The 57,671-nt window shown below is 71.0% G+C and carries 40 protein-coding genes and 5 pseudogenes; 23 read left to right on the top strand and 22 right to left on the bottom strand.

Annotated elements, in window-relative coordinates; translation table 11 throughout:
* Positions 1-245: 245 nt before the first annotated feature.
* Positions 246-1,256, bottom strand: a complete 1,011-nt coding sequence (locus tag ACFYO2_RS32285) for an LLM class flavin-dependent oxidoreductase (protein WP_388356044.1) — start codon at positions 1,254-1,256, stop codon at positions 246-248.
* Between the two features lie 184 nt (positions 1,257-1,440).
* Here ACFYO2_RS32285 and ACFYO2_RS32290 point away from each other — a divergent pair, with 184 nt between their 5' ends.
* The gene (locus ACFYO2_RS32290) at positions 1,441-2,172 is read left to right on the top strand and encodes a DNA polymerase beta superfamily protein (protein ID WP_388356337.1); all 732 of its coding nucleotides are present in this window, start codon (positions 1,441-1,443) and stop codon (positions 2,170-2,172) included.
* On the opposite strand, the pseudogene ACFYO2_RS32295 reads toward ACFYO2_RS32290, so the two are convergent.
* The 4 genes and pseudogenes from ACFYO2_RS32295 to ACFYO2_RS32310 form a co-directional block, all read right to left on the bottom strand.
* Positions 2,115-2,581 (bottom strand): annotated as a pseudogene (locus ACFYO2_RS32295) (GTP-binding protein); the annotation flags it as partial. The gene ACFYO2_RS32290 and the pseudogene ACFYO2_RS32295 sit on opposite strands and share 58 nt — an antisense overlap.
* The gene (rpmF, locus tag ACFYO2_RS32300) at positions 2,571-2,741 is read right to left on the bottom strand and encodes a 50S ribosomal protein L32 (protein WP_095750490.1); all 171 of its coding nucleotides are present in this window, start codon (positions 2,739-2,741) and stop codon (positions 2,571-2,573) included. The gene rpmF and the pseudogene ACFYO2_RS32295, both read right to left, overlap by 11 nt.
* An 89-nt stretch (positions 2,742-2,830) precedes the next feature.
* Complete coding sequence (locus tag ACFYO2_RS32305) at positions 2,831-3,241, bottom strand: (2Fe-2S) ferredoxin domain-containing protein (RefSeq protein WP_388356046.1); 411 nt, start codon at positions 3,239-3,241, stop codon at positions 2,831-2,833.
* A gap of 55 nt (positions 3,242-3,296) precedes the next feature.
* On the bottom strand, positions 3,297-4,502 hold the full coding sequence (locus ACFYO2_RS32310; protein WP_388356048.1) for a right-handed parallel beta-helix repeat-containing protein: 1,206 nt from the start codon (positions 4,500-4,502) through the stop codon (positions 3,297-3,299).
* A 97-nt stretch (positions 4,503-4,599) separates the two neighbouring features.
* On the opposite strand from ACFYO2_RS32310, the gene ACFYO2_RS32315 reads away from it, so the two are divergent.
* Positions 4,600-5,115 carry a hypothetical protein gene (locus ACFYO2_RS32315; RefSeq protein ID WP_388356050.1) on the top strand — a complete coding sequence of 172 codons (516 nt, stop codon included), beginning with the start codon at positions 4,600-4,602 and terminating at the stop codon, positions 5,113-5,115.
* Positions 5,116-5,162: 47 nt separating this feature from the next.
* On the opposite strand, the gene ACFYO2_RS32320 is transcribed toward ACFYO2_RS32315, so the two are convergent.
* From ACFYO2_RS32320 to egtA, 5 genes are all read right to left on the bottom strand, one after another.
* Positions 5,163-5,378: a dodecin gene (locus ACFYO2_RS32320; RefSeq protein WP_388356052.1), complete on the bottom strand. Its 216-nt coding sequence runs from the start codon at positions 5,376-5,378 to the stop codon at positions 5,163-5,165.
* Between the two features lie 129 nt (positions 5,379-5,507).
* The gene (egtD, locus tag ACFYO2_RS32325; RefSeq protein ID WP_388356054.1) at positions 5,508-6,470 is read right to left on the bottom strand and encodes an L-histidine N(alpha)-methyltransferase; all 963 of its coding nucleotides are present in this window, start codon (positions 6,468-6,470) and stop codon (positions 5,508-5,510) included.
* Positions 6,467-7,258 carry an ergothioneine biosynthesis protein EgtC gene (gene egtC, locus ACFYO2_RS32330; protein WP_388356056.1) on the bottom strand — a complete coding sequence of 264 codons (792 nt, stop codon included), beginning with the start codon at positions 7,256-7,258 and terminating at the stop codon, positions 6,467-6,469. Before egtC ends, egtD begins: the two co-directional genes overlap by 4 nt.
* The gene (gene egtB / locus ACFYO2_RS32335) at positions 7,258-8,604 is read right to left on the bottom strand and encodes an ergothioneine biosynthesis protein EgtB (protein WP_388356058.1); all 1,347 of its coding nucleotides are present in this window, start codon (positions 8,602-8,604) and stop codon (positions 7,258-7,260) included. Before egtB ends, egtC begins: the two co-directional genes overlap by 1 nt.
* Complete coding sequence (gene egtA, locus ACFYO2_RS32340; RefSeq protein WP_388356060.1) at positions 8,601-10,007, bottom strand: ergothioneine biosynthesis glutamate--cysteine ligase EgtA; 1,407 nt, start codon at positions 10,005-10,007, stop codon at positions 8,601-8,603. Before egtA ends, egtB begins: the two co-directional genes overlap by 4 nt.
* A 301-nt stretch (positions 10,008-10,308) precedes the next feature.
* Here egtA and ACFYO2_RS32345 point away from each other — a divergent pair.
* A pseudogene (locus ACFYO2_RS32345) lies at positions 10,309-11,131 on the top strand (TIGR02452 family protein).
* A 181-nt stretch (positions 11,132-11,312) separates the two neighbouring features.
* On the opposite strand, the gene ACFYO2_RS32350 reads toward ACFYO2_RS32345, so the two are convergent.
* The 4 genes from ACFYO2_RS32350 to ACFYO2_RS32365 form a co-directional block, all read right to left on the bottom strand.
* The gene (locus ACFYO2_RS32350) at positions 11,313-11,759 is read right to left on the bottom strand and encodes a type II toxin-antitoxin system PemK/MazF family toxin (protein WP_388356062.1); all 447 of its coding nucleotides are present in this window, start codon (positions 11,757-11,759) and stop codon (positions 11,313-11,315) included.
* A gap of 45 nt (positions 11,760-11,804) precedes the next feature.
* Entirely contained in the window at positions 11,805-13,292 is a 1,488-nt protein-coding gene (locus ACFYO2_RS32355; protein WP_388356064.1) for a flotillin family protein, read from the bottom strand.
* 134 nt (positions 13,293-13,426) lie between these two features.
* Entirely contained in the window at positions 13,427-13,645 is a 219-nt protein-coding gene (locus ACFYO2_RS32360; protein ID WP_388356066.1) for a hypothetical protein, read from the bottom strand.
* 61 nt (positions 13,646-13,706) lie between these two features.
* The gene (locus ACFYO2_RS32365; protein WP_388356068.1) at positions 13,707-15,131 is read right to left on the bottom strand and encodes an amidase; all 1,425 of its coding nucleotides are present in this window, start codon (positions 15,129-15,131) and stop codon (positions 13,707-13,709) included.
* A 269-nt stretch (positions 15,132-15,400) separates the two neighbouring features.
* Between ACFYO2_RS32365 and ACFYO2_RS32370 the strand changes: the two genes are divergently transcribed.
* Positions 15,401-16,789 carry a glycoside hydrolase family 43 protein gene (locus tag ACFYO2_RS32370; RefSeq protein WP_388356069.1) on the top strand — a complete coding sequence of 463 codons (1,389 nt, stop codon included), beginning with the start codon at positions 15,401-15,403 and terminating at the stop codon, positions 16,787-16,789.
* Positions 16,790-17,390: 601 nt separating this feature from the next.
* Here the strand turns inward: ACFYO2_RS32370 and ACFYO2_RS32375 are convergent.
* Positions 17,391-18,206, bottom strand: a complete 816-nt coding sequence (locus ACFYO2_RS32375) for a DUF2182 domain-containing protein (protein WP_388356071.1) — start codon at positions 18,204-18,206, stop codon at positions 17,391-17,393.
* Between the two features lie 446 nt (positions 18,207-18,652).
* Between ACFYO2_RS32375 and ACFYO2_RS32380 the strand changes: the two genes are divergently transcribed.
* The gene (locus tag ACFYO2_RS32380) at positions 18,653-19,306 is read left to right on the top strand and encodes a DUF1326 domain-containing protein (protein ID WP_388356073.1); all 654 of its coding nucleotides are present in this window, start codon (positions 18,653-18,655) and stop codon (positions 19,304-19,306) included.
* Between the two features lie 272 nt (positions 19,307-19,578).
* On the opposite strand, the gene ACFYO2_RS32385 is transcribed toward ACFYO2_RS32380, so the two are convergent.
* Positions 19,579-20,313 carry a DUF899 domain-containing protein gene (locus ACFYO2_RS32385; protein WP_388356074.1) on the bottom strand — a complete coding sequence of 245 codons (735 nt, stop codon included), beginning with the start codon at positions 20,311-20,313 and terminating at the stop codon, positions 19,579-19,581.
* A 279-nt stretch (positions 20,314-20,592) separates the two neighbouring features.
* Between ACFYO2_RS32385 and ACFYO2_RS32390 the strand changes: the two genes are divergently transcribed.
* Entirely contained in the window at positions 20,593-21,198 is a 606-nt protein-coding gene (locus tag ACFYO2_RS32390) for a dihydrofolate reductase family protein (protein WP_388356076.1), read from the top strand.
* A 102-nt stretch (positions 21,199-21,300) separates the two neighbouring features.
* Here the strand turns inward: ACFYO2_RS32390 and ACFYO2_RS32395 are convergent.
* A pseudogene (locus ACFYO2_RS32395) lies at positions 21,301-21,468 on the bottom strand (AhpC/TSA family protein); the annotation flags it as partial.
* On the opposite strand from ACFYO2_RS32395, the gene ACFYO2_RS32400 reads away from it, so the two are divergent.
* Positions 21,428-21,823: a TetR family transcriptional regulator C-terminal domain-containing protein gene (locus ACFYO2_RS32400; protein WP_388356077.1), complete on the top strand. Its 396-nt coding sequence runs from the start codon at positions 21,428-21,430 to the stop codon at positions 21,821-21,823. The pseudogene ACFYO2_RS32395 and the gene ACFYO2_RS32400 sit on opposite strands and share 41 nt — an antisense overlap.
* Positions 21,824-21,836: 13 nt before the next feature.
* Here ACFYO2_RS32400 and ACFYO2_RS32405 read toward each other — a convergent pair whose 3' ends face one another.
* Both ACFYO2_RS32405 and ACFYO2_RS32410 read right to left on the bottom strand, forming a co-directional pair.
* On the bottom strand, positions 21,837-22,967 hold the full coding sequence (locus tag ACFYO2_RS32405) for a sulfite oxidase (protein WP_388356078.1): 1,131 nt from the start codon (positions 22,965-22,967) through the stop codon (positions 21,837-21,839).
* 359 nt (positions 22,968-23,326) lie between these two features.
* Entirely contained in the window at positions 23,327-24,280 is a 954-nt protein-coding gene (locus ACFYO2_RS32410) for a methionyl-tRNA formyltransferase (protein ID WP_388356080.1), read from the bottom strand.
* Between the two features lie 251 nt (positions 24,281-24,531).
* Here ACFYO2_RS32410 and ACFYO2_RS32415 point away from each other — a divergent pair, with 251 nt between their 5' ends.
* The 10 genes from ACFYO2_RS32415 (at position 24,532) to ACFYO2_RS32460 (ending at position 48,276) form a co-directional block, all read left to right on the top strand.
* Complete coding sequence (locus ACFYO2_RS32415; protein ID WP_388356082.1) at positions 24,532-25,890, top strand: lysine N(6)-hydroxylase/L-ornithine N(5)-oxygenase family protein; 1,359 nt, start codon at positions 24,532-24,534, stop codon at positions 25,888-25,890.
* 197 nt (positions 25,891-26,087) lie between these two features.
* Positions 26,088-27,146, top strand: a complete 1,059-nt coding sequence (locus tag ACFYO2_RS32420) for a FecCD family ABC transporter permease (protein WP_388356084.1) — start codon at positions 26,088-26,090, stop codon at positions 27,144-27,146.
* 107 nt (positions 27,147-27,253) lie between these two features.
* Complete coding sequence (locus ACFYO2_RS32425; RefSeq protein WP_388356340.1) at positions 27,254-28,288, top strand: FecCD family ABC transporter permease; 1,035 nt, start codon at positions 27,254-27,256, stop codon at positions 28,286-28,288.
* Positions 28,289-28,326: 38 nt separating this feature from the next.
* A complete protein-coding gene (locus ACFYO2_RS32430; RefSeq protein ID WP_388356086.1) occupies positions 28,327-29,187 on the top strand; it encodes an ABC transporter ATP-binding protein in 861 nt (286 codons plus the stop codon).
* Between the two features lie 91 nt (positions 29,188-29,278).
* The gene (locus ACFYO2_RS32435; RefSeq protein ID WP_388356088.1) at positions 29,279-30,334 is read left to right on the top strand and encodes an iron-siderophore ABC transporter substrate-binding protein; all 1,056 of its coding nucleotides are present in this window, start codon (positions 29,279-29,281) and stop codon (positions 30,332-30,334) included.
* 2 nt (positions 30,335-30,336) lie between these two features.
* Positions 30,337-32,127: an ABC transporter ATP-binding protein gene (locus tag ACFYO2_RS32440; protein WP_388356090.1), complete on the top strand. Its 1,791-nt coding sequence runs from the start codon at positions 30,337-30,339 to the stop codon at positions 32,125-32,127.
* A 128-nt stretch (positions 32,128-32,255) separates the two neighbouring features.
* Positions 32,256-43,319 carry an amino acid adenylation domain-containing protein gene (locus ACFYO2_RS32445; protein ID WP_388356092.1) on the top strand — a complete coding sequence of 3,688 codons (11,064 nt, stop codon included), beginning with the start codon at positions 32,256-32,258 and terminating at the stop codon, positions 43,317-43,319.
* Positions 43,306-45,009 carry an ABC transporter ATP-binding protein gene (locus tag ACFYO2_RS32450; RefSeq protein WP_388356094.1) on the top strand — a complete coding sequence of 568 codons (1,704 nt, stop codon included), beginning with the start codon at positions 43,306-43,308 and terminating at the stop codon, positions 45,007-45,009. Before ACFYO2_RS32445 ends, ACFYO2_RS32450 begins: the two co-directional genes overlap by 14 nt.
* 359 nt (positions 45,010-45,368) lie before the next feature.
* Entirely contained in the window at positions 45,369-46,235 is an 867-nt protein-coding gene (locus tag ACFYO2_RS32455) for an MHYT domain-containing protein (protein ID WP_388356096.1), read from the top strand.
* A gap of 49 nt (positions 46,236-46,284) precedes the next feature.
* Complete coding sequence (locus ACFYO2_RS32460; RefSeq protein ID WP_388356097.1) at positions 46,285-48,276, top strand: nitrate- and nitrite sensing domain-containing protein; 1,992 nt, start codon at positions 46,285-46,287, stop codon at positions 48,274-48,276.
* A gap of 111 nt (positions 48,277-48,387) precedes the next feature.
* Here ACFYO2_RS32460 and ACFYO2_RS32465 read toward each other — a convergent pair whose 3' ends face one another.
* On the bottom strand, positions 48,388-49,518 hold the full coding sequence (locus tag ACFYO2_RS32465; RefSeq protein WP_388356099.1) for an alpha/beta hydrolase-fold protein: 1,131 nt from the start codon (positions 49,516-49,518) through the stop codon (positions 48,388-48,390).
* 88 nt (positions 49,519-49,606) lie between these two features.
* Here ACFYO2_RS32465 and ACFYO2_RS32470 point away from each other — a divergent pair, with 88 nt between their 5' ends.
* The 3 genes and pseudogenes from ACFYO2_RS32470 to ACFYO2_RS32480 all read left to right on the top strand — a co-directional run bounded on the left by ACFYO2_RS32470 (position 49,607) and on the right by ACFYO2_RS32480 (position 51,289).
* On the top strand, positions 49,607-49,819 hold the full coding sequence (locus ACFYO2_RS32470; RefSeq protein WP_388356101.1) for an MbtH family protein: 213 nt from the start codon (positions 49,607-49,609) through the stop codon (positions 49,817-49,819).
* A gap of 6 nt (positions 49,820-49,825) precedes the next feature.
* A pseudogene (locus ACFYO2_RS32475) lies at positions 49,826-51,047 on the top strand (amidohydrolase).
* Positions 51,044-51,289, top strand: a complete 246-nt coding sequence (locus ACFYO2_RS32480; RefSeq protein WP_388356103.1) for a hypothetical protein — start codon at positions 51,044-51,046, stop codon at positions 51,287-51,289. The pseudogene ACFYO2_RS32475 and the gene ACFYO2_RS32480 overlap by 4 nt, the downstream one beginning before the upstream one ends.
* Positions 51,290-51,356: 67 nt before the next feature.
* Here the strand turns inward: ACFYO2_RS32480 and ACFYO2_RS32485 are convergent, their stop codons facing one another.
* Positions 51,357-51,755 (bottom strand): DUF302 domain-containing protein, encoded by a 399-nt coding sequence (locus ACFYO2_RS32485; RefSeq protein WP_388356105.1) that lies wholly within the window; start codon positions 51,753-51,755, stop codon positions 51,357-51,359.
* Between the two features lie 88 nt (positions 51,756-51,843).
* Between ACFYO2_RS32485 and ACFYO2_RS32490 the strand changes: the two genes are divergently transcribed.
* Positions 51,844-54,009 carry an MMPL family transporter gene (locus tag ACFYO2_RS32490; protein WP_388356107.1) on the top strand — a complete coding sequence of 722 codons (2,166 nt, stop codon included), beginning with the start codon at positions 51,844-51,846 and terminating at the stop codon, positions 54,007-54,009.
* 136 nt (positions 54,010-54,145) lie between these two features.
* Here the strand turns inward: ACFYO2_RS32490 and ACFYO2_RS32495 are convergent, their stop codons facing one another.
* Positions 54,146-54,433, bottom strand: a complete 288-nt coding sequence (locus ACFYO2_RS32495) for a metal-sensitive transcriptional regulator (protein ID WP_388356109.1) — start codon at positions 54,431-54,433, stop codon at positions 54,146-54,148.
* Positions 54,434-54,862: 429 nt separating this feature from the next.
* On the opposite strand from ACFYO2_RS32495, the pseudogene ACFYO2_RS32500 reads away from it, so the two are divergent.
* A pseudogene (locus tag ACFYO2_RS32500) lies at positions 54,863-55,015 on the top strand (glycosyltransferase); the annotation flags it as partial.
* Positions 55,016-55,202: 187 nt separating this feature from the next.
* Entirely contained in the window at positions 55,203-57,350 is a 2,148-nt protein-coding gene (gene helR, locus ACFYO2_RS32505; protein WP_388356111.1) for an RNA polymerase recycling motor ATPase HelR, read from the top strand.
* The last annotated feature ends 321 nt before the right edge of the window (positions 57,351-57,671 follow it).

Raw genomic sequence — 57,671 nt, forward strand, 5'->3', positions numbered from 1 at the left:
GCCCGCACCACACCTCGCAAGCCCGAAAGCCGACCATCACACGATCGAGCTAAATCACCCTCATACGCGTTCCACATCGAGCAGTTGTCAACCCCGGCCCCGCCAGGCACCCCCGGCATTCAACAAGCCCACATCATGTCTCTCTTCACGGGTCACGCGCCGGACAGTCGGCGTCGGCACAACAGGAGCGGCGGCACCGCTCGCCGCCCCCGGCCCCGCCGAGCCAGGTTGCGGCCGCCGGGCCGCTACGCGGTCGAGGCGCCGGTGGTGATCCGGGCCAGCCGTCGGTAGGAGTCCAGCAGGGCCTCGCGGTCGTACGTGCTGGTCGTGACCAGGACCTCCTGGGCTCCCGTCTCCTTCAGCACGGTCTCCAGCTCGTGCGCGACCTGCTCCTCGGTGCCGGCGAGCTGCCCGGCGAGCCCGGACTCGTAGAAGCCGCGCTCCTTGCCGCTCAGCGTCAGCGCCTCCACACGATCGGCGGGCGGCAGGGGCGGGAAGGTGCCGTGCGTGCGGGAGTACGCCATGGACCAGGCCTCGGGGATCAGCAGCCGCCGGGCCTCCTCGGGCGTGGCGGCCACCGCGATCGTGCCCGAGATGACGACGTACGGCTCCCGCGCCCAGGGCGAAGGGCGGAAATGCGCGCGGTAGTGGTCGATACCGCGTTGCATCTTGTCGCGGTTGCGCAGGTCGCCGATGACCATCGGCAGGCCCGCGCGGGCGGCGATCGTCGCACCCTCGCCCATGGCCAGCACGAACGGCGGCACGGTCAGGCCCTCCGCGGGCCGCGCGTGCACACCCGTCGGGGAGGTGCCCCGGAACCAGCCGAGCAGTTCCGCCAGCTGTGCCGCGAAGTCGTCGGCGACGTCCTTGTCGCGACCGAGCGCCTTGCGGACCCCGTCGGTGAAGCCCACGGAACGGCCGAGCCCCATGTCGATCCGACCCGGGAAGAGGGACTCCAGCACCCCGAACTGCTCGGCGACGACCAGGGGTTGATGGTTGGGCAGCATCACGCCGCCGGTGCCGACCCGGATCGTCCGCGTCGCGGCGGCCACGGCGGCGGCCAGCACGGTCGGCGCCGAACCGGCGACCCCGGGCACGCCGTGGTGCTCCGACACCCAGAACCGGTGAAAGCCGAGGCCCTCCAGTTCACGCGCCAGCCGCACGGTGTCGCGCAGCGCCTCGGCGTCCGTGCGGCCCTCCCGGGTCCGGGAGCGGTCGAGCACGGAGAAGCGGGTGGCGGCGATCAGGGAACTCACACGTGGTTCAACGCCTGGCGGGCGGTGACATTCCCGCGGTCGGTGGCCGTGCCGTCGGTGTCCCTCGGCGGCCGTTCGGCTAGCGGAAAACCGGATGACCGCTGCACCGCAGGTCACCACAATGGAGCACGTCTCCGCGGCGGCCGCACGTCCGCACAGCCACGCACCCGAAAGGCGGCCGACCGTGACCGTCCCGAACATCCTGCTGTCCGGCATCGTCGGTTCCACCGCGTACGGACTCGCCCACGCCGGCTCCGACATCGACCGTCTCGGCCTCTTCGCCGCGCCCACCGCCGCGCTGCACGGCCTGCGTGGTCCGAAGGAGTCCCACGTCACCACGGCACCGGACCGCACCCTGCACGAGGCCGCCAAGTGGTGCCGGCTCGCCCTCGGCGGCAATCCGACCGCCATGGAGCTGGTGTGGCTCCCGGACGAGCTGTACGAGGTCCGCACACCGCTCGGCGAGGAACTGATCGGCATCCGCACGTCGTTCCTGAGCGCGGGGCGCGTCCGGGACGCCTATCTCGGCTACGCCACCCAGCAGTTCCGGCGACTGGAGAGCCGCGGCGACGGCTCGTTCTCCGCGGACACCCGAAAGCGCACCGCGAAGCACGCCCGGCACCTGAAGCGGCTGTGCCACCAGGGCCTGGCGCTGTACACCACCGGCCGACTGGAGATCCGCGTCGAGGATCCCGAGGAGTACCGCGCCTTCGGCGAGCGCGTCGCCGCCGACCCCTCGGCCGCGCTGCCCCTGCTCAGGCACTACGAGGACGCCTTCGACGAGACGCCCACCGTGCTGCCCGAGCAGCCCGACGAGGCGGCCGTCGAGGCGTGGCTGCACCGGGTCCGTGGCGCCTTCTACACCGCGGAGACCTCCGCCTCGTGCTCGTGCGCGCAGGCCTCGTCGATCCCGTAGGTGTCCCAGGGAACGGGTCGGTCGGCGGGGCGGGTTCGGCCGGGCGCAGGAGACAGCCGGTGAGGGCGGCCCGAAGTCCGTCGGCGTTCAAGTGGGTGCCGATGAAGACCAGTTCCTGCGCATACGGGGCTTGGTGATCCCGGGCGGCGGACGGCTCGAACCGTGCCACCGACCCGTCCTGCGACCACAGGCCCGTTACGCGCGGGCGGCCGGACAGGGTGAAGAACCGTTCCTGAAGACTGAGCAGGGGTGAGCCCGCGAGCACCCCGCGCTCGGCGAGTTCGTCGCCGTTGGCCAGCTCCGGGAGGAAGCCCGCCGCGTCCACGACCGTGACCATCGTGTCCAGGCGGGCGACCTCACCGAGGGTGGCCCCGTCGTCGCGGGCGAAGGCGAAGGTCTCAGCCCTCGGGGCGCAGCAGCCCGCGCTCGTACGCCTTGACCAGGTTCTGCGGTACGAGGTGACGCACGCCGTCGATGGTGACGGGCACCAGCGTCGGCGTGGCGGCCTTCCACTGTGCGCGGCGGTGGCGGGTGTTGCTGCGGGACATCTTCCGCTTGGGTACGGCCATGACGGTCCTCCTCGGTGGGGTGAGCACCGAGGACGCTACATGAAAATGGATCCCATTAACAATGTCCGTTGCTCTTACCGCCGTGCCGCTCAGCGGCGGGACCGCACGCGCGCGTCCCGCGGCGGCCGGATGAACTGCATCTCCAGCGTGAGCGGCGGCTCGGCGACACCGGGGCCGCCGGCGGCCGCCCACCGCACGACCTCCTCGGTGCTGTCGTCGTCCGTCACGAAGCCGATCCAGGCGGCCCGCCCTCCGGCGCGGCGTCCGGCGGCCGAGGGGCGGACCACGATGACGTTGGCCTGGTCGCAGGGGCCCAGACAGTCGGTCGTCCGCACCTGGAACCCGTGCTCGGCCGCGCCGGCGCGCAGCAGCTCCAGCTGCCACGCCGGGTCGGTGCCGGGCTGCTTGCGGGCGTTGCCGCAGCAGCAGCCCCGGCAGACGACGAGGGTGCAGGAACCGGATCCGGAGCCGGTCAGGCGCGTGCGGGGCGTCGAAGGCATGGGACAAGCATGCGGCCTCCCCCGATCACCCACCGCCGCCGGGGTGCCCTTGGCGTCAGAACCGCGCCCCGATACTCGCCCCGTTCCGAGGGACGAGGAACGACGGCGCCGACGGCAGGGAACCGTCCGCCGCCCGCGCGCCCGTGAGGGGAGCCGGGTCCGTGCTCAGGACCGAGGCGGCGTCCCACGTGCCGCCCAGGTTCCAGGAGTTGCCGCTGGAGACGGTCGCCGACCCGAGCGCTACGGCACGGGCGTCGGCCACGGACAGGTTGGCGGTGAGCACGGCCTTGCCGCCCGAGACGTCGACGTCGAAGCCCGTACCCGCGTTGCCGTAAGTGGAGTTGCGGGTAAGGGCGAGGGCGCCGGCGTTGCTGTTGTCCGTGATGCCGTGCGCCGCGTTCTTGAACGCCACGCTGTTGCGGAGGGTGTGGGCCACCGCCGGGGCCGGGCTGCCGCCGCCGAGCTTGAAGCCGTTGCCGTCGCCCGCGAAGTCGGGGAAGTTCCAGCGGTTGAAGCCGTTGCCGTACGCGACGGTGTTCTCGACCACGACCGGCGAGGTGAACTTCCAGTTGTCGAAGCCGTCGTCGACGTTGTTCCACAGGCGGGCGCCCCGCACCACGTTGCCCGTGCCACTGCCCTCCTTGATGGCGAGCCCGTCCGCGCTCTCGCCGTTCTTGCGCGGGTCGCGGTTGGCGTAACTGTCCAGGTTCAGGATCTGGTTGTTGGCGGAGGCGCCCTGCAGCTGGAAGCCGGACTCGTAGTTGTCGTGGGTCTTCAGCCGCGAGAACACGTTGCCGTTGCAGCCGTCGCAGTACACCCCGTACGGCCCGTTCACGATCTCCAGGTCCCAGATCCGCCAGTACGACGCCTCCTGGTGGATCGCCCCGCGATCGGCGCGCGCGATGCTGCCGCCGACGGGGGTGTGGCTCGCGGGCAGCTGCTCGCCGTCGATGACGACCCGCTCGCCCTGGTAGGCGCCGAGGGTGATGGGCAGGGACGCGGTGCCCGAGGTGGTGATGGTGATGTTGTCGGTGAGGGCGTACGTGCCGCCGCGCACGGCGATGGTGTCACCGGGCTTGGCCAGGTCGACGGCCCGCTGGATCGTGCGCAGGGGCTGGGCGAGGGTGCCCGGCGCGGAGTCGCTGCCGCCCGTGGCCACGATCAGCGTCGCCGCGGCGGCGGACGCCTCGCCCACCGGCCCTAATCCCGTCAGCAGCGCCGCGCTCACCAGTGCCGCTGTCCAGACAGACGTGTTGCGCATGGGGTCTCCCGCCTTTGCCGTGCATGCCATGTCGCACAGCAGTGGCCGCCCGGGGCGGGAAGGTTGCCGGGGTGCGGGCTCCGTCTAGGGTGGCGGTGTGACCGACAGCAGCAAGCGCCCGCTCGCCGTGTTCGACCTGGACAACACCCTCGCCGACACGGCCCACCGGCAGCGGTTCCTGGAGAGCAAGCCCCGCGACTGGGACGGCTTCTTCGCCGCCGCGCCGCAGGATCCGCCGATCGCCGAGGGCATCGCGCTGGTCCTTCAGAGCGCGCGGGAGTGCGAGGTCGTCTATCTCACCGGACGGCCCGAGCGCTGCCGGCGCGACACGCTCGACTGGCTCGCCGCGCAGGGGCTGCCCGAGGGGCGCGTCTACATGCGGCGCGACGCCGGGCGGGAGGGCGGGGGAAGAGGTGACCGCAGGCCCGCCCGGCGCACCAAGCTGGAGATCCTTGGCCGGCTCGCCCGCACCCGCGAGATCCGGGTGCTGGTGGACGACGACGAGCTGGTGTGCGAGGACGCCGAACGGGCGGGATTCCCGGTCGTACGGGCACGCTGGGCGGCCCAGTCGGCGGAGCTCAAGGTGGCGCAGGAGCGGGAGGGACGGACCTGAGGCTCCGACGACGGGACGCCGGAGCCGTCGGGCCGACCGCCCGTCCCCTACTCCGACTCCTCCAGGCGGAAGCCGACCTTCAGGCCCACCTGCCAGTGCGCGACCTGCCCCTCCTCGATCTGGCCCCGCACCTGGGTGACCTCGAACCAGTCGAGGTGGCGGAGGGTCTGCGAGGCACGGGAGATGGCGTTGCGGACGGCCTGGTCGACTCCCTCGGGCGAGGTGCCGACGATCTCAGTCACCCGGTACGTGTGGTTCGACATGCGGACTCCTCTCCGCGGTGACGACGGTGTCACCTGAGTCGGGCGCGCCCGGGCGAGGGCTGCGTCGGGGCGCGTCACTCCACCGTGCCCCAAGCCGTGGCGGAGCGCGAGACGGCCCGTGGCACACCCTCACCGCGCCACGCTGAGCGACAGCGCGAACCGGCCCTCGTCGTCCGTCCACCAGCGGGCCAGGTCAAGATCCGCAGCGGACAGTTCGGCGCGCACGCCCTCCTTGCGGAACTTGGCCGACACCTCGGTGCGCAGTTCCTCGCCCGCCGCGAAGTCGACCGCCAGGTCGAGCGCCGGGATCTTCGCCGTCTGTGCCGTACGCGAGCGCAGCCGCATCTCGATCCACTCGTTCTCGGCGTCCCACAGGGCCACGTGGTCGAAGGCCGCGGGATCGAAGTCGGCGCCCAGCTCACGGTTGACGACGGTCAGGACGTTCTTGTTGAACGCGGCCGTCACCCCGGCCGCGTCGTCGTACGCCCTGACCAGGACCTTCTCGTCCTTGACGAGGTCGGTGCCGAGCAGCAGCGCGTCACCGGGGGAGAGCAGGGCGCGGACCGACGCGAGGAACGCGGCACGCTCGATGGGCAGCAGGTTGCCGATCGTCCCGCCGAGGAACGCCAGCAGCCGCGGGCCGGGCGTGTCCGGCAGGGCCAGCGGTGCGGTGAAGTCGGCGATGAGGGCGTGCACTTGGAGGCCGGAGTGCTCGGCGATGAGCGCGTGCCCGGCCTGGGTGAGCGCGCTCTCGCTGACGTCGACCGGGACGTACGTGCTCAGGTCGTCGAGGGCGTCGATGAGGTGGCGGGTCTTCTCCGAGGAGCCGGAGCCCAGCTCGATCAGGGTGCGAGCGCGCGTCGCCGCCGCGATCTCCCCGGAGCGGGCGAGGAGGATCTCCCGCTCGGCGCGCGTCGGGTAGTACTCGGGCAGTTCGGTGATCTGCTCGAACAGCTCGCTGCCATGGGCGTCGTAGAACCACTTCGGCGGCAGCGTCTTGGGGGCGTGGGTCAGACCCTGGAGGACGTCGGCGCGCAGAGCCGCGTCCGTGGCGTCCTCGGGCAGGGTGCGGGTGACAAGGAACGGACTCACGTGCGGGGCTCCTTCAAAAGTGCGGGGGCCAGGGCGTCGCTCGGTTCCTTGAGCGGGGTGAGCAGCACATCCGTGCGGCTCGCCGCGAGCAGGGTGCGGTCGGGGACCTCCTGCCAGTGCGGGTCGTCGTCGTAGGGCTCGGAGGCCACGACCGTGCGGCGGCCGGGCTCCGAGAGGTACCAGAGGGTGTCGCCCCAGGCCGTCGCCGTGATGCTCTCGCCGTTGGTCAGCAGCAGGTTGAGCCGGGAGCCGGGGGCCGCCGCGGCGACCTCCAGGACGGCTTCGGCGAGCGCCTGGCCCGCCTCGTCGCCCTCGCGCAGCCGGGCCAGGACCAGCGCCCACACGAGCGCCGAGTCGTTGCGCGCCTCCAGCGAGAGCACGTCGGTGGCCGGCAGGCCCGCCACCAGGGGGGCCAGCGAACCCGGCCAGCCCGCGACCGCGCCGTTGTGGCTGAACAGCCAGGGGCCCGCGGCGAACGGCGCCGCCGCGGCCTCCGCGTCCGCGCCCGCCAAGGTCGCGTCCCGTACGGCGGCGAGCACCGCGCCCGAGCGCACGACCCGGGCCAGATCGGCAAGGGACTGGTCGGCCCAGATGGGCCCGGCCCGGCGGTAGCGGGCCGGTACGGGATCCCCGTCGGCGTACCAACCGACCCCGAAACCATCGGCGTTGACTGTTCCGTACCGCTGTCGCCGCGGCGCCCACGACTGTCGGTAGAGGCTGTGCGGCGGCTCGGTCAGGATCCGGCCGAGCGGCTCCGGCGGGCCCAGATACGCCAGGTGACGGCACATCAGACGGCCCCCGAGCGGGCGGTGCGGAACCCGGAGAAGATCTGCCGCCGGATCGGGTAGTCCCAGTTGCGGAACGTGCCACGGCAGGCCACCGCGTCCACGGCGAACGAGCCGCCGCGCAGCACCTTGTGGTCGGGGCCGAAGAAGACCTCCGAGTACTCCTTGTACGGGAACGCCGTAAAGCCCGGGTAGGGCAGGAAGTCGCTCGCCGTCCACTCCCACACGTCACCGATCAACTGCCGTACACCCAGCGGCGATTCACCCTCCGGATAGCTGCCGGCCGGCGCCGGGCGCAGATGCCGCTGGCCCAGGTTGGCGTGTTCGGGCGCCGGGTCGGCGTCGCCCCACGGGTAGCGCATCGAGCGGTCGCCGGCGGGGTCGTACCGCGCGGTCTTCTCCCACTCGGCCTCGGTGGGCAGCCGGCGCCCGGCCCAGCGGGCGTACGCGTCGGCCTCGTACCAGCACACGTGCAGCACCGGCTCCTCGGGCGGGACGACCTCGGTGACGCCGAAGCGGCGCCGCAGCCATTGCCTGCCGTCGCGGTGCCAGAACAGCGGGGCGTGGATGGAGTGCCGGCGGATGTGCGCCCAGCCCTCCGCCGTCCACCAGCGCTCGTCCTCGTAGCCGCCGTCCTCGATGAACGCCTGGTAGGCCCCGTTCGTCACCGGAGTCGTGTCGATGTGGAACGGCGCCACCTCGCGCGGATGCGCCGGGCGTTCGTTGTCCAGCGCCCACGGCTCGGACGACGTGCCCATCATGAACGGGCCGCCGGGGACCAGGACTTCGGCGGGGCCGGAGTACAGCGGTACCGGTTCCGGGTCCGGAGCGGTCAGGGCCTGCGGGCCCGTGCGGAGCTGATGGGTGATCAGCATCGTCTCGTCGTGCTGCTGTTCGTGCTGCGCGATCATCCCGAAGGCGAAGCCCGCCTCCGTCAGCCGCGTCCCGTGGAAGGCGGTGCGCTCCAGCACGTCCATCACTCGGCCGCGCACGTCCGCCGCGTACGAGCGCGCCTCACCGGGCGCCAGCAGGGGCAGGGACGGCCGTTCGGAGCGCGGGTGCTCGAAGGCGTCGTAGATGCTGTCGATCTCGGGCCGTATCGCCTCCTGCCCGGCGACGGTCCGCAGCAGCCACTGCTCCTCCTGGTTGCCGATGTGCGCGAGGTCCCACACCAGCGGCGACATCAGCGGGGAGTGCTGCGCGGTCAGGTCCGGCTCCTCCACGCAGCTGGTCAGCAGCGTCGTGCGGTCCCGGGCGGTGGTCAGTGTGGTCAGCGCCCGGTCGCGGAACGCTTCGACATCGACGGCGTCGTCGACAGCGGGATCGGTGTCGAGGGCGGGGTCGGTCATGTGCGGATGTCCTTCCCGTGGGTGCGACGGTCCGTGCCGCGAGGGCGTTGGTCCGTGTCGCGCAGGCCTTGGTGCGTGCCGCGAGGGTGTCGGTCCGTGTCGCGCAGGCCTCGGTCCGTGCCGCGCAGGCGTTGGTCGTTGTCGTGCAGATGTTCGAGCAGCTCGTCGGCGGGGCAGCGGCCGGGGACGACGTAGCGGTCCCGGTACGCCGCCACCGCCGCCGTGACCTCGGCGGTGGCGCCGAGCCGCGGCAGGGCCTCCAGGGCGACCGCGAAACAGGCGACGGCCGCCTCGTGCAACTCGGGGTCGGTCAGGCCGCGGTGGGCCGCGTCGGTCCACAGCGGATTGTGCGGCGCCGGCAGCGACATGGACCGCTCGGCCAACGGCTTCAGGATCCGGTAGGCGGTCTCGGCGGCCTCCGGGTCGTCGAAGAGCGCCGTCGTCACCGCCAGCGGCACGATCCAGCCGTCGTCGCCGGGCTGGGCGTCGATCATGCGCAGTTCCAGGTGGCCGCGCGGTCTGACCGGCGGGAACAGCGTGCTGATGTGATAGTCGAGATCCTCCCTGGTCGGCGCATCCGGCGCGCCCGACCTGGTCCACTCCCGGAACGTCAGCCCCTCCGGCACCTCCCACGGGCCGCCGTCCCGTCGCACGCACATCACCGGGGCGTCCAGCACATGCCGGGCCCAGGCGGTGCGCGGGTCCACGTCGAGCGGGGGAGCGCCCGCGCGGCCGGCGCCTATCTCCATCCACAGCAGCTGCCGGCTGGAGAGCCAGCCGGTGGGCTCGTGCCCGGCCGCGGGGGAGTTCGCGAACGCGGCCACCAGGACCGCGCCCAGCTGGTGCGCCAGCCACCAGCGCCGCCCGAGACCGAGCGGGCCGGGCTCCTCGTGACCGGCGTCCAGGCACACCTGGACGGAGGCGGAGGTGCACATCATGGCGCGGCCGGCCGGGCCGGTGCGGTCGAGGCAGGCCTCCATGGCGTCGTAGCGCGGTTCGTGCAGGAAACGCCGGGGCGAGTGCCACGGGTCCTGGCCGATGCCGACGAGACCGAGGCTGTGCTCGGCCAGTACCGCGCGGACGGCGGCGAGGTCGGCGGAGACGGTACCGATGCACTCCATCAGGGAGGCGGCGGGCGGTGAGCTCAGTTCCAGCTGGCCGCCGGGCTCTGTGGTGAGCGCCGACCTCAGGGGCACGGTACGCAGTGCCGCGTAGGCCGCTTCGAGTCGTTCGGGTGTTACGGGGAGCTGCCCGGTGCGCAGCTCGTGGACGAGCCATTCCACCTCGACGCCGACGGTGCGGGGTGGACCGGTCTTGAAGCAGATGCCCCGGACCAGGGCCTCCACCTCGGCTTCGGTGACCGCGGTACGGGTTTCCGTACAGTCACTCGGTGTATCGGACATGTCGGGATCCTCCTGAGATTCCACCATGTCGCCGGCCCGATTCGGATGGGGCGGGCCGACGTCACTCGTCCCACCCAAACCCCTCGCGTCCGTTCGCACAAGGGTGCACATCGTCGCAATCGGGGGCCGGAGATCTCCGTTTCCAGGGCGTTCTCGAGGAGTTTTCCGGGCGCGTCCGGGCCCGGAAAACTCCGTTGCACCGCACGACCAGAATCGCTCAGGATGCGTGTATGAGCACGACGGGGGAGCCGGCGGGGGAGATCGCGCGGCGCGCGGTCGTGGCGCGTACGGGGGGCGCGCCATGAGCGCGCGCCTGCGCGCCATCGCGCAGGAGACGGAACGGATCGTGGCGGCGGGGGGCTACCGCGCGCCGGGCGGCCGCGAGGTGTCCGTCGCCGCCGAACTCGAGGCGGCACGGGACAGCACGCGGATGTACGGGCCGGAGCCGGTGCGGGCGCCGGAGCTCTCTTCGGCTGACACGTCGGTCCAGGTCACGGGCGAGAGCAGCCTGGAGGCGGCCCGTCGGCTCGCCGGGCCGGTGGCCGTCCTGAACTTCTCGTCGGCCCGCAATCCCGGCGGCGGCTATCTCAACGGCGCCCAGGCCCAGGAAGAGGCACTGTGCCGGGCCTCCGCGCTGTACACCTGCCTGATCGGGGTCCGGGAGTTCTACGACCATCACCACCCATCGCGACCCGTTCTACACGGACCGTGTGATCCACTCCCCGGCTGTGCCCGTCTTCCGCGACGACCGCGGCCGGCTTCTCGACTCGCCGTACACCGCCGGCTTCCTGACGGCGGCCGCACCCAACGCGGGGGTCGTACTCCGTACGGCACCGGAGCGGGCGGCCGAGCTGCCGCGGGCCCTGGCGGTGCGCGCCGAGCGGGTGCTGGAGGTCGCGGCCGCCCACGGCTACCGGCGGCTGGTCCTCGGTGCGTGGGGCTGCGGGGTGTTCCAGAACGATCCGGCGCAGGTGGCGGGCGCCTTCCGGGCGCTGCTGGGCCCCGGCGGCCGGTTCGCCGGGGCCTTCGAGCAGGTGGTGTTCGCAATCCTGGACCGCACGACGGGGACCGTGGTCCGGCAAGCGTTCGTACGGGCGTTTCCGGAGCGTCAGCTCCAGCCGTAGGGGCCCGCCGGGTCGGGGTCAGCTCCGCCATTGGGGTACGCCCGGTCTGGGCAGCGCCGCCGGACGGTCACGCCAGGCGGGCGTGAGCTCCAGCCGTAGGGGCCCGTCCGGTCGGGATCAGCCCAGCCGTAGCGCTAGGCCCGGCCGGGATCAGCCGCCGTAGCGCTACGCCTGGCCGGGATCAGCTCCAGCCGTAGCGTTCCCCCAACCGGTGCCGGACCAGGTTGAACCGCATCCGGTCCAAGGCGCACGCCTCCCGGCGCATGCCGTCCTCGTGCAGTCGCAGTACGCGGTCAACGTCGACCCACGAATCCCGCCCCGTCCGGTCCCAGGGCCCGCTGCCGATCGGCACCCACTCCCGGTCGCCGTCGTGCCGCTTGCTCGACAACTGGACGGCGAGGAAGGTGCCGCCGGCCTCGCGGGCGACGACGAGGACGGGGCGGTCCTTGCCCCGGCCGTCGTTCTCCTCGAAGGGGACCCAGGTCCAGACGATCTCGCCGGGATCCGGGTCCCCGTCGTGCGCGGGCGAGTACTCCGTGCGTACCCGGCCCACCTCTCGGGGGTCCGCCTGGGTGGTGGCGGACGGGCCGAACCGGCCGGGTACGTTCTCATCGATAGACGCAGTCACGGACGTAACGTTAGAGCCCGCGCCCTGGAGCCGGTTGTCTGACCCCTAGGGGGTGTCCTTCTCCACCGGCACCTTCTGTACCGGCGGCGGGACAGACCCGTTGAGGGACGAAGCCCCGCTCGGTGCCTGCCCGCTCTGGTTCATCGAGGCGAGCACCTGACGGGCCAGGCCGAGGCCCGTGCCGCCCATGGTGAGCGCCTTGGTGAGCATGTCGGCCATGCCGTCGGCGCCGTTGAGGACCACCATGTTGTCGACGCTGCCGAAGGCGGACGCGCCGGCCCTCACGATCTCCGGCCAGTTCTCGGCGAGTTGCTGGGCGACGACGGCTTCCTGGTTCTCGGCGAGGGCGGCGGCGCGGGCCTTGATGGACTCCGCCTCCGCGAGCCCCTTGGCCTTGACCGCCTCGGCCTCCGCGAGACCCCTGGCCTGCGCCGCGGCCGCCTCGGCTTCACCCGTGGCCCGCGTGGCCGCCGCCATGGCGGTGCCGCGGGCTTTGGTCGCCTCGGCCTCCGCGCCCGCGGCCGTCTTGACCCGGGTCGCCTCGGCCGCGGCCGCGAGCTCCGTCTCCTTCGCCTTGGCCTGGGCCGCGGAGATGCGTGCGTCGCGCTCCGCCTCGGCCATCGTCCGCTTCTCGTAGGCCTGCGCGTCCGCCGGCTTGCGAACGTCTGCCTGGAGCTGCTGCTCACGCCGCTGCACCTCCAGCTCGGAGACCCGCGTCTCCTGGACGACGACTTCCTGCCGGGCGGCGGCGTCGGCGAGCGGTCCGGCCTGGCGGGCCTTCGCAGCCGCCTTGTCCCGCTCGGCCTGGTAGCCGGCCTGGAGGATCTCGCTGTCCCGGGTGGCCTCGGCCATCCGCGCGTACGACTGCTGCTCGGCCTCGGTGGCCAGCCGGTTGGCCTCCGCCTGCGCGATCCGCGCGTCCCGCTGGACGGCCGCCGCGTGCGGCATCGCCAGGTTCTGGATGTACCCGGTCGGATCCTCGATCTCGTGGATCTGCAGCGAGTCGACGATCAGCCCGAGCTTCTCCATCTCCGTACCGCAGGCCGCCCGGGTCTGGCCGGTGAGCTTCTCCCGGTCACGGATCATGTCCTCGACCGTCAACCCGCCCACGATGGACCGCAGATGACCGGCGAAGACGTTGTGCACCCGCTCCGACATCAGCTTCTGCTGGTCGAGGAAACGACGGGCCGCGTTCGCGATCGACACGAAGTCGTCGCCCACCTTGAAGATGACCACGCCCCGCACCTTGAGCGGTATGCCTTGGTGGGTCGCGCAGTCCACATGCAGTTCGGTCTCGTTCAGGTCGAGCGACATCTTGCGCACCGCCTGCACACCGGGCATCACGAGCGTGCCCCGCCCGGTGACGATGCGAAAGCCCATACCCTCCTCGAGGCCCTCCGTCCGGTGCTTGGAACCGGAGATGACCAGAGCCTCGTTGGGTTCGGCGACCCGCCACATCATCTTGAACAGACCGATCAGAACGAGAACGGCGACAACGGCCGCCCCCGCAACGACGCCGACAATCATCGGCATACGCCCCCTTTTGATGGTGCCCTTTCGGCACCGAACGAAAGGGAGTCTGCGCCTCACCGACGCCGCGGTACAGACGCATGCGGATCCTTGTCGAAACCTTGATACACAGCGGTCTCACCTGCGAGGGAGCGGGCTCAACTGTCGTATGCCGCCTGGACGTAGACCGTCCTCGGCGGCAGGTACTCCACGACCATCACGACCGTGCCCCGTTCGATGCGGTCCGCACCGGAGGCGGGGTAGGCGAGGAAGTGCTCGGCGCCGCCGCGCACCCGGACGATCACCTCGCCGACCAGTCCGGGCCCGATCGTCCCGGTGACCCGTCCCATGAGCCCGACCATCGACGCGTCGTCCATGGTCACAGGGTACGGGCCGAAGGCCATTACGCGGCCGGGTAATCCGTGACCGCATGCGCCATTACGCGGCTGGGGAGTCCGTCACCGCGTGCTCCGGCGGCCATGCCTCGTGCCAGCGCAGCTCCGCCTCCAACTGCGCGGCCAGGGAGACCAGGAGCGGCTCGCTGTTCGCCGGTCCGAGCAACTGGGCGCCGACCGGCAGACCGCCGCCGACGAAACCGGCGGGGACGTTCACCCCGGGCCAGCCCAGCACGTTCCACGGCCAGGCATACGGGCAGGCGGCGATTATCGCGCGGTCGGTGGCCAGGCCGCCGAGGCCGAGCAGCGCGCCGATGCGCGGCGGGGGAGCGGCCGTGGTCGGCGCGAGGATCACGTCGTACGCCGTGAAGAACGCACCGATACGCCGGTGCAGAACCGCCTCCGCGCGCCGCGCCGCCCGCAGCGGCACCCCGCCGAGCAGCCCGCCCAGCCGGGCGGCGCCGTGGGTGCGGCGGTCGAGCAGGGCGGGGAAGGGGGCCTCGCGGACGCGTTCGGCGATACCGGCCGTGGCGCGGGGCACGAAGGTCAGCCCGATCTGTCCGTACGGCGGATCGGCCTCCTCGACGATGTGCCCCAAGTCGCTCAGCTCCTCGGCGAGTTGGACGACCCGTGCGCGCACCTCCGGCTGGAGCCGCGCGGGGAGCGCGGTGAACGGCGGCTTGAGGGAGAGCGCGATGCGCAGCCGGCCGGGGTCGCGCCTGGTCGCTTCCAAGGCGTCGACGACCGGCGGCTGGTACGGGTCCCGTTCGTGGTTGCCGCTGGCGGCGTCGAGGAGCAGGGCCGCGTCGGCGACCGTGCGGGCCAGTGTGCCGTTGACCGTGATGCCCTGGAAGGACTCGCCGCGCGGCCAGGTGGAGATCCGGCCGCGCTGTGGCTTGATGCCGATCAGGTGGGTCCAGGAGGCCGGGATCCGCACGGAACCGGCGCCGTCCGAGCCGAGCGCGGCCGGCACCAGACCGGCGGCGACGGCGGCGGCCGAACCGCCGGACGAGCCGCCCGGGCTGTGCTCGGTGTTCCACGGATTGCGGGTCGCGCCGAAGGCGGGCCCCTCGGTGAACGGCCACTGCCCGAACTCGCAGGTGTTGGTCTTGCCGATGATCACGGCCCCGGCCGCGCGCAGCCGCCGTATCGCCTCGCCGTCCTCCGTGACCGGCGGAAACTCGCCCCGGCAGCCGAACGCGGTCGGCTCGCCCGCCACGTCCATGTCGTCCTTGACCGCCACCGGCACCCCTAGCAGCGGCCCCCGCACCCCCGCCGCCAGTTCCCGGTCCGCGCGGTCCGCCTCGGCGAGCGCCGCCTCGGTCCGTACGATCCGGAAGGCGTTCAGCGAGGTCTGCGTGGCCTCGATCCGGGCCAGCGCCGCCTCCACGAGCGACCGGGACGTCACCTCTCCGGCGGCGAGCGCACGGGCGGACTCCGCGAGGCCTGGCGAACTGTCGAGGGTCATGCGGTCACCTCCGAGAGGGTGTTGTCTACTGAACGGTAACCTCCGGCGGAGCGGGACGGAACGTCTCTGGCGACGGGGGTGGGTTTCTACGGTCGGCACCGGCACACACCACATGTGTTCCCACAGGACTCACAGGTCTCACGAAGGCGTGCGCGAACCATTGACGCGCCCGAGCCTCAGCCCTACCTTCTGATCGACTTTCCGAACCTGGTTCGGAATATCGAACGCCAGAGCCGCGCCATGTGTTCGTGTCCGAGAGAGAGCCGCCCGTGACCACACGACCCCCCGCGCCGTCGCGCCGCACCTTGCTGCGGGCGATGGCCGTCCTGCCCGCCTCGGCGCTTGTCCTGGGCGAGGCGCCCGGACTGCTCGGCACGGCCTCGGCCGCCGCCCCGCCGAGCGGCTCCGCGACCCGCTACACCATCGTGCCGTTCCTCAACAGCAACGACGGCACCGTGAACGTGTACCAGTCCGACGACGCCACCGACTTCCGGCTGGCCAAGTCGTCTGCCTACACCCCGCCCAGCAACCGCATCCGCGACGCGAGCGTCTTCAAGCACACCGACGGCTACTACTACATCACCTACACCACCCACACCTGGCAGGACCCCAGCACCACGATCGGCTTCGCCCGCAGCTCCGACCGGGTCAACTGGACCTTCCTGTACGACTACACGGTCCCGATCGCCAGCCTGTCCCGGGCATGGGCGCCGGAGTGGTTCGTCGACAGCGACGGCAGCGTGAACGTCATCGTGTCCTGCTCGACGACCAACGACGAGTGGATCTTCACCCCGTATCTGCTGAAGGCCACCAACTCCGCTCTCACGGCGTGGAGTTCACCGGTCGCCCTGTCCGGCATCGGCGCCAACCACATCGACACGTACATCGTGAAGATCGGCTCGACCTACCACGCCTTCACGAAGAACGAGACGGCGAAATACATCGAGTACGCGACGGCCTCCAACCTCACCGGCCCCTACACGATCAGGAGGACCGGCGACTGGGCGGGCTGGGGCAGCTACCGCGAGGGCCCGGCACTGGTGCAGCTCGACAACGGCGGCTGGCGGATCTTCTTCGACGGCTACGGTGACGGCACCTACTACTACAGCGACAGCTACGACACCTTCGCCACCTGGTCCGCCCCGGCCGCGCTGCCCGTCGTCTCGGGTACGGCCCGCCACTTCACGGTCATCAAGGAGACGGTGTCGGGCGGCCCGAGCCTGGCGAAGGGGGTGACACGCTCGTTCCGGTCGGCCAACTTCTCCACCCGCTACTGGCAGTCCCAGTCGTCCCTGCTCAACCTCCCTGTGGTGAGCACCTCCAGCACCACCGCCGAGAAGCAGGCGTCCACCTTCACGGTCGTCGCCGGCCTCGCCGACGCGAACGCCTACTCGTTCCGGGACGCCTCCGGCAACTACCTGCGCCACTGGGACTTCCGCGGCCGCTTCGACGCGAACGACGGAACGTCGACCTTCGCGAAGGACGCCACGTTCATCGCCCGCACCGGCACGGCGAGCGGCTCGCTGCGCCTCGAGTCGTACAACTATCCCGGCTACTACCTGCGCCACTACAACTACCAACTCCGGGTGGACCGGACCGACGGGACGGATCTGTTCCGGCAGGACAGTTCGTTCGTGCCGGTGACCGCCTGGGCCTGAGCTGGGACTTGCTTACCTGGGCAGTTGTGGTGACGGCTGCGGAATACTTCCCTCCAGTTTCCTGGATTTCCCGGGAGTTCCCCGCCAAATGCGCACTGGATGTGCACTGGGTGCGGTGGGGGTGGGCGCGCGGTGACGCGGCCGGGGGAGGGCATCGAAGCCCGTCCGGCCGGTCGACGAGCGCTTGATCCGGATGTGCGGGTGCGGCCCCTGTGCGGTCTGGTCGTCGCAGGGGTCGCGGCCAACGCGTCGTATGCGCATCAGCGTCACTTCGCGGAGCGGACCCGGTGACGGCCGCAGCACGGCCAGGCCGCCGGGTGCGCAGAAAGCGGACGGGCAGGGCCTCGGCGAGCAGCGGGAGGGCGACGTTGAGCCAGGTCGTGTGGTTCCAGGTGATGCCCTTCGGGCTGGTGGCGTCGGCCGGTTGGGGCTCAGCCCCGGGCGGCCGAGGCGGACGCGACGACGCATCCAGCGACGGCCATCGCCGCGAAGAAGATGACCAGAAGGAAGGGGCCGTCCGGGCGCCGTCGTACTTCTGGTGGATATTCAGCTGCCGACAGGCCGCGTGGCCGGCCGAGCGGCCGTATCCGGGCGACCGATCTCACATCCCGTCCATCGACGCACCGGACATCCGCAGACCCGGCAGCAGCCAGTCCTGGAACGGGGCGAGGACGGCCAGCACGAGGAAAGCGATGCCGACGGCCCAGCTGAGCCAGGGGCCACCACGCCACAGTTTCTCCAGGAAGATCACGGCGGCCAGGCCCGCCATCGCGGCCACGTTCATGAAGCCGAGCGGGATCAGGACGATCATCAGGCCCCAGCAGCAGCCGACGCAGTAGAGCCCGTGGTGCGCGCCCACCCGCAGGTCCTTCGCCCACGGCCGGAAGCGTGCGTACCGCAGCAGCTGGAACATCGGGCTGCGGCAGTGACTCAGGCAGACCCGCTTCAGCGGGCCCAACTGCTGCAGTCCCGCGAACAGGAACGCGCCCGCACCGATCCAGCGGCCCGCGTCCGGGTCGCTGTCGACGAGGCGCCCGGTCGCGGCCAGGGCCCCGTACGCGAGCAGCCCGAATCCCGTCCAGGCGAGCAGGTAACCGCCGACGAACTCGGCGGTGCGCAGGGCCCGGACGCGGCCCGCGGTGCTCCGACGGATCGCCTGCACCCAGGTGAGGGCAACGGGTGCCAGCGACGGGAGCATCATCGCCGCCATCATGACCACCCACAGGAGGAGGAAGAGCGGGAGTGCCACGCCCATGGTGGCCGGCTCCATCCCCATGGCGCGGGACTGGGCGACCGTGAGCAGCCAGGCCAGAGCGGCGATCAGCACCAGGAGAACCCAGCCGAGGGCCAGATCACGCCTCGCCAGCAGCACTCCCGGCCGGGTGGGCACCGGCGGGGCGAACCGGAGATGGGGCATGGCACGCCTCCCAAGGTCGCCCACTGCCCGATCAGCGCAGCGGCCCCGCAGCTCCAGGGCCGCGAACGCCGGGAAGTGCGGCGAGTACTGCGAAGACATCTCCAGCAGATCACAGAATCGCAAGGCTCAAAAGCGGAAGGCGGGGAAGCGGCTCCCGGCGGTGACCGGGCCTGCCCCGCGCAGCGGTCGACGGGTTGTCCTCCCAGGAGGCGGTCCGGCTTCGTGGCGGTCACCGTCGCTGGAACTCGGCTCGGTACCTACCTGTGGCTGATCCCCGCTACGGGAGGTGAGCGGTGAGGCGGCCGCCTGCGCAGGACTGGGGGTCATCGTCGGGTAGGCGCATGCTGGAGATGAGGCCGCTGCGCCGGCGTTGCCGGCGGGCGCTGTGCGGGACAGCTTTGCCGCTCCCAGGACTTCGTGGGAACGGGGATGAGGAGGTCAGAGAGATGACCGAAGCAACCACCAGCCCGGCCTGGCACCTGATCGGCGACTGGTTCGACACCTGTAATTGCGCCATACCCTGCCCCTGCACGTTCGCCCAACCCCCGACCGAGGGCGACTGCGACGGGGTCCTGGTCTGGCACATCCGCGAGGGACAGTACGGGGACATACGGCTCGACGGGCTGAACTTCCTGATGCTCGGGTCTTTCACCGGCAACATCTGGGCGGGCGAGGCCACGGACTCGTATGCCGCTTTCTTCGTCGACGAGCGCGCCGACGACCAGCAGCGCGCCGCGCTCGGCACGATCTTCAGCGGTGAGGCGGGGGGCTGGCCGAAGGAGTTCGGCGAGCTGGCCCCCTTCGAGGTGCGCGGCATGGAAGTCGCCCCCGTCATCGTGGAGATCGACGAGGACCTGGGGGCATGGAGTGTCGAGGTTCCCGGCCGGGTCACTGCCCGCGCCGAGGCCCTGGCTGGTCCCACCACGCCCGCCGGCGGGCGGGTGCAGGTCCACAACGCGGGCGGTGCCGAGGTCGGCCCGGGCCAGATCGCCACGTGGGGCCGCGCCACGACGGACCAGGTCGACGCTTTCGGCTTCAGCTGGGACCTGAGAGGCAAGTCCAGCAAGCATTTCCCGTTCGACTGGAGCGGCCCCGACTGATCGAGCGAAAGGTCGGCACGCCTGGCAGGGCAAGGGTGCTGCGCTGTCGCCGCCCGCCGGGTCGAGCCGCACGGCTGCGGTTGAGCTGTGACCGCAACCGCTGCCGGCACCCAACAAATCGCCACGCGCCTGCCCCGATGCGGGCGCCAAGGCCGCAAATGGCACGGGGACCCGGAACGAAGCCGGAGAGCGGTCACCGAACCGGTCATGATGCGGGTATACGTCCACCGCTTATGTGCTCTACCGACGGGCGTGATCGACCCTTGCGCCAGTCAGGTCTTGCCGTACTCGTCGTGGCGGCGCAGCCAGTGAGTCTCCTCGCCCTCCTCGTGGCGGCCCATCGGCGTCCGGTCGAGGAGGCCGTAGTAGGCCATGGCAGGCTCAAGGCCGCGCGCGGAGGTGATGTACGTCCGGTAGACGGTGCCGTCCGAGAACGCGTAGGCGCTCAGGCCGGGCCCCTCGGTGACATAGCCGGCCACGTCCGTGCCGGTCGCCTCCGCCATCTGGCTCACGGTCGGCGGGATCTCGCCCTCGAGGAACGGCCTCAGCTCCTCCTCTGTATGCAGGAAGCCGAGGTCGCGGTGGAAGTCGCTGCCGACGGTGGAAACCCAGTCGAGGCTCCAGCCCATCCGCTCCCGGTAGGCGAGGAGTTTGTCGAGCGGGGCACGCGAGGAGCAGATCAGCGTCACGTCGCGGGCCTTGAGGTGGATCACGTTGGGATCGAGGGTGTCCGCGATCGAGGAGCAGACCGGGCATCCGGCCTCGTACGGCGGACCGAACATGAAGTGGTAAATGAGCAGCTGCGAGCGCCCGTCGAAGAGATCTGCGAGCGACTTGTTCCCGTCCTCGGTCTGGAAGCCGTAGTCCTTCTCGACCGGCACCCAGGGAAGCTCCCGCCGCTTCCGCGTGAGCTCGTCGCCGCGCCGGGTGAGTTCCTTCTCCTCTGCGAGCAGCTCCTGGCGGGCTGCGTCGAATTCTTCCTGTGTGCCGATCCTGTGCTCGGGCATTGCCTTCTCCCTCCTGTACGGGAGCAGACCACCGGCGCTTTCGGTCGCGCAGCGGCTGCCGGCAGTGCCTGCACCGACATACCCGTCCGGCCTCATGTTCACCGTACGCGCGCGGCAGCGGGCCTTCGAGCCGGGCTGAAGTTTCCTACTGGAGTACGGCGCGCTCGGCAACGGCCTAGGTGTGCTGACCGGACAGGTTGGGGACGCGGCCGGCCGGGGTGTGGCGCCGATGAGTTTCCGGCGGTTGGGCGGTCTACCCGTCGACGAAGGGAGCGCACCATGCGCAAGATCATCGTTTGCACGTTCCTGACCCTGGACGGCGTCATGCAGGCGCCGGGCGGTCCGGACGAGGACGCTGAGAGCGGCTTCGAGCACGGCGGCTGGCAGAAGCCGGTGGCCGACGACGAGGTCGGCACGGCCATCGCCGGTTGGTACGAGCACGCCGACGCGATGCTGCTCGGCCGCAAGACGTACGAGATCTTCGCGTCGTACTGGCCGACCGCCGATCCCGACAACCCGTTCACCGATCGGATGAACAGCATGCACAAGTACGTGGCGTCTCGGACCCTGACGTCCGTCGAGTGGCAGAACTCCACGCTGCTGGAGGGCGACATCGTCGATGCCGTACGCAAGCTGAAGGCGTCCGACGGCGGCAACATCAACGTCGTCGGCAGCGGCGACCTCGCCCAGACCCTCATGCGGCACCGCCTCGTCGACGAGTACCGGCTGACCATCCATCCGGTGATCATCGGCACCGGCAAGCGGCTGTTCGCCGACGGAGCGATCCCCACTGCACTGGAGCCGGTCAGCGTCTCGACGACCAAGGGCGGCACCATCGTCGGCGTCTACCGGCCGAACGGCAAGCCCAGCTACGACAGCTACTAGGCGGATTCGTTCGGATCACCGAACGGAACAGAGAAAGATACCCGCGACGCGGAGTCCGCCCGGGTAGATGGTCGCGGTCTTCTCGTCGGCCCGGACCGTGACTCAGGCCAGGGCATCGAGGGCGGCCAGGATATCGGTGGGTTCGGCGCGCCTGGTGTAGTCCGCGTCGACGAAGGCCCAGCGGATGACGCCGTCGCGGTCGATGACATAGGTGGCGGGCAGCGGCAGGGTGCGGGCGTGGCCCCCGTTGACACGCTGGAGGTCGAAGCCCGGCCTGCCCGCTGTCCACGACTTCTTCGCCTCACTGATCGAGGCCCGCTGCTCCGGCGCGTACGCCCGCTGGGGCTGCATGGTCACCAACGCGCACGCCGGGGGCGAGAACCGTGACCCCGAGGTCCGGGCCGCCCTCGACCGACACCACCACCAGCTGCGGGAGGCGCTGCGCACGGCACTCGTCGCCGCCGAGGCCAAGGGGCAGCTCAAACCCGGAACCGATGCCGGGGCTGGGGCCGACCTTCTGGCCCTCCTCGCCTACGGCGTGAATCCGCGTTCCCGTGCGGGCACCGATGCCCGTGAGCTGACAACGACCGTGACCGGGGCCCTTGAAGCGCTCGGGGCGGCGTAGCCGGGCCGTGCGGTCATGCCGTGTCAGCGGGATCGGGGCAGAAAACCGGCACCCGTTGGACGAGGTTGCTGGCGAACCCGCCCAGGTTCCAAGGCTGTTCCAGTGGCTGGGCGTTCCCCGCCTCGTCGTGGGCGCGGGTGCTCAGGACATGGTCGCCGGGGACGGCGGACCACATGTGGGACCATCCGCGCCAGGCCCAGCGGTGTCCTCGATCCGGTTCGAGGTGGGCCCTGTGCCACGTCAGGCCGCCGTCCGTGCTCACCTCCACCGATGTCACCGGGGCGCGTCCCGACCAGGCCCGTCCCTCCAGCAGGACCGGACCCGGCGCCACCACCCGCGTTCGGGACATGAAGTCGGGAAAGCCCGGCGGGATCAGCAGGGCCCTGGGAGCGATGCGGGTGACCGGCTCGCCCGCCTCCCCGGGTGCCTGTCTGATCCGGTAGGCCACGGATTGCTGGAAGCCTGTGAAAGGTGTGTCGACGACCGTAATGTCCCGCAGCCACTTCACCTGGGCCATCCCGTACCAGCCGGGCACCACAAGGCGCAGCGGGCTGCCGTGCTGGGGCGGCAGAGGCGCGCCGTTCATCGCGTAGGCCACCAGGACCTGCGGATCGTCCCCCGTGGCCACGTCGAGAGGAAGGCCGCGCTGGTAGTCCTGCTCGACACCGCGCTCCACGCCGTGATCCGCCCCGGTGAACACGACGTCGACCGCGTCGGACTCCATCCCGGCCTCGTCGAGGAGCAGACGCAGGGGCACTCCCGTCCATTCCGCCGTGCCGACGGCCTCGACCAGCCACGGCTGACTCACCGGCCTCGGCGACAGCAAGGCCCTGCCGTTGCCCGCGCACTCCATCGTCATGCGCGTGGTGACCGCGGGGTAGGCGCGGAGCTGCGCCGGTGTGAGGCTGAGCGCGCGCCGTACGCGACCGCTCACCGTCAGCCGCCAGGCGGCTTCGTGCGGCACGTGGGGGATGTCGTAGTGCGTCAGTACGTAGTGCAGGCCGGGCGGGGTGACGTCGTAGCGCATGGCCTCCAGCGGCAGGCCATGATTCCGGGCGGCCAGTGCCAGCTCGTCCTGCCCCAGGCCCTCGCCGGACGACGCCAGCCGGGCGGGAGCGCTCACGTCGGTGAGTCGACGCTTCATGACCTGATTGTCCCCTTCCCTCGCCGGCTGTGCATAGACGGCAAGGGACGCGGGCGTCGCTGTTCAAAAACCCGAGCGAGGGCGTCGGGGTGCTGCAGTCTGGGCCGCATCCACGTCACCAGGTTGATCAGCAGAACGGGCAGCAGGAGCAGCCACATCGCCCGGCCCGCGCCGCCGATCGTAAGCCGGTTCCAGTCGTATACCTGCCGCTCGACCGAGGGCTCGGAGTCGTCCTCCTCGACCGTTCCGTACCAGCCGGCGCCCTGATCCGCGGGCGTCGCTCACAATCCGTAAAAAGTACGAGACTGAGAGTGGTCACTCTCATTCCGCTTCACGCTTCGCAGCCGACGTCCCGGTCCCTAGTGATCGGGGTGACTGGTGAGGTACCCGCCCATGGAGGTGAAGTACTCCGTCGCGCCCAACTCCCGGCCGTCCTCGGTCCGTACGCGGGTGACGGCCAGCCCGTGGTTGCGGCCCGTGCGGGCGTCGGCTCCGGCGACGATGACCACGCCGTCGCCCTCGCGATAGAAGATGCGGCCGGGTGTGCCGCCGTAGCGACCTTGGGACACCACGGCGGCGAGGACCTCGAGTCGCTTGCCCTTGTGGAAGGTGAAGGCGCTGGGGTACGGCTCGGACTGGGCGCGCACCAGGCGTTCGAGGTCCTCCGCGGGCCAGTCCCAGTTGATGCGGATGTCCTCGGTGGACCGCTTGTGGAAGAAGCTGGCCTGGGAGCGGTCCTGCTCGGTGAATTCCGTCTGTCCGGCGGCGATGAGGTCGAGGGCGCCGATGGTGACCGGGGCGATGAGGTCGACGGTCTTGTGGAAGAGATCTGTGGCGGTGTCCGTCGGTCCGACCGGAACCGCCTCCTGGCGGACGATGTCGCCGGCGTCGAGCTCGTCGTTCATCATGTGCGCGGTCACGCCCACTTCGGGCTCGCCGTTGATCAGGGCCCAGATGAGGGGCGAGAAGCCGGCGTATTTCGGCAGCAGTGAGTCGTGGACGTTCAGCGTGCCGTGGCGCGGCAGGTCGAAGATGCGCGGGGGGATCCAGGTCCGCCAGTTGTTCGCCACGATGATGTCCGGGTCGGCCTCCTTGAGGCGCTCGAACAGCTCGTCGTCGTCGGGGCGGTTGCGGATCAGTACCGGGACGCCGTGCTCTTCGGCGAGGTCGGCGACGGAGTCGCTCCAGATCTTCTCGTACGCGTGCTCGCTCCTGGGATGTGTCACGACCATCACCACGTCGTGCTCGGAGTCCAGGAGGGCTTGGAGGGTGCGGTGCCCCCAGGTCTGGTAACCGAGCATGGCGACCCGCATGGGGTTCCTCCTCAGAGCAGGGATTGACCGAAGCAAGTAAAGCAAGGCTTACCTTAGTGCGCAACGGGCGTGCGGCGTGCGCCAGTTGGCGGACGCCGAGCGCCTCCTGCTGTCCGCCTCGCCCTATCGACACCATCACGGGATTTAGCTTAGGCTCACCTAAGTTTCCGGCAGGTCGCTTCGTCGGCGTGCCCGCTTTTCGTGCTTTCCCCCACGCCTGGCAGGCGACTGCCCCGCACGATGGGAGTGACATGTCACAGGTTCATCCTGATGACGCATCAACGGTCCACGACCTCATTGGCATCGGATTCGGACCGTCCAATGTGGCCATGGCGATCGCGCTCAGCGAGCACAACGCGCGCCTCGACGGGCAGGAGGCGATCACCGCTCACTTCTTCGAGCAGCAGCCACGTTTCGGCTGGCACCGGGGCATGCTGATCGACGACGCGACCATGCAGGTGTCCTTCCTCAAGGACCTGGTGACGCTCCGGAACCCGGCCAGCGAGTTCAGCTTTCTCTGCTACCTGCAGAGCAAGGGCCGGCTGATCGACTTCATCAACCACAAGAACCTCTTCCCGCTGCGGGTGGAGTTCCACGACTACTTCGAGTGGGCCTCCGCCAAGGTCGACGACATGGTCTCCTACGACCACGAGGTCGTCGCCGTCGAGCCGGTCGTCCGTGACGGGGCCGTGGAGTACCTCGATGTGACCGTCCGGTCGGGGGAGGGTCTCGCCGTACACCGGGCCCGCAACCTCGTCATCGGTACCGGGCTGCGTCCGCTCATGCCGGAGGGCGTGGAGCGCGGCGACCGCGTCTGGCACAACTCCGAACTACTTGCGAAAGTCGACGAGTTGGAGGGCACCTCGCCCTCTCGGTTCGTCGTCGTGGGCGCCGGCCAGAGCGCCGCGGAGAACGTCGCCTACCTGCACCGCCGCTTCCCCGAGGCCGAGGTCTGCGCGGTCTTCTCCCGCTACGGCTACAGCCCCGCCGACGACAGCAGCTTCGCCAACCGGATCTTCGACCCCCAGGCGGTCGACGAGTACTTCGCCGCCCCCGAGGACGTCAAGCGCCGGCTGATGGACTACCACGGCAACACCAACTACTCCGTGGTGGACATCGACCTGATCGACGACCTGTACCGGCAGATGTACCAGGAGAAGGTCCTCGGCACCGAGCGGCTGCGCTTCCTCAACGTGTCCCGGCTCGCCGACGTCAAGGAGACGCCGGAGAAGGTCCGGGCCACCGTGACATCCCTCGTCACCGGCGAGGAGACCACCCTGGACGCGGACGTCGTCGTCTTCGCCACCGGCTACAGCCCCGCCGACCCACTCGGCCTGCTCGGCGAGGTCGCGGACCGCTGCCTCCGCGACGACACGGGCCGCGTCCGCGTCGAGCGCGACTACCGCATCGCGACGGATGCCGGCCTGCGCTGCGGCATCTACCTGCAGGGCGGCACGGAGCACACGCACGGCATCACGTCGGCTCTGCTGTCCAACACCGCGATCAGGGTCGGCGAGATCCTGGACTCGCTCCTCGAGCGGAGCGTCAAGTCCGCCTCCGGCGAGGCCCGGAGGCCGGTGGCCGACGGAATCGGCAGTACCGCCCGCTAGGCGCTCCGCCGGAGGGGCGGTATGGATTCTGCGGGCCGTCCGTGGCTGGTCGCGCAGTTCTGCTCGCCCCTTCGGGGCACGGGTCCGCACCGGAATCACACCGCCGCGCCCTGCCTGGTGGCACCGCACCCGGCAGGTGCGGCAGCACTGTGCAACCCCGCGAAATCAAAGGGATCAAAGGGATACCGTACGTCGACATGGCCACGACTGGAGTGGAGCGCCCCGCGCCCGGGGGCACAACAGGGGCCCGTCGGCGGCGGGTTGTGGGTTTGGGCACGCTTGTGGTGATCCTCGCGGTCGCGGGGGCGGCGTCGTTGGCTGTCGGTGCGCGCGCGTTGAGTCCCGTCGAGGTGTGGCACGGGTTGTTCGCGGCGCCGGACTCCGACCAGCGACTCACCGAGATCCGGCTCATCGTGCAGACCGTACGGGTGCCCCGGACGGTGCTCGCGATCGTGGCGGGCATCGCCCTCGGAGTCGGTGGGGCGTTGATCCAGGGGTACACACGCAACCCGATCGCCGACACCGGCCTGCTGGGGGTGAACACCGGCGCCTCGTTCGCGGTGGTGTCGGTGATCGCCGTGTTCGGGTTCTCCAACCCGTTCCAGTACGTGTGGTTCGCCTTCCTGGGGGCGGCGGTCGCCGGTGTCGTCGTGTTCGGGCTGGCCAGCATCGGCCGGGGGGCCGGCAACCCGTTGACGCTCGCACTGGCGGGGCAGGGGATCACGGTGTTCCTCATGGCGATGACCACGGCGGTCGCGCTGTCCAACCAGGCGTCGCTGAACGCGCTGCGGTTCTGGAACGCGGGCTCCGTGGCCGGCGTCGGATTCGACGTCATCTGGCCGGTGACCGCGTTCATCGCGGTCGGACTGGTGCTGGCACTGACCACGCTGCCGACCATCAACCTGCTCAACCTGGGTGAGGACGTGGCGCGGGGGCTGGGAGCGAACATCGCATTGAGCCGGACCGTCGGCATCATCGCCATCACCCTGCTGGCGGGCGCGGCGACGGCGGCGTGCGGCCCCATCGCGTTTCTCGGGCTCATGGTGGCCCACGTGGCCCGGTATCTGACCGGCCCTGACTATCGCTGGCTGGTGCCGTACGCGGGTCTGCTCGGGGCCGTCGTCCTGCTGGTCTGCGACATCGTGGGGCGCTTGGTGGTGCGGCCGGGCGAGCTGGACGCGGGTGTCGTCGTCGCTCTCCTCGGCGCTCCCTTCTTCGCGGCTCTGGTGTGGCGCGGAAAGTTCAAGAACGCATGAACGGGACAGACGTGACGCCGGACGGGGCAGACGTGACGCCGGACGGGGCAGACGTGACGCCGGACGGGGCAGACGTGACGCCGGACGGGGCAGACGTGAAGCCATCGATGGCGCCGGGCGTGCGGCTCGGCCAGGTGTCGTTCGTCTGGCGGCCCTGGATCCTGTTCGTCACGCTGCTGCTGGCGGCGCTGACCTTCCTGGTCTTCTGCGTGTCCATCAGCATCGGGGACTTCTCCATCGGCCTGCCCCAGGTGATCGCCACGATCTTCGGCGGTGGTGAGCGGGTCGACGAGTTCGTGATCATGGACTTGCGAATGCCGCGCGCCCTGGCCGGGCTCGTCGTGGGAATCGCGCTGGGGGTGTCCGGGGCGATCACGCAGTCCATCGCGCGCAATCCGCTGGCCAGCCCGGACATTCTGGGCATCACCGGGGGCGCCGGCGCGGTCTCGGTGTTCCTGGTGACGGTGTCGGGCGGAGCCTCCGCGGCGATCGTCAACTCCGTGGGCCTGTCCGCGGCGGCGCTCGCCGGCGGTCTCGGCACGGGACTGCTGGTGTACTTCCTGGCGTGGCGGCGCGGGATCGACGGCTTCCGGCTCATCCTCATCGGCATCTCCGTCAGCGCCGTGATGGAGGCGATCACCACCTGGCTGCTGGTCACCGCCGACATCAGGGACGTGGCCCGGGCCCAGGCGTGGCTGGTCGGCTCGCTGGACAACCGGTCCTGGGACGAGGTCTGGGTGGCGCTCTGGTGCTCGCTCGTCCTCCTGGTCGTCGTGTCAGGCGTCGCGTTCCAGTTCAAGCCGATGCACTTCGGCGACGAGGTCGCCGCGGGCCTGGGCGTCCGGTACGCGATGGTGCGGGCCGTCCTGCTGTTGTGCGCGGTCCTGCTGGCCGCTGTGGCGGTGAGCGCGGCGGGCCCGGTCCCGTTCGTCGCGCTGGTGGCGCCGCAGGTGGCGATGCGTCTGGCGAGATGCCCGACGCCGCCGATGGTGGCCTCCGGCCTGGTCGGAGCGCTGCTGCTGATCGGCGCGGACCTGGTCGCGCGTACAGCGCTGCCGATCAGCCTCCCGGTCGGCGTCGTCACCGCCGCGATCGGCGGCCCCTTCCTCGTCTATCTGCTGGTGCGGGCGAACCTCAGATAGCTGGTACAAAGTTAGGCAAGCCTAAACGAGGGGGCCTTGTGGTCGCTCAGTCCGTCACCGGGATCGAGTCCGGGGTCGATCAGACCTCACGTCTGGCAGCCAGGGATGTCACGGTCGGGTACGGCGCCAGGAGCGTCATCGACGGCCTCGACGTGGCGATACCTCCAGGCGTGATCACCACGATCATCGGCCCCAACGGCTGCGGGAAGTCGACCCTGTTGCGGACCCTGTCGCGACTGCTCAAGCCGAGCAAGGGGACGGTCGTGCTGGACGGCGACGACATCGTCAAGCTCAGGACCAGGGACGTGGCGAAGAAGCTCGGCCTGCTGCCTCAGGCACCGGTCGCGCCCGAGGGCCTGACGGTGTCCGACCTGGTCGCCAGGGGCCGTCATCCGCACCAGAGTTGGCTGCGGCAGTGGTCGTCGGACGATGCCGCCGTGGTGGAGCGCGCGCTGGCCATGACCGGGGTGTCCGACCTCGCCGACCGCCCGGTGGACTCGCTGTCCGGCGGTCAGCGCCAGCGCGTCTGGATCTCGATGATCCTGGCCCAGGGCACCGACCTGCTGCTCCTCGACGAGCCGACCACCTACCTGGACCTGGCGCACGCCATCGACGTGCTCGACCTGGTGGACGACCTGCACGAGTCGGGGTGCACCGTGGTCATGGTGCTGCACGACCTCAATCTGGCCACGCGCTACAGCGACAACCTCGTCGTGATGAGGGAGGGGTCGATCCTGGCGCAGGGGCACCCGCGTGACGTGATCACCGCGGAGTTGCTGCACGAGGCGTTCGGGCTGCGCGCCAAGGTGATCGACGACCCGGTGGGCGACCGGCCGCTCATCGTGCCGATCGGCCGCACGCACGTCCAACTCGGCCACGTCCCGGCGAAGTTGTCTTAGTAAGGCTAGGCTAACCTCACCTTGGCGCGGTAAGGTTTGCCTGCCCTTTGTATGGGGGCGCAGTGGACAGCGCGACAGCAAGGGATTTCGGATGCTCCTCCATCGAACGACGCTCAAGAGATCCCGGCGGCGGTTGGCGGCGATTCTGTCCGCCGCGACTCTCGGCGTCGGCCTCCTCGCGGGATGCGGTTCCGACTCGCCCGACTCGGCGGACAAGGCGAGCGACAACACCCCGGCTGCCGCCGGCGCGTTTCCGGTCACCGTGGAGCACGCGTTCGGAACCACGAAGGTCACCAAGGCTCCCCAGCGGGTCGTCTCCGTCGGCTACACCGACGACCAGACCATCCTGGCGTTCGGAATCAAGCCCGTCGGCATGGTCGACCAGTACCCGAACCCGGCGGGGAAGAGCCCCGACATCAACACCCAGTGGCCCTGGGTGAAGGACAAGTGGGGCGACACCAAGCCCGAGGTCATCATGAGCAACGGGGACTCCGGTCCCAACTACGAGAAGATCGCCGCCCTGCGGCCGGACCTGATCATCGCGGTCTACTCCGAGATCGACCAGGCCGCCTACGACAAGCTCTCCCGGATCGCGCCGACGGTGGGCCGTACCAAGGCCGAGAAGGAGCCGTTCAGCGCGCCCTGGCAGGACAACGCGCTGCACATCGCCAAGGCGCTCGGCAAGGCCGAGGAGGGCGAGGAGATGGTGGCGGACATCCAGGGGCAGCTCGACGCGGCCAAGAAGGCGCACCCCGCGTTCGCGGACCAGACCGCCGTCGCGTTGTCCTGGTACGAGGACTCCGTGGCGCCGTTCACCTCCACCGACGTGCGCGGACGGCTGGTGACGGGCATCGGATTCAAGTACCAGACCGAGATCGACAAGGTCGCGGACGGCAGCTTCTACACCAAGCTCTCCCCTGAGCGCATCGACCTGGTCGACGTCGACCACATCTTCGTCATCAACGACAAGGCGGACACGGAAGCGCTGAAGAAGTTCAAGCTGTTCGCCAATCTGGACGCCGTGAAGAAGGGCAACGTGTCGTACCTGCTGGACAGCGAGGGCCCCGCGGTCGGCGCGGCCATCTCCCAGGGCACCCTGCTGTCCATGCCGTACGCCATCGACGAGCTCGTCAAGTCGGCCGAGTAGGTGTGAGCGCCACCGACACGCGCGTCGCCCCGGCGGCAACTCTGCGCACGGCGACCGGACGCGAGGCCACCCGATGGGTCGCGGCGCACTGCCGCGAGGTGCCCTGGCTGACGGTCGCCACCGTGCTCACCACGGTGGCCGGGGCGGCGCTCCAGGTACTCCCGGTGCTCCTGCTGGGCCGGGTGGTCGACGGGGTGGTCGAGGGCGAACCGCGCTCGATCCTCGTCAGGATCGGGGTGTTGATGGTGGGCGCCGCGCTGCTCGGCGCGGCGGCCACCGCGGTGTCGACCTACCTGATCGGGCGGCTGGGCGCGGATCTGCTCGCGCGGCTTCGGGAAGGTGCCGTCCGGGCGGTGCTGGGGATGCCGAGCGCACGGATCGAGCAGGTCGGCCGCGGCGACGTGCTGTCCAGGGTCGGCGACGACGTGGCAGTGATCTCCAAGGGCATCCGGACGGCCGTCCCCACGGTGTTCTCGGCGGGAGTGCTGGTCGTCATCGCCACAGCCGGCATGTTAGGGCTCGACTGGCGACTCGGCCTGGCGGGCGCCGGCGCGCTGCCCGCGTACGCGCTGGCCCTGCGCTGGTATCTGCCCCGCTCCGCCCCGCTCTACCGGAAGCAGCGGGTGGCCCAGGCCGACCGTGCGCAGGCGTTGATGAGCGGTCTGAACGGGATCGACACGGTCCGGGCCTACCGCCTTGAGAACGCCTTCCGCGAGAAGGTCACCGGCGAGTCGTGGCGGGTGCGTGATCTCGGTATCGAGGTGTTCCGGTTCTTCGGCCGGTTCGTGGGCAGGGAGAACCGCGCCGAGTTCATCGGCCTGGTCCTGATCCTCGTGGTGGGGTACGCCCTGTTGGAGGCCGATGCCGCCAGCCTGGGCGAGGTGTCGGCGGCCCCGCTGCTGTTCCACCGGCTGTTCGCCCCGCTGGGCGCCATCATGTTCACCTTCGACGAGGCACAGAAGTCGGGTGCGAGCCTGACCCGGCTGGTCGGGGTGCTGGGGGAGTCCGCGGAGGACCGGCTGGTCGGCGACACGTCCGTCGCGCCGGCGGACGCCGCGCCGTACTCGGTGACGGTGGAAGGGCTGACGTTCCGTTATGCCGACACCGAGGAGCCGGTCCTGAGGGATGTCGACCTGACGATCCCGGCCGGCGGTTCGCTCGCGCTGGTGGGGGCGACGGGCGCGGGCAAGACGACCCTGGCCGCGCTCATCGCGGGCATCGGAACCCCGCAGGCCGGGTCGGTGCGCGTCGGGTCGACCGACCTGGCCGGTCTGGACGAGGCCGGGGCGCGGGCCTTGGTGAGCATCCTGACGCAGGAGACGCACGTGTTCTCCGGTGCGCTCGCCGACGACCTGCGGCTGGCCGCGCCGGAAGCGACTGACGCCGAGCTGATGGACGCGTTGCGCGCGGTCGGCGCCGACGGCTGGGTCGACGCGCTGCCCGAAGGGCTGAACACCCTGGTCGGCGAGGGCGGCGAGCGCCTGGACGTCACCAAGGTCGCACAGATCGCCCTGGCCCGGCTGGTGCTGGGCCGGTCGCCGGTGGTCGTCCTCGACGAGTCGACCGCGGAGGCGGGCAGCGAGGGCGCCGCCGAGCTGGAGCGGGCGGTGCTGGCCGCGTGCTCGGGCCGGACCACGTTGTTCGTGGCGCACCGGCTGACCCAGGCGATGGCGGCGGACCGGATCGCCGTGCTGGACGCGGGCCGCGTCGTGGAGCAGGGAACGCACGAGGAGTTGGTGGCGCTGGGCGGCCGGTATGCGCGGCTGTGGCGGGCCTGGCGAGAAGGTGGTTAGTCACCCTGAGCAGGTCCCTGTGCAGATCCCTGAGCAGATCCCTGAGCAGGTTCCTGTGCAGGTCCCTGAGTAGGTCCCCAAGCAGGTTGGGTCAGCTTTCATGCCTTGGAAGGGGCGCTGAGTCTTCGATGGTGGAACCGAGCGCTCGTCTCGTACTGCTCCCTCCCGCGCGCCTGGCCGATCTACGCCGGCGAGCCGGGGACTTCTCCGACAGGACCATCGCCGAAGCGTGTGCCATCGGGCTGTCGTACTGGGCGACGGGCCGAAGTCCCGACGGCATCGACCTCACCCCCGGCACCCTGTTCGCCGACGTCCTCGGGTGGGTCGACAACGGCGGGGAGGGGCCCGGCGGTTGGGAGATCGGCGCGCCCGGCGTGCCCGGCGTGCCCGGCGTGCCCGGCGTGCCCGGCGCGGACGGCCTGGACGGCGCGGACGGCTGGAGCATCGCCGTACCGGAAGGCGTCGCGCCGGGCGACGCGCAGCTCGCGCTGGACGACCTGGCCGACTTCCCGGACCGGCCCATCGGCACGATCGGCCCGGCCGACGTGGCGGCGAGGCTTGAGGCGCTGGCCGAGTGGAACGACACCCAGGCCGGCCGGGTGCGCCCGACCATCGTGGAGATGTTCCGCGAGCAGGCGCGGACCAGGCCGGACGCCGTCGCCATCGTCGACGAGCACCGATCGCTGACGTACCGTCAAGCAGCCGTGCTGTCCAGCCAGTTGGCCCACCATCTGATCGAACGCGGGCTCACTGCCGAACAGGTCGTCGGTATCTCACTGGGCCGCTCCGCCGACATGGTGATCGGGCTGCTCGGCGTGCTCCAGGCGGGCTGCGCGTTCGTGCCGCTCGATCCGCAGTGGCCCGCCGCGCGCCGAGCCGTCGTCATCAAGGACGCCCGGGTCGTCGTACAGCTCAACGAGTGCGGCGAACACGACCCGAGTGAACCCGAAGCCGTGGCCGTCGACCTCGGCGACTGGCGGTTCGGTTCCTACCCCACCGAGGGGACCGGAGTCACCGTCCCCGGCACGGCACTGGCCTACGTGATCTTCACGTCCGGATCGACCGGGCGGCCCAAGGGCGCGATGATCCGCCACGAGGCGATCAGCGAGCGCCTGCTGTGGCAGGTCGACGAGATCCTCGGCTTCGGCCATGACGACGCGTCGCTGTTCAAGGCGCCGCTGTCCTTCGACATCTCCATCAACGAGATCTTCCTGCCGCTGGTGTCCGGCGGCAGGCTGGTGGTCCTGCGGCCCGGCGGCGAACGCGACCCGCACCACCTGCTGAGTGTGATCGCCGAGCAGCGCGTCACCTTCACCTACCTGGTGTCGTCCATGCTGGACGTGCTCCTTGAGATCGCGGGCGACTCCGGGCAGCTGGACAGCCTGCGGCACGTGTGGTGCGGCGGCGAGGTGCTGACCCCGGAGCTGTACGAGCGGTTCCGCACCCGGCTCGACATCCCCATGTACCACGGCTACGGCCCGGCCGAGACGACCATCGGCGTCTCCCACGTCATCTACCGGGGCGCGGCGGAACGCCTGTCGACGTCGATCGGCAAGGCCAACCCCAACACCCAGTTGTACGTGCTGGACGACGAGTTGCGCCCGGTCCCGGTCGGGGTCGGCGGCGAGCTGTACGTGGGCGGCTTCCTCCTGGGACGCGGGTACGTCAACGCACCCGGCCTGACCGCGTCCCGGTTCGTGGCGAACCCCTTCGCCGGGGACGGGTCCCGGCTGTACCGGACCGGTGACCTCGCGCGGTTCGCGCCGGACGGGTCGCTGGACTTCCTCGGCCGGGCCGACAACCAGATCAAGATCCGCGGCATGCGGCTGGAGATCGAGGACGTCGAGGTCGGTCTCGCCGAGCACCCCGGCGTACGGCACACCTGCGTCGTCGCCCAGAAGAACGCGGCGGGCGGCACCTACCTGGTGGGCTACGTGATCCCGGCCGCCGGTAGCGAGGATCTGCGGGCCGACGAGGTCAAGGCGTGGGCCGCCGCGCACATGGTGGAGTACATGGTGCCCGCCCACATCGTCGTGATGAAGGAGTTCCCGCTCACCGCGAACGGCAAGCTCGACCGGAACGCGCTGCCGGAGCCCGCGATCGGGACGGGCTCGCTCGTCCCGCCCGCGACCGAGAACGAGCGCGCGGTGTGCGCGGCGGTCGCGGCGGTGCTGCGGCTCGAAGAAGTCGGTGTCGACCAGGACTTCTTCCAGCTCGGCGGCGACAGCATCCTGGCGATCTCGCTGCTGAGCGCGCTGCGTGACGCGGGTCTCCATGTCACGGCACGGCAGATCTTCACCCACAGCACGGCGGGGGCGCTGGCGGCGGTGGCGAGCCGTGAGGACGTCTCCACCGTCGACCACGGTGACGTCGCGACCGGTTCCGTCGTGGGATCGCCCATCGTGCAGTGGCTCGGCGAGACCACGGACGCGATCGACGGCTTCGTGCAGTCGGTGGTGCTGAACACCCCGGCGGACCTGACCGCCGACGCTCTCGACGAGATCCTCGCCGCCGTGGTCGGACGCCACGACATGCTGCGCGCCAAGCTGGTGCGCGGGGACCGCTGGAGCTTCGACATCCCGGAGGCGGAGCAGACCGGCGCTGGTCCTGAGGCGGACCACCCCGCAGCCGGATGGAACGAGAGCGACCGGCCGCTCGACGAGTGCGTCGCGCTCGCCACCGAGGGGCTGGACCCGGCGGGCGGTGTGATGCTGCGTGCCGTCTGGCGCCGCGAGGCACGCCAACTGGTCCTGGTCGCCCATCATGTGGTGATCGACGGCGTGTCCTGGCGGGTCCTGATGGAGGACCTGGCCACGGCCTGGCGGCAGTTCGCCTCGGGCGGGCCGATCGAGCTCCCCCCGGTGGGCACGTCGTTCCGGCGCTGGACGCAGTTGCTGGAGCGCGCCGCGTTCGACGCGGACAGTACCTACTACTGGCGTCCCCTGCCGGAAGACGACCAACCGGTGGGCAGGCGCCCGCTGTCCGAAGCCGACACCGTCGCCAGGGAGCGGGTGCGGACCGTCTCGGTCGGCCCCGAGGTCACGGCCGCGCTGCTGGGCGAGATCCCCGCCAAGTTCCACGCGGGCGTCAACGACGTACTGCTGACCGCGCTCGCCGTCACCCTCGCCCGGTGGCGCCGCGACCTCGGCCAGGACCAGACGTTCGCGCACGTCGAACTCGAAGGCCACGGCCGCGAAGGCGGGTTCGTGGCGGGCACGGCCGGCTTCGAGCCGGACCTGTCGCGGACCGTGGGCTGGTTCACCACCCTGTTCCCGGTGACCGTGGACCCCGGCGCGGCGGCCGATCTCACCGCACCCGAGTACCTGGCCGCCGCGCTCAAGTCGGTCAAGGAAGACCTCGCACGGGTGCCGGACAACGGTGTTTCGTACGGTGCCCTGCGGTACCTGACCGACACCGAGTTCGACGCGCCCGCACCCCAGGTGCTGTTCAACTACCTGGGCCGCTTCGACGCGGGCGCGTCGGGGGACTGGCAACTCGCGGGTGCCACCGGTCAGTTGGGCGAGAGGCGCGACCCGAGCATGCGCCTGCCGCGCGCCCTGGAGTTCAACGCGATCGCCGAACCCGCCGCCTCGACCGGCGAGTACGAGCTGGTCACCGCCATCTCCTGGCCCGACGGGATGTTCACCGACGAGGACATCGCGACCCTCGGCGAATACTTCCGGGCGGTCCTGACCCAGCTGGCCGCGCTCGACCAGGGCGGCCACTCGCCCAGCGACTTCGGCCTGGTGCCGCTCACGCAGGCGGACGTCGACGCCCTGGACGGCCCGGCGCTGCGGGACATCCTGCCGTTGACCCCTTTGCAGGAGGGCCTGTACTTCCACTCGGTCTTCGACGACGACTCGGCGGGCGCTTACGTCGAGCAGCAACTGCTCACGCTGGACGGCGAGGTGGACGCCGACCGGCTCGCGGCGGCGGCCACTCGCCTGCTCACCCTTTACCCGAACCTGGCAGCGCGGTTCGTGGCTCTCACTGACGGCCGTGTGGTCTCCGTGCTGGAGAGCGGCGTGGAGGCGCCCTTCACCACGCTGGAACGCCCCGGCATCACCGACGCCGAGATCCGCGACCACGCCGAGCGGGACCGCCGCGCCGGGTTCGACCTGGCCACCGGCCCGCTGATGCGGTACACGCTCATCCGCGCGGGCTCCGGCCGCAGCGTCCTGGTGCAGACCGTGCACCACATCATCGCCGACGGCTGGTCGGTGCCGCCGATACTCCGCGCGCTGCTGGCCGAGTACCACGCGCCGGGGACCGTGTACGCGTTCGGCGGCTTCCCGGACTACGTGCGCCGGCTCGCCGGACGCGACCAGGAGCACAGCGACCGGGTCTGGCGCGAACAGCTCGCCGAGCTGCCCGGCCCTTCACTCGTCGCCGAGCGGCACACCCCGTCCGACCGGTTCGCCGACACCGCCGTGGAACCGGACGACGACATCGACGCGGCGGTCCGGTCGGCCGGCATGCCGCTGAGCGTGGCCGTGCACAGCGCCTGGGCGGTGACGCTGGGCGGCCTCCTGCACGGCAGGGACGTCGTGTTCGGCTCCACGGTGTCCGGGCGCGACGCGGAGGTGCCCGGCATCGAGGACATGGTGGGTCTGTTCATCAACACGATCCCCGTACGCGCCCGCTGGGCCGGCACGACCACCTCCCGCGACCTGCTCGCCTCCGTGCGGGAGCACCAGAGTGCGGTACTGCCGCACCAGCACGTCTCGCTGGCGAGGATCGGCCGCCAATCGGGCGCCGGTGGCCCTCTGTTCGACACCCTGGTGGTGTTCGACGTAGCGACCGATGCGGACGCTCTGCGGCGACCCGACGACACGCTGGTCATCACCGACATCGTGAACGAGGGAGCCCCGCACTACCCGTTGACGCTGGTGGTGGAGCGCGCGGTCGACGGTCGTCCGCGGTTCAACCTGATCTACGACGGTGAGCTGCTGCGGGAGGCGAGCGCCCGGGCGATCCTGCGCACGTTCACCAGGACTCTCACGGGCCTGCTCACTCGTCCGGACGCCCTGGTCGATGACCTGGCGCCGGAGAGCGAGCGGCGTCCCGCGCGGGTCCCGACAACCCTGGGCGGACTGTTCGACGCCGCCGCGCGCCGCGACCCGGCCGCCACAGCCGTCACCCAGTGCGCTCTCGACGGCGGTACCCGATCACTGACCTACGGCGAACTGGCGGACACCAAGAACGAGTTGGCCTCGGCTCTGCGCGCGGCCGGTGTCGGGCCGGGCAACCGGGTCGCCGTCGCCGTCCCGCGCTCGGTGGAGCAGGTCGTCGCCCTGGTCGCGATCGTCAGCGCGGGCGGCGCGTACGTGCCGCTGGACCTGACGTACCCGGACGAACGGCTGGAGTACATCCTCGCCGACGCCGCTCCACAGGTCGTTCTCGTGGACCGAGAGCAGCGGGACCGCTTCACGGAACTGCTGGCCCGGGCAGGGGTGTCGGCCCGCGTGCTCGTGCAGGGGGACGAGCTGCCGGTGGGGGACAACACGGCGCCCGAGGTCGGCCGGCACGACCCCGCGTACGTGATCTACACGTCCGGATCGACCGGCCGGCCCAAGGGTGTGGTCGTCCCGCACTCCAGCGTGGTGACGCTGCTTGCGAACACCCAGCCATACATGGACTTCGGCCCGCGCGACGTGTGGGTCCAGTTCCACTCCTTCTCCTTCGACTTCGCGGTCTGGGAGCTGTGGGGCGCGCTGGCCCACGGCGGTGAGCTGCTGGTGCCGGAGTACGGGCTGACCCGCTCCCCGGTCGACTTCCACCGGCTGGTCCGCGAGCGCGGCGTGACCGTGCTCAACCAGACCCCGTCGGCGTTCTACCAGTTCATCGAGGCGGACCGGCATGCCGACCAGCCGATCACCGCACTGCGCCGGATCATCTTCGGCGGCGAGGCGCTGGGCCTCGGGCGGCTGCGCGGCTGGGTCGAGCGGCACGGCACCGGTTCGCCCGAGCTGGTCAACATGTACGGCATCACCGAGACCACCGTCCACGTCACCCACCGGGTGCTGACCGACGAGGACTTCGACCTCGGCGACGACGTCAGCCCGATCGGCGGCCCGATTCCCGGCCTCGTCACCTACCTGCTCGACGACCGGCTCCGCCCGGTGCCGCCGGGCCGGGTGGGCGCCATCTACGTCACCGGCGACCAGGTGTCGCTCGGATACCTGGGCAGGCCGGGGCTCACCGCCGGCCGGTTCGTGGCGAACCCGTTCGCCGGTGACGGCTCCCGCATGTACCACACGGGCGACCTCGCACGTCGTACGCTCGACGGTGAGCTGGAGTTCGCGGGGCGCGCCGACGACCAGGTCCAACTCAAGGGGTTCCGCATCGAGTTGGGCGAGGTGGAGGCCGCGATCAGGGAACTCGACGGCGTGGTCGACGTGGCCGTCACCGTGGCGGACAGCGGCGATCACCTGGTCGCGCACGTCGTGGGCCGGGTGCCTGGTGACTTCGTCGAGTCGCTGTCCACGAAGTTGCCCGTGCACATGGTGCCGGGGCGGGTGCTGTCGGTCGACGCGCTGCCGTTGACGGTCAATGGCAAGTTGGATCGCAAGGCGCTGATCGAGCGAGCCAATGCGCAAGGTGATGAATCCGCGGGCCGGTGGGGGCTGGTCGCGCAGTTCCCCGCGCCCCTTGTGGGGCGCGACGCCGCACCGGAGTTCAGCACGGCCGCGAGTGATTCCGTGCTCGCCTCACTCGTCGGCATCTTCGCCGACACACTGCCCGGCGCCGCCGTCGACGGTGACACCGACTTCTTCCGGGCCGGAGGCGACAGCATCGTCGCCATCACCGTGATCAACCGGGCCAGGGCGCTCGGTCTGCCGATCGCGCCACGGGACGTGTTCCTGCTCAGGACACCGCGCGCGCTCGCCGAGCACCTGGGGACGCGCACACCGCAGGCCCCCGCCTCCGCAGCCGCCCGCCGCGAGGACGGCCCGCTGCCCCCGACCCCGATCATCCTGCGCCGGCGTGAACTGGGCGGATCGCTCGCGCGGTTCGCCCAGGCCAGGACGCTGGTGGCCCCCGAGGGCACCGGGTTCGCCGATGTCGAGCGCGCCGCGAACGCCCTCGTGGCCGCGCACCCGGTCCTCCGGCTGCGGCTGTGCGTCGAGCAAGGGGTGTGGGCCCTGCGTACCGAACCCGCCCGCGAGGTCACCGTCGTACGACCGGACACGGCCGACGCGACGACCGCCGCGAACGAAGCCGCCGGACGGCTCGATCCCGAGTCCGGGGACGTCATCGCCTTCTCGTGGCTGGCGGCGAGCCGGACCCTGGTGGTCACCGTGCACCACCTCGCCGTCGACTCGGTGTCCTGGCTGATCCTGCTGGACGACCTGGCCACCGCCCTGCGCGGCGAGGCACTGGCGCCGCCGACCACGTCGTACGCCGAGTACGCCGAAGCACTGACGCTCCGATCCGCCCCCGCGATCGACGACCTCGGGCACTGGCTCACCACCCTCCGGGCGCCCGCGCTGCTGCCCGCGGTCGAGGGGCTGCGCGAGACCACCGTCGTGCTCGCGCCCGAGGCGAGCGACCGCGTGACGCGTACCGCGCCCGCCGCACTCGGTGTCGGTCTCACCGAGCTGCTGTGCGGCGCACTGCGCACCGCGCTGACGCAGATCCAGCCGTCGCCCACCGATCTCGCGATCGAGTTGGAGCGGCACGGCCGGGTCCCGGTCCTCGAACACCACGACTACACCCGCACGGTCGGCTGGTTCACCTCCATCGCGCCCGTGCGGCTCACGGCGCACACCGACCCCGTCACGGCGGCGCGCGAGGTCGCCGACCGCCAGCCGGACGAAGGCGGGCACGTCGCCTACGGCCAACTCCGGTACCTCAACCCGCAGACGGCCCCCTTGCTGAACGCCCGCCCGCAGGTGCTGTTCAACTACCTCGGCCGGGGCGACGAGTCCCGGGCGCTGCACATCACGGGCGGCGACCAGGGCAGCCCGTACGCCGTCGAGGTCAACGCGTGGACCGACGCGGCCACCGGAAGCCTGCACGCGGCCTTCACCCTCGCCGAGGGCATCCCCGACGAGATCACCGAGCACTGGCTGAGCGCCCTGGAACGCATCGCGACCACCGCTACGACGGCGGAGCGCACGGCTCCGGTCACCCCGCTCCAGCGGGGCCTGTTCTTCCAGGCGCAGATGGCGGGCTCGGCCGGACACTACGTCGCGCAGAGCTGGTTCACCTTCGACCGTCGTCTGGACACCGACGCGCTGGCCGAGGCGATGGCGTACGTGATCGCGCGGCACCCGGTCGTGGGCGCAGGCTTCACCACCGACGACGACGGAAACCCGGTCCAGGTCCTCAGCGCGGGTCGGCAAGTCGCCGTCCGTACGGTCGAGGTGGCGACGGACGCGGAGGTCGACGCCCTGCGCGCCCGCGACCGCGACACGGGCTTCGACCCGGGTGAGCCACCGCTGATCCGGCTGACCGTGGTGCGCCTGCCCGACGAACGCGACGGCCTGCTGCTGAGCTACCACCTGCTGCTGTGGGACGGCTGGTCCCGCGAGATCGTGCTGCGGGACCTGTTCGACGCCTACCAGGCCGTTCTCGCGGGTGAGTCGCTGGTGGCAGCACCCGCCACGCCGGGCTTCGAGGACTACGCCCGGGCGCTCGACGCCAAGGACTCCGCCGTCTCCGAACGCTTCTGGGCGGAGCACCTGGCCGGTCTTCCCGGCCCGACGCTGCTCGCCGGACCGGCGCCGTCCTTCTCGGACGACCTGCCGCGCGCGCTCGTACACACGCTGTCGGCCGAACAGTCGGACCTGCTGCGGGACGCGGCCAGGACGCACCAAGTCACCCTGTACTCGGTGCTGACCGGCGCGTTCGGCCTCCTGCTGGGCGCCCACACGGGCCGCGGTGACGCGGTGTTCGGCGTGACCGTCTCCGGCCGGGAGGGCGAGGGCCTGTCCGACATCGTCGGCGTGCTGCTCAACACCGTGCCCCTGTGGACGCGGGCACGGCCGGACGACACCGTCCGGGATTACCTGACGGCCGTACAGGCGGCCAGGGTCGAGGCGATGGAGCACGAGCACCTCGGGCTCGGCGAGATCCAGCGGGCCAGTGGCCACGACACCCTGTTCGACAACCTGTTCGTGCTCCAGAACTTCCTGGACATGGACGCGTTCGCCGAGATGAATGCCCGGCACGGCATCACCTCGGTGAAGGCCGACGACTCCACCCACTATCCGTTCACGTGGGTGGTCACGCCCGGCGAGCGGCTCACGGTCAAGCTGGAGTACCGCGACGACGACACCGGGAACGCCCGTCGTCTCCTCGACGACTACCTGCGGGTGCTCGAAGACCTGGCCCGGTCGAGCGGCCCGGTGGGCGCGCTGCGGGGGTTGGGGCCGCAGCCCTCGGCGGGAACGCGCAGGGACGTCGGCACGGACACCGTCGTCGACCGGTTCGACCGGGCGGCGGACCGCGACCCGGAGCGCGTCGCGCTCGTCGCCCACGGCGAGAGCATGACCTTCGCGGGGCTGCGGGACCGCAGCCGCGCGGTGGCGGGAGTGCTCGCCCGGCGCGGCATCGGCCCCGAGTCGACCGTGGGCCTCGCCGTCCCACGCTCCCTCGACTCGATCGTGGCGCTGTTCGCCGTACTGCGCGTCGGCGCCGCGTACGTGCCACTGGAGCTGGACCACCCGGACGAGCGGATCGCCACGATCGTCGCGGACGCCCGCCCGGAGGTGATCCTGACCGTGAGCGCCGTATCGCCCCGGCTGACCGGCGATCTGGTCGAGCTGGACCGACCGCTGCCCGAGGCCGAGCCGTATCCGACGTTCGCGCCGGACGACCCGGACCGCCTGCGGCACCCCGCGTACACGATCTACACGTCCGGCTCGACCGGGAAGCCCAAGGGCGTGGTGACCGAGTACGCCGGGCTCACCAACATGCTGATCAACCATCAGCGTCGCATCTTCGAGCCGGTGTTGGCGCAGCACGGCCACCGGGTCTTCCGGATCGCGCACACCGTGTCGTTCGCGTTCGACATGTCGTGGGAGGAGCTGCTCTGGCTCGCCGACGGCCATGAGGTGCACATCTGCGACGAGGAACTGCGCCGCGACGCGCCCCGGTTGGTGGAGTACTGCCTGGAGCACGGCATCGACGTCATCAACGTGACCCCGACCTACGCGCAACAGCTGGTCGCCGAGGGACTGTTGGACAACCCGGCGCGGCGGCCGGCGCTGGTGCTGCTGGGCGGCGAGGCCGTCACCCCGACGCTGTGGCAGCGGCTCGCCGAGACCGAGGGGACGGTCGGCTACAACCTGTACGGACCCACCGAGTACACCATCAACACCCTCGGCGTCGGCACCTTCGAATGCCAGGACCCGGTGGTGGGAGTGGCGATCGACAACACGGAGGTGTACGTGCTGGATCCGTGGCTGCGGCCCCTGCCGGACGGCGTTCCCGGGGAGTTGTACGTGTCGGGCATCGGCATCGCCCGCGGCTATCTCGGGCAGTCGGCCCAGACCGCGCACCGCTTCGTCGCGTGCCCGTTCGGCGAACCCGGCGAGCGCATGTACCGCACCGGGGACCTGGTGGTCCGGCGGCCCGACGGGAACCTGATGTACCTGGGCCGCACCGACCAGCAGGTCAAGATCCGCGGGCACCGGGTCGAACTGGGCGAGGTCGAGGCGGTGTTCGCGGCGCACCCGGCGGTGCGGTTCGTCGCCGCGGTGGCGCAACCCGACCCGCAGGTGGACGGGGCGTACCGGCTGGCCGCCTATCTCGTCCTTGACGGCTCGGACCTGGCGGCGGTCGCCGCCGAAGTGGGCGCCGGGCTGCCGGACTTCCTGCGCCCGACGCACTACGCACAGGTCGACGGCATCCCGCTGACGGTGAACGGGAAAGCCGACACCAAGGCGCTGCCGGAGGCCAAGCCGCTGGGCGCGCTGACCACGGCGGGGGAGCGGGGAGCTCGGACCGAGACCGAGACCGTGGTCTGCGAGTTCTTCGCCGAGGCACTGGACCTGGAGGACGACGAGGTGAGCGCGGTGAGCGACTTCGTGTCCCTCGGAGGTCACTCCATGCTGGCGGTGCGGCTGATCGGCCTGCTCCGCCGCGAGTACGGTCCAGTGATCACGATCCGTGACCTGTTCACCCTGCGAACCCCGGAAGCGATTGCCCGCCACCTCGATGACCACCTCGATGACAACTCCTGACACGCAGCGGCCCCGCCCGGGGTCCCACATCCTCCGGACCGCGCTGCGGCGCAATGTCGGCGCCATGGTCTGGGGCACCGTCCTCATGGGCCTGTACCAGGCGGGGGAGACCGCCTTCCCCATCGCGCTCGGCCTGATCGTCGAACACACGATGAAGGGGGACCGGAACCTCGGCTCGCTCGGCCTGTCGATCGCCGCGCTGGCCGTGATCATCACGACCGTGTCGCTGTCATGGCGGTTCGGGATGCGCATCCTGCAGAAGGCCAACACCACGGAGGCGCACCGCTGGCGGGTGCGGGTCGCGGAGTGCGGGCTCCAGCCGGTGGCGCGGGACATCGACCTCAAGTCCGGCGAGGTGCTGACCATCGCGACCGAGGACGCGGACCAGACCGCCGACATCATCGAGGTGGTGCCGCTGCTGATCAGCTCGCTGGTCGCGGTGCTGGTCGCGGCGGTTGCGCTGGGCCTGGCCGACGTCCGGCTCGGCGTGCTGGTGATCGTGGGTACCGTCGCGATCCTGTCGGTCCTGAGCGTGCTGTCGAAGCGGATCGGCGCCAGTACCCAGGAACAGCAGGCGCGGGTGGCGCGGGCGGGCGCCAAGGTCGCCGACCTGATCATCGGCCTGCGCCCGCTGCACGGCTTCGGCGGCAACCACGCGGCGTTCCGGTCGTATCGGAAGGTCAGCACGGAGGCGAAGCGCCAGGCGATCACCGTCGCCAGGGTGAACGGTGTGTACGCGGGCACCGCGCTGGCCCTCAACTCGGTCCTCGCCGCCGCGGTGACGCTGACGGCCGGCCGGCTTGCGTTCGACGGCCGGATCACCATCGGGGAGCTCGTCATGGCCGTGGGGCTGGCGCAGTTCATCATGGAACCGCTCAAACTGTTCTCGGAGATGCCCAAGTACGTGATGATGGCGCGCGCGTCGGCCGAGCGGATGGCGCTGGTGCTGACCGCGCCGCCGGTGACGACCCCGGGACCGCGGCGCCCGGCCGCGGGCCAGGACCTCGAGATCGACTGCGTCCGATACGGGACCCTGCGCAAGCTGAGGTTCCAGGTGACCGCGGGCGAGTTCCTGGCGATCGCCGCCTACCAGCCGCGCGCGGCGGCCGACCTCGCGTCGATCCTGGCCGTGAAGGTCCCGCCCGACGCGTACGAGGGAGTGGTGCGGGTCAGCGGGCAGGAGCTGGCGGATCTGTCGATCGAGGCGGTCCGCGAGCACCTGCTGGTGAACCCCTACGACGGGGAGATCTTCGCGGGCACCCTCCGCTCGAACATCGACCCGTCGGGCACCAGCCGGACGGTCCCCGAGGCCGTCGAGGCGTCCATGCTGACCGACGTGGTCGCCCTGCACCGCGAAGGGCTCGACTACGCCGTACGCGACCGCGGCGCGAACCTTTCCGGAGGCCAGCGCCAACGGCTGTCCCTGGCCCGCGCCCTGGCCGCCGACACCGACGTCCTCGTCCTGCACAACCCGACGACAGCCGTCGACGCGGTGACCGAACAGCTCATCGCGCGCAACATCGCGGAGCTGCGCCGGGGCCGCACGACCGTCGTGATCACCAGCAGCCCGGCCCTCCTGGACGCCGCCGACCGAGTCCTCGTACTGGACGACGGCGTCATCGCCGCCGAGGACACCCATCGCAACCTCCTGGCCACGGACGAGGACTACTGTTCGGCGGTGGCCCGGTGAGCCGCTTCAGCGGACGGTCGTCGTGGCCAACTGGCTCTCGGTGACCGTTTCTTGGACTCTTTTTCGGCCATGCTCGGAGCGTGCGGAACACCGCCGTCCTGGACGCTCCGCTGCCCGGATCGGCGACCGCCCCCGCGGCCTGTGGCGCGGGCGAGCCACGCCGACGGTGAACGTACAGGCCCCGTAAGGGGAATGTGAAGCACTTGCGCGCAAATGGGTCTGTAACCCACACGGCAGTACTTTAACCCTCACCGACCTCCGACAAGCAGTGGCGCGATCTCGTTCCCCCGGGTCTCTGTTACCGGCGGTACTTACGTGCGCGCTGAGCTCTCCGCCCGGCGGACGAGAGGGGTTTGCCCGTGGGACACGTGGATCACTTCAGCGCCGGATGGGTCACCCCCGTCCTCTCCTACGTCATGGCCTGCGTCGGCTCGGCGCTCGGCCTGCGGTGCACCGTCAGGGCCCTCGAGGCCGACGGTGCCTCGAAACGGAACTGGCTGCTGCTGGCCTCGTTCGCGATCGGCTCGGGCATCTGGACCATGCACTTCGTCGCGATGATGGGCTTCGGCGTCGAGGGCACCCCCGTCCGCTACGACGTCCCGCTCACCGTACTGAGCCTCGTCATGGCCATCGCCGTCGTCAGTGCCGGCGTCTTCACCGCCGGGTACGGGCGCTCGCGCATCGTGTCGGTGGCGCTCGGCGGGCTCGGCACGGGACTGGGCGTCGCCGCCATGCACTACACCGGCATGGCCGCGCTCAACCTGCACGGCACCGTCGACTTCGACCCGCTCCTCGTCACCGCCTCCGTCGTGATCGCAGTCGTCGCCGCGACCGCCGCGCTCACCCTCACCCTCATCGTGCGCGGCCCCGTCCTCGCCGTCGTGGCCGCCCTCGTCATGGGGCTGGCGGTCAGCAGCATGCACTACACCGCCATGTACGCCGTCGACGTCAGCCTCGCGCCCGGCAGCGCGGAGCTGCCCGGGGCCACGGCGACCGAGTTCCTCTTCCCGCTCGCCGTCGTGCTCGGCTCGTTCCTCTTCCTCACCTCCGCGTACGTGGCGCTCTCCCCGACCGGCAGGCGCGCCGAGTCCGTCGCCGCGGAACTGCTGCGCGAGGTCGGGCTCTCCACCGCGACCATGACCGCTCCCGCCGGCACCGGGCCCGCTCCCGCCGGCACCGGGCCCGCTCCCGCCACCACCGGGCCCGCTCCCGCCACCACCGCCTGAGCCGTACGCCCGCGGAGCCGCACCGCCCACATTCCCGGAGAGGTATCCCATGCGTGTCACCCGAACAACGGAACGGCTGCGCCCCAGATCGGTCCGGGCCAAGATCGTCGCGCTGCTCATGCTGCCCATCGTGTCCCTCATGGCGCTGTGGGGCTTCGCCGCGGTGACCACGGCCTCCAGCATCGGCGACACCGAGCGGGTCAAGGACGTCAGCGCCGAACTCCTCGCGCCGCTCGACGAGTTCGTCACCGCGCTGCAGGCCGAACGGACCGCCGCCACGCGGCACGCCGCCGCGCCGGACACGGCCGAACTCGGCACGGTCGAGGAAGCGCGCAAGGCCACCGACCGGGCCGCCACCGCCTTCCGCGGCGGCGCCAACGCCGCCACCGCGGACGCCGAGCTCCTCGACGCCGGGCTGCCCGCCCGCATCGACCGCCTGGAGGCCGACGCGCGCGGACTTACCGCACTGCGCGCGCGGACCGACGCGAAGGACACCGCCCAGGCGGCGTTCACGGGGTACTCGGCCGTCATCGAGCACGCCTTCGCCGTCACCGGCGCGCTCACCGGCGAGAACGGCACCCACGCCGCCTCCGAAGCGCGGGTCGTCCTCGAACTCGCCCGCGTGCGCGAGGCCGTGGCCCAGGAACAGGCCCTCCTCGCCGCGGGGAGCGGGGCCCGGAAGCTCACCACGGAGCAGTACACGCTGTTCGTCGGCGCCGTCGCCACCCGGCGGGAGCTGCTGGAGCCCGCGGTCGCCGACCTGAAGCCGCAGCACCGGACGGCGTACAACGCGGTGTTGCGGAGCGGGAGTTACAACACTCTCGTGGCCGTCGAGAACCGGGTGCGCGATGCCGGGCCCGGCACCTCCGTCCTCTCCGCGGGCTTCGTGAGGGACTGGGACGAGGCCGCCGACGCCGTGCTGAAGGCGCTTGCCGAGGCCGAGTCGGACGCGGGCACGGGGGCCACGGCCCAAGCGGACCCGTTCGGCTGGGACACGCTGGGCGCCTCCGGCGTCGCCGTCATCCTTGGTCTGGTGGGCGTGCTGCTGTCGCTGCTCGTGTCCGTGGGCGTCGGACGCGGACTCATCGTCGAACTGCTCGACCTGCGCAACTCCGCCCTGGAGGTCGCCGGGCGCCGGCTGCCGCGAGCCATGCGCAGACTGCACGCCGGGCAGGGCGTGGACATCGACGCCGAGGCCCCGATGCGCCGCCTCGTCGGCGACGAACTCGCCCAGGTGGGCACCGCACTCACCGCCGTGCAGCGGGCCGCTCTCAAGGCCGCCTCCGAGCGCGCCGAACTGCAAAGCGGCATCTCCGGGGTGTACGTCAGCATCGCCCGCCGCAGCCAGGTGCTGCTGCACCGCCAGCTCGACATGCTCCACCAGCTCGAGCAGCGCCCGCGCGACCCGGCCGAGATGCAGGAGCTGTACCAGGTCGACTACCTCGCCACCCGGATGCGCCGCCACTCCGAGAGCCTGCTCATCCTGTCCGGCATCGCGCCCGGACGAGGCTGGCACGACCCCATCCCGCTGGTGGACGTCCTGCGGGCCGCCGTCGCGGAGATCGAGCAGCCGGGCCGGGTCCAGATCTGGGCCGTACCGCGCGTCTCCGTGCACGGTGGCTCCGTCGCCGACGTCATCCACCTGCTCGCCGAACTCGTCGAGAACGCGGCCTCCTTCTCACCGCCCAGCGCCCATGTCCAACTGCGGGCCGCCCGGATGCGCGAGGGCCTCCTCATCGAGATCGAGGACAGCGGCTTCGGCATGAACGAGGAGACGATGGCCGAGGCCAACCGCAAGATCCAGTCCGAGAACGTCGATCTGCTCGACGCCAAGCAGATCGGGCTCTTCGTGGTCAACCGCATCGCGGCCCGGCAGAACCTGAGCGTCGAGCTGCGCTCCTCGGCGAGCGGCGGCGCCACGGCGGCCGTCCTCATCGGCGAGAATCTGATCCGCGACGACATGCCGGTGCACGACGCGACACTCTCCGACGGCCGGGTACTGGCCCCGGCGTCGGCGTTGATCCCGCAGCAGCCGGGGTGACGATACTTCGGGGCAGCAGGTCGTACGGCCGGGCTCGGCCTCCCGCCGTCGGCGCACCCCCGTGGGCCCCGAACCTGGCTGCGGGCACGGCCCGTTGCCGTTCCAACCGGCTCATGCGCGGCAGCCCGGCCCGCACGCTCTTAGAGCTCCGAGCGCCCAGGCCACATCCCTGAGCAGGGCCTGCCGCCACCCCGCCCGGTCGTGGCCCGACGCCGACCGCGAAACCCGTACTGTCGCACCGGCCTGTTCGGCCAGGGTCTCGACCAGCTCGCAGTGGGGCAGCATCCGCGTCTCGTGTTCCCCCGCGTCGAACGCGATCCGCAGACCGGACAGGTCGGGGCGCTCCCGCAGACGCGCGGCGATGGCGCCGCCGACCGGGCCGCCCAAGGGGTCCGCCAGGCCCAAAGCGTCGGGCGTCCACCAGAACGACGGCGACTGGCAGGCCACGCGGGACACCAGGTCCGGGAACTCCAGTGCCGCGTACATGGCGCTCAGCCCGCCGAGGCTCTGCCCGGCGACCACCAGCCGGTCCGGGTCGGCCAGAACGCCGGTTTCCGCCACCAGCGGCAGCAGTTCGTCGCGGATCGCCTCCCAGAATTCGCGCCTGCACGCGAACTCGGCCTCCCTGTCCTTGGCCGGAAGGAAGACGAGGGTGACCGGGGGCATCTCGCCACTGGCCACGGCGGAGTCGAACGCCGTCATGGCCGGGTGCAGGTACAGCCAGTCGTCCCCGTCGAGCAGCAGCACCACCGGCCCGCCGCCGCCCGCCGCGTGGACCCGCACGGTACGCCGCCCGCCGAGCCGTTCGCCGGCCCAGCGGAGCCGGGTGCGGGGGAGGGGCAGTACGACATCGGTGCCGGCGCCGATGACGGGCCAGTGCGGCTGGGCCGGGGCGTCCGGGGTCGCGGCGATGGACCGGTCACCGCCCGCACCGGCCGGGTTGAAAGGATCGGCGTACGCCGCGTCGCCCACGAGGAACTGGTAGGTCACCCGCAGCCGCGCGGGCATGCGCACCTCGGCGTACCAGCAATCCGTGTCGCCCCACCGGCGCAGGGGCACCGGCGTCGACCAGCTCTCGAAGCCGACGCTCGCCGCTTCGGACCCGCGCCGCAGGAACAGGGTGACCCAGCCGTCGCCGTCGGGTATCGACGCGGGTGTCCTCGCAGCCGCCCAGAAGGCGTCGGTGCCGGGCGCGCCGCTCAGTCCGAACGCGGCGAAGGTGTCTTCCCCCACCAACCTCATCAACGTCTCCTTGTGGAGCGGAAAGCGAGAAGGCTAAGCTCAGTTTTAATTAGGCGAGCCTAACCTAATTCCTCAGGAGGCACCGCGTATGAGCATCAACCCCTTCGACGACGCCGACGGCCGTTTCCTCGTCCTCGTGAACGACGAGGGTCAGCATTCGCTCTGGCCGTCCTTCGCGGCGGTACCCGGGGGATGGACGATCATCTTCGACGAGAACACGCGAGACGCCTGCCTGGAGTTCGTCGAGGCCAACTGGACCGATCTGCGCCCCCGTTCCCTCACCGGGTCCATGGACGCCTGACGTCCGATGCTCTGCACCAGGCTGACGAACGCCCGCTTCCTCACCATGGACCCCGACCACCCCGTCGCCCACGACCTGGGCATCTGGCGGGGCCGGATCGTGGGCCTGGACGAGGCCGTGTCCTCCCTGCCCGCCCGGGAGGTGATCGACCTGCAGGGCGCCACCGTGCTGCCCGGCTTCATCGACGCCCACGTGCACCTGGCCTGGACCGGGTTCAAGGAGCACACGCCGAGCATCGCGGGCCGCACACGGATCGACGACGTGCTCGCCGTCGTGGAGGAGGCCGTCACCCGGAAGGGTTCGCCCGGCGCCTGGGTGAGCATCGCCGGATACGACCAGCGGGCCCTGGGCCGCCACTTGACCGCCGCCGAACTGGACAAGGTCAGCCACGGGCGCAAGCTGTTCGTGATGCACGACTCCGGCCACGGCTGCGCCGTCAACTCCGCCGTGCTCGATCTGCTCCCCGCCGGCATCCCGCACGACAACGGCTTCCTCGCCGAAGGGGCCATGGGGGCCGCCCGCGCCCTGCGCCTGCCCCACTCCCAGCGCACGGGCGGCCTGCCACCGGCCCTGCGCCAGGGCGGCCCGCGCAACGATCGTGGACGGTCACCTCGCCGGCTGGCAGCTCGCCGTCCACGCGATCGGCGACCGGGCGGCCGACGTCGCCCTGGACGCCCTGGAACGCGCCCAGCGCCTGAGGCCGCGCCCCGGCGCCCGGCATCGCGTCGAGCACGCCGGCCTGATCCGGCCCGACCAGCTCCCGCGCTTCGCGCGGCTCGGCATCAGCGCGGTCGTCCAGCCCAACTTCCTGCGCTACTTCGGCGACGACTACGCGGCGATCATGGGGGAGGAGCGGGCCCCGTGGCTCTACCGCGGCAGGGCGTTCCTGGACCACGGCATCACGCTCGTCGGCAGCTCCGACCGCCCCGTCACGGACGGATCCCCGCTGCGCGCCGTCCAGTTCATGGTCGAGCGTGCCTCGGAGTCCGGCCGGGTGATCGGCCCGAGCGAGGGCGTCACCGTCGACGAGGCCCTGCACGCCTACACGGTCGCGGGCGCCTTCGCCTGCCACTGGGAGGACAGCCTGGGAAGCCTCACCCCGGGCAAGCTCGCCGACCTGGTCGTGCTCGGCGACGACCCCCGGCGCGTCGACACCTCGCGTATCGGAGACATCGAGGTCGTGGCGACATACGTCGACGGCCGCGAGACAGAGAAGGCCACAGCGTGAACACGTCGGAGGACGCCATGAACGCAGACACCGTCCAGAGCTACGCGTACCTCTGGACGGACGATGAGCGTCAGCTCCAGTGGGTCATCTGGAACAGCGCCGCCGGCGCCGAGGTCTTCGACCGGGAGACCAACTGCCCCCTTCCCATCGATGGCGAAGAGGTCCGGCGCGCGGTCCTGAGCCGAATGCGAGCGGCAGGGGTACCCGAGAGCGACGAGTACCCGGGCCGTCCGTGTGGGTAGCACCGGCTCGCGATGTGGGCGGATGACGCCCTGACGCCGACCGGCCGTCGGCACCTCTTCCCCTACCTCACGCATGCTGCTGCGTGAGCGCGTTCAGGGCTTCGTCAAGTCGGCGTGTCGCCGCTTCGGCCACGGGTCGCAGGGCTTCGATTCCGGTGACGGCGGTCATCGTGCCGGGGTCGAGGGCTTGCACGGCGGTGCCGTCGCCCTCGGCGCGCACGACGACGTTGCAGGGCAGGAGCAGCCCGATCGTGCGGTCGATCTCGAGCGCCCTGTGGGCGAGGGGCGGGTTGCAGGCACCGAGGATCAGGTAGTCCTCCATGTCGTGGCCGAGCCTGGCCTTGAGGGTGGCGGCGACGTCTATCTCGGTGAGGATGCCGAACCCCTGCTCGGCGAGGGCCTCGCGTACCGCCGTGACGGTGGTGGCGAAGTCGCTCTTCACATGCACGGTGCGGTCGTAGCGCATTGCGTGGATCCCTTCGAAGCTGAATACCCCCTGGGGTATTGTCTCCTCGCACGATACCCCAGGGGGTATTTCTGTCCAAGGAGGAGCCATGTCCACAACCACCACCGACGCACCCGACACGAACACCGAGGACGCCTCGCCGCCGGGCTCGGCCGGCCCGCTCGGGCGGCTCGGCGCCTGGACCGCCACGCACTTCAAGCGGGTGCTCATCGGCTGGCTCGTCGTCGTCGCCGTGCTGGGTGCGTTCGCCCCGCAGGTGACCTCGGTGCTCTCCGGTGCGGGCTGGCAGAGCAACGGCTCGGAGTCGGTGAGCGTTCGTGAGCTGGCCGAGGAGCACTTCGGCGGCACCGGTTCCTCCGCGATCCAGGTGGTCGTGTCCTCGAAGAGTCACCAGGTGGGCGATCCGGCGGTGCGGCGCGTCGTCGCCGAGGTCACCAAGGAGCTGAAGGCCGACGACCGGATCAGTGAGGTCGTGGCGCCTCAGCCCGGCGCGAGCATCAGCCGCGACGGCAGGACCGCCGTCGTCCTGGGCGGCGCCGCGGCGAACACCGACGACATGGTGCGCGCCGCGGAGGACCTCAAGGAGCCGCTGCGTGAGCTGTCCACCGACGACGTGACCGTGCGGGCCACCGGATCCTCGGTGCTGTGGAGCGACTTCAACACCGCCAACCTCGAGGCGATGATCCACGCGGAGATCCTGTCCTGGCCGGTGACCCTCGTGGTCCTCGTCGTGGCGTTCGGCTCGCTGGTCGCCGCGGGACTGCCCCTGTTGCTCACCATGGCGGGCCTGGCCGCCTCGGTCGGCTCCCTCGTCCTGATCAGCCATGTCACGCCGATCTCCATCTGGGCCATGGACTTCGCCCTGATGTTCGCGCTCGCCCTGGGCATCGACTACGCCCTGTTCCTGGTGATGCGGTTCCGCGCCGCCCTCGCGCACAGCGGTGACCGGAGGCGGGCCGTGGAGGAGACCATGGACACCGCGGGGAAGGCGGTCCTGCTGTCGGGGCTGACCGTGCTCGTCAGCCTGTCCGCGGTGATGCTGGTGCCCGCGCCCGCTGTGCGGACCATGGCGGTCGGCATCATGCTCTCGGTCGTCTTCGTCCTCGCCGCCACCCTGACGCTGCTGCCCGCCGTTCTCGCCAAGCTCGGCTCGAACGTCGACAAGTGGGCGTTGCCCCGTACCCGTACCGACCGGACCGTGTCGCCGCGCTTCGGCGCCTGGGGTGAGCGCCTGTGGCGGCAGCCGCTGCGCTTCGGTGCCCTGGCGCTGGCCGTTCTCATCGCCCTGGCCGTGCCGGTGTTCGGGCTGCAGACGGCGATGCCGTCCATCAAGGTCGTGCCCGAGGACGACAGTTCGCGCCAGGGTTACTCCCTCGTGCAGGAGAGCTTCGGCAAGGGTGCGCCGGGCATGCTGCAGATCGTCATTCCGGATGCCCGGTCCGCCGCCGCGGTCGAGACGCTCACGTCGACGGACGGCATCGCGGGCGTTCTGCCGGCCCAGCAGGCGGCCGACGGATCGGGCTGGAGCCTCATCCAGGCCATGCCGTCCGCCGACCCGTCCGATCCCTCGCTGACGAAGACCGTGGACACGCTGCGCACACAACTCCCCGACGACGCGCTGGTCGGCGGCGCGGCCGTGGAGAACCTCGATCTCAAGCAGGCCCTCGACGACAAGGCGCCGCTCGTCATCGGGGTCATCCTGGTCCTCGGCTTCCTGCTCCTGCTGGTCGCCCTGCAGGCCCCACTGGTCGCCGCCATCGGCGTGCTGACGAACCTCCTCGCCACCGCTGCCGCGTTCGGCGTCGCCAGGCTGATCTTCCAGGACGGGCACCTCTCGGACCTGCTCGGTTTCGAACCGCAGGGCTTCCTCGACGGATGGGGGCCGGTCTTCTTCTTCGCGATGATCTTCGCCATCGCCATGGACTACACCGTCTTCCTGCTGTCCTCCGCCAAGGAGATCCACGAGCGGACGGGCGACCCCAAGGAGGCCGTCGTCGGCGCCCTCGCACAGTCCGGCCGGGTCGTCTTCGCCGCGGCCGCGGTCATGGTCGCCGTGTTCTTCACCTTCGCGCTCGCCGACCCGCTGCCGCCCAAGGAGATGGGCATCGTCCTCGGTGTGGCCGTCCTGCTCGACGCCTTCCTCATCCGGCTCGTCCTGCTCCCGGTCCTGCTCCGCCTGACCGGCCGGGCCGCGTGGTGGTCCCCGGCCTGGCTGCGCCGGGTGCTGCCGAAGATCCGCTTCTCACACAGCTGAGCAGCAGCCAAACAGATACCCCAGGGGGTAATCGCGCTACGGGCCGCGCCGCCGAACCGCCCGAGGAGACGGCCCTGTTGCCCACTCAGGGCTTCGGGCGGCTGCTGCTCCTTCGGGCAGGCGGCGGGCGTCGGCGTCAGGCCAGCGAGAGGAACAGCTTCTCCAGTCGGGCGCGCATCTGCTCGCGGCTCTCGTCGGACTTCCCGTCACCGTCGACATCCGTCAGGCACTGCTGCAGACCCGTGGCGATGATGGCGAAGCCCGCCCGGTCGAGTGCGCGGGACGCCGCGGACAACTGCATCACCACCTCTCCGCAGTCCCGGCCTTCCTCGATCATCCGGATCACCCCGGAGATTTGGCCCTGCGCCCTGCGCAGCCGGTTCAGCACGGACTTCAGTTCCGCACCCGCGAGTTCCAGGTCCACCCTCACTCCTCACCTATACCCCCAGGGGTAATGTACTCTCCCACTGCGGCACCGGTGAGCACCAAGAACGCACTGTGACCATGCATGACCGAGGGGCATCCGCTGCCTGCAGGCCCTGAAGACCGCCGTCGCACGCTGATCACCGACAGAGAGTCGGCCGCGCCCCGCGGGAGTTCCTAGGAGATCCTCCTGGGCCGACGCACGGGCCGTACGCGGCGCGCAGCCGCTTCGCGAGGAGGTTGTCCGTCCCCAGCGGACGACACAAACAAAGGCAAGGAGGTCACTCACTCCTTGCCACTCTCAACTTATAGCGCAGCGGGGGGCTTGCGGCAAGACCCGGGTGATGCCGCAGAATCACCGGCCGAGGCCGGAACCAGCGTGGGGGAGTGACGAAGTGCGTGTGTGGTTGTCGGAGTATGACTCGCGCGCTCCCTGTCGGCCGCGCTCAGGACGGCCCTGATGCCCGAGACCAGCGCACGGGCGAGGGCCGTGGCCGACACCATCCGCACCGACGGGGTGACGGTCGCCGCGAAGCTGCTGCTCGACGCGGTCGGTCGAGAAAGGCCGCCCGTGTCCGCGTGAACCACGCGGAATCGTCGAGCCAGGACCCCGAACACGACAGCCCACGGACCTGGCGACCTGAACCGACACGGCCGCGAGCCAACGCGAGGCGGAGCGTCACCCGTCATGGCCGCCAGGTTCGTCACACCAGTCCGGACGCCTTGCTGCGCACAATGGTCGCGAATGACCTCAGATCGGAGCCGATGCCGTGAACCCGCTGACCACCAGCGTGTTTGACCTTCCCGACCACCTTTCTCCCAAGGCCGACCCCACGCTGATCGCCGGCGACGAGCAGCACTTCGCGGCCATCGCGGAGTGCCTCGAGCAGGCGATCGCCGAACTGTCCGACCGCCTCGACGCCGAGCGCAGGGCGCCGGGCGGTGTGGGCCGGCAGGCGATGGACCGGGACGCGGAGATCCACCGGCTGACCGCTCGGCTGCGCGCACTGCGTCGCTTCGGTCTGGACCTGTGCCTCGGACACATGGTCGGCGCGGACGACCCCGAGCCCGTGTACGTCGGACGGCTCGGCCTGACGGACAGCACGGGTCGTCGGCTGCTGATCGACTGGCGTTCCCCCGCGGCCGAGCCGTTCTTCGGAGCGACCCACGCCAACCCGATGGGGCTGGCGAGCCGCCGCAGGTACCGCTGGACCCGCGGCCGGATCAGCGACTACTGGGACGAGGTGTTCACCGCGGACGGGTTCGTCGGGCACGCCGCGCTCGACGACCAGTCCGCCTTCATCGCCAGCCTGGGCAGCAACCGGTCGCCACGGATGCGAGATGTGCTCGGCACCATCCAGGCCGACCAGGACGCCATCATCCGCGCGGGATCCCGTGGCGCGCTCGTCGTCGACGGCGGCCCGGGTACGGGCAAGACCGTCGTCGCTCTGCACCGCTCCGCCTACCTCCTCTATTCCGACCCTCGCCTCGGTCACCGCCGGGGCGGCGTGCTGTTCGTCGGTCCGCACCGGCCCTACCTGGCCTACGTCGCCGACGTCCTCCCCAGCCTCGGCGAGGAGGGTGTGCAGACCTGCACCCTGCGGGACCTCGTCGCCGAGGGAACCGCGGCAGCGGTCGAGGCCGACCCGGAGGTGGCGCTCCTGAAGTCGTCCGCGACCATGGTCGAGGCGATCGAACCGGCCGTCAGGTTCTACGAGGAGCCGCCCGCCAAGGGGATGACGGTGACGACCCACTGGTCCGACATCTGGCTGAGCGCCGACGACTGGGCCGTGGCGTTCGAAGCGGCAGAACCCGGTACTCCGCACAACGACGCGCGTGACCAGGTCTGGCAGGAGCTGCTCACGATCCTGGTGGACAAACACGAGGGCGAGGTCTCGGCCGACCTGCTCCGCAAGTCGCTGGAGCGGGACAGGGAGCTGCGCACGGCCTTCAACCGCGCGTGGCCGCTGCTCGAAGCGGGCGACCTCGTCGCAGACCTGTGGACGGTACCCGCCTACCTGCGGATGTGCGCTCCCTGGCTCGGCCCCGATGACGTCCGGAAGCTCCAGCGCGAGAACCCCCAGGCCTGGACGGTGTCCGACCTGCCGCTCCTGGACGCGGCACGGCAGCGGCTCGGCGACCCGGAGGCCGCACTGCGTGAGCGTCGACGCAAGGCCTCTGTCGCCGCCGAACGCGAGCAGATGGCCAAGGTCGTCGACACCCTGCTCGCGGCCGATGACGACGGCGAAGGTGCCGTGACGATGCTGCACGGACAGGACCTGCAGGACGCCCTGGTCGACGAGAACGCGCTGCCCGGCACCGACCCGGACCTGCTCGCCGGCCCGTTCGCGCACATCGTCGTGGACGAGGCTCAGGAACTGACGGACGCGGAGTGGCAGATGCTGCTGCTGCGATGCCCGTCCCGGAGCTTCACCATCGTCGGGGATCGTGCCCAGGCCAGGCACGGATTCACGGAGTCGTGGCAGGAACGGCTCGAGCGGATCGGGTTCGATCGGATCGACCTGGCCTCCCTGAGCATCAACTACCGGACGCCGGAAGAGATCATGGCGGAGGCCGAGCCGGTCATCCGGGCCGTGCTTCCGGACGCCAACGTGCCGACCTCCATCCGCAGCGGCGGCGTCCCCGTCGTGCACGGATCCGCCTCGCATCTGAGCTCCGTCCTCGACACCTGGCTCGCCGCACACGCCGACGGGATCGCCTGCGTCATCGGCGATCCCGCGTTCCGGACGACGTCACGCGTCCGGTCGCTGACCCCGGAGTTGTCGAAGGGGCTCGAGTTCGACCTGGTCGTCCTCGTCGACCCGGAGAGGTTCGGCACGGGCATCGAAGGAGCGGTCGACCGCTATGTCGCGATGACCCGGGCGACCCAGCAACTCGTCATCCTCACGAGCTCCTGACGCCGACCGGCCGGACGAACGTCCGGGACGACTCCTCCGCCGTCGTTGAGATCGACCAGCCGGCACTGTACGGCCGGTGACTGGCGTCCTGCACGACGGCGGCTCGGGCACGACGACGGCCGCCCGGGCCGGCGCGTTCCAGGTGGCTTGGTCGGGCAGCCGACGCGCGCGCTCACGCACTGGCCCGCCCGCGTGGTCGGTGCCGGTTCGCCGTCGGCCGGGCGGAGCAGAAGGACACCGACGGCGCATCGGAGACCTGCCGCACGGCGGGTGCTGGCGGGTCAGGCCGAACTCCTCGCCGACCTCAAGGCCGCGCAGGGC

It is taken from the genome of Streptomyces sp. NPDC006602, from assembly GCF_042870385.1.
Taxonomy (GTDB): domain Bacteria; phylum Actinomycetota; class Actinomycetes; order Streptomycetales; family Streptomycetaceae; genus Streptomyces.

What these genes read in the sequence shown, in the direction of transcription:
- ACFYO2_RS32380 (WP_388356073.1), top strand. Translation starts at nt 18,653, where the DNA reads ATGACCGAAGCAACCACCAGCCCGGCCTGGCACCTGATCGGCGACTGG.
- ACFYO2_RS32425 (WP_388356340.1), top strand. Translation starts at nt 27,254, where the DNA reads ATGGCGCCGGGCGTGCGGCTCGGCCAGGTGTCGTTCGTCTGGCGGCCC.
- egtB (WP_388356058.1), bottom strand. Translation starts at nt 8,604, where the DNA reads ATGACCGACCCCGCCCTCGACACCGATCCCGCTGTCGACGACGCCGTC.
- ACFYO2_RS32435 (WP_388356088.1), top strand. Translation starts at nt 29,279, where the DNA reads ATGCTCCTCCATCGAACGACGCTCAAGAGATCCCGGCGGCGGTTGGCG.
- ACFYO2_RS32445 (WP_388356092.1), top strand. Translation starts at nt 32,256, where the DNA reads ATGGTGGAACCGAGCGCTCGTCTCGTACTGCTCCCTCCCGCGCGCCTG.
- ACFYO2_RS32460 (WP_388356097.1), top strand. Translation starts at nt 46,285, where the DNA reads ATGCGTGTCACCCGAACAACGGAACGGCTGCGCCCCAGATCGGTCCGG.
- ACFYO2_RS32360 (WP_388356066.1), bottom strand. Translation starts at nt 13,645, where the DNA reads ATGGACGACGCGTCGATGGTCGGGCTCATGGGACGGGTCACCGGGACG.
- ACFYO2_RS32450 (WP_388356094.1), top strand. Translation starts at nt 43,306, where the DNA reads ATGACAACTCCTGACACGCAGCGGCCCCGCCCGGGGTCCCACATCCTC.
- ACFYO2_RS32420 (WP_388356084.1), top strand. Translation starts at nt 26,088, where the DNA reads ATGGCCACGACTGGAGTGGAGCGCCCCGCGCCCGGGGGCACAACAGGG.
- ACFYO2_RS32470 (WP_388356101.1), top strand. Translation starts at nt 49,607, where the DNA reads ATGAGCATCAACCCCTTCGACGACGCCGACGGCCGTTTCCTCGTCCTC.
- ACFYO2_RS32320 (WP_388356052.1), bottom strand. Translation starts at nt 5,378, where the DNA reads ATGTCGAACCACACGTACCGGGTGACTGAGATCGTCGGCACCTCGCCC.
- ACFYO2_RS32305 (WP_388356046.1), bottom strand. Translation starts at nt 3,241, where the DNA reads ATGCCTTCGACGCCCCGCACGCGCCTGACCGGCTCCGGATCCGGTTCC.
- ACFYO2_RS32385 (WP_388356074.1), bottom strand. Translation starts at nt 20,313, where the DNA reads ATGCCCGAGCACAGGATCGGCACACAGGAAGAATTCGACGCAGCCCGC.
- ACFYO2_RS32390 (WP_388356076.1), top strand. Translation starts at nt 20,593, where the DNA reads ATGCGCAAGATCATCGTTTGCACGTTCCTGACCCTGGACGGCGTCATG.
- egtA (WP_388356060.1), bottom strand. Translation starts at nt 10,007, where the DNA reads ATGTCCGATACACCGAGTGACTGTACGGAAACCCGTACCGCGGTCACC.
- ACFYO2_RS32415 (WP_388356082.1), top strand. Translation starts at nt 24,532, where the DNA reads ATGTCACAGGTTCATCCTGATGACGCATCAACGGTCCACGACCTCATT.
- ACFYO2_RS32405 (WP_388356078.1), bottom strand. Translation starts at nt 22,967, where the DNA reads ATGAAGCGTCGACTCACCGACGTGAGCGCTCCCGCCCGGCTGGCGTCG.
- egtC (WP_388356056.1), bottom strand. Translation starts at nt 7,258, where the DNA reads ATGTGCCGTCACCTGGCGTATCTGGGCCCGCCGGAGCCGCTCGGCCGG.
- rpmF (WP_095750490.1), bottom strand. Translation starts at nt 2,741, where the DNA reads ATGGCCGTACCCAAGCGGAAGATGTCCCGCAGCAACACCCGCCACCGC.
- ACFYO2_RS32365 (WP_388356068.1), bottom strand. Translation starts at nt 15,131, where the DNA reads ATGACCCTCGACAGTTCGCCAGGCCTCGCGGAGTCCGCCCGTGCGCTC.
- ACFYO2_RS32490 (WP_388356107.1), top strand. Translation starts at nt 51,844, where the DNA reads ATGTCCACAACCACCACCGACGCACCCGACACGAACACCGAGGACGCC.
- ACFYO2_RS32410 (WP_388356080.1), bottom strand. Translation starts at nt 24,280, where the DNA reads ATGCGGGTCGCCATGCTCGGTTACCAGACCTGGGGGCACCGCACCCTC.
- ACFYO2_RS32375 (WP_388356071.1), bottom strand. Translation starts at nt 18,206, where the DNA reads ATGCCCCATCTCCGGTTCGCCCCGCCGGTGCCCACCCGGCCGGGAGTG.
- ACFYO2_RS32355 (WP_388356064.1), bottom strand. Translation starts at nt 13,292, where the DNA reads ATGCCGATGATTGTCGGCGTCGTTGCGGGGGCGGCCGTTGTCGCCGTT.
- ACFYO2_RS32465 (WP_388356099.1), bottom strand. Translation starts at nt 49,518, where the DNA reads ATGAGGTTGGTGGGGGAAGACACCTTCGCCGCGTTCGGACTGAGCGGC.
- ACFYO2_RS32485 (WP_388356105.1), bottom strand. Translation starts at nt 51,755, where the DNA reads ATGCGCTACGACCGCACCGTGCATGTGAAGAGCGACTTCGCCACCACC.
- ACFYO2_RS32310 (WP_388356048.1), bottom strand. Translation starts at nt 4,502, where the DNA reads ATGCGCAACACGTCTGTCTGGACAGCGGCACTGGTGAGCGCGGCGCTG.